This is a genomic window from Microcoleus sp. N9_B4, assembly GCF_036701635.1.
In the GTDB taxonomy this organism is placed as follows: Bacteria; Cyanobacteriota; Cyanobacteriia; order Cyanobacteriales; family Microcoleaceae; genus Microcoleus.
The window spans coordinates 1-57,671 of the sequence record NZ_JAUBRC010000013.1; the positions used below are offsets into that span (position 1 = coordinate 1).

Annotated in this window: 48 protein-coding genes and 2 pseudogenes (1 of these 50 running past the window's edge); 30 read left to right on the forward strand and 20 right to left on the reverse strand. The window is 46.2% G+C overall.

Features of this window, described 5'->3' with window-relative positions:
• Nucleotides 1–145: 145 nt before the first annotated feature.
• Nucleotides 146–748, reverse strand: coding sequence for a DUF3172 domain-containing protein (locus tag QUA43_RS10965; RefSeq protein ID WP_333312292.1), 603 nt, complete (start codon nucleotides 746–748; stop codon nucleotides 146–148).
• 287 nt (nucleotides 749–1,035) lie between these two features.
• On the opposite strand from QUA43_RS10965, the gene clpS reads away from it, so the two are divergent.
• A complete protein-coding gene (gene clpS / locus QUA43_RS10970; RefSeq protein ID WP_015178019.1) occupies nucleotides 1,036–1,317 on the forward strand; it encodes an ATP-dependent Clp protease adapter ClpS in 282 nt (93 codons plus the stop codon).
• 227 nt (nucleotides 1,318–1,544) lie between these two features.
• Here the strand turns inward: clpS and QUA43_RS10975 are convergent, their stop codons facing one another.
• Both QUA43_RS10975 and QUA43_RS10980 read right to left on the reverse strand, forming a co-directional pair.
• On the reverse strand, nucleotides 1,545–1,877 hold the full coding sequence (locus QUA43_RS10975) for an RNA-binding protein (protein ID WP_190743136.1): 333 nt from the start codon (nucleotides 1,875–1,877) through the stop codon (nucleotides 1,545–1,547).
• A 287-nt stretch (nucleotides 1,878–2,164) separates the two neighbouring features.
• Entirely contained in the window at nucleotides 2,165–3,445 is a 1,281-nt protein-coding gene (locus QUA43_RS10980; protein ID WP_333373809.1) for a hypothetical protein, read from the reverse strand.
• Between the two features lie 408 nt (nucleotides 3,446–3,853).
• Here QUA43_RS10980 and QUA43_RS10985 point away from each other — a divergent pair, with 408 nt between their 5' ends.
• Complete coding sequence (locus tag QUA43_RS10985) at nucleotides 3,854–5,236, forward strand: UDP-N-acetylmuramoyl-tripeptide--D-alanyl-D-alanine ligase (protein WP_333373810.1); 1,383 nt, start codon at nucleotides 3,854–3,856, stop codon at nucleotides 5,234–5,236.
• A gap of 123 nt (nucleotides 5,237–5,359) precedes the next feature.
• Here the strand turns inward: QUA43_RS10985 and QUA43_RS10990 are convergent, their stop codons facing one another.
• Nucleotides 5,360–5,791 (reverse strand): hypothetical protein, encoded by a 432-nt coding sequence (locus tag QUA43_RS10990; RefSeq protein WP_333373812.1) that lies wholly within the window; start codon nucleotides 5,789–5,791, stop codon nucleotides 5,360–5,362.
• Nucleotides 5,792–6,007: 216 nt separating this feature from the next.
• On the opposite strand from QUA43_RS10990, the gene QUA43_RS10995 reads away from it, so the two are divergent.
• Nucleotides 6,008–7,129 (forward strand): HNH endonuclease, encoded by a 1,122-nt coding sequence (locus QUA43_RS10995; RefSeq protein ID WP_333373813.1) that lies wholly within the window; start codon nucleotides 6,008–6,010, stop codon nucleotides 7,127–7,129.
• A gap of 116 nt (nucleotides 7,130–7,245) precedes the next feature.
• Here the strand turns inward: QUA43_RS10995 and QUA43_RS11000 are convergent, their stop codons facing one another.
• From QUA43_RS11000 to rpsB, 6 genes are all read right to left on the reverse strand, one after another.
• A complete protein-coding gene (locus tag QUA43_RS11000) occupies nucleotides 7,246–7,782 on the reverse strand; it encodes a Uma2 family endonuclease (RefSeq protein WP_333100238.1) in 537 nt (178 codons plus the stop codon).
• Between the two features lie 123 nt (nucleotides 7,783–7,905).
• Nucleotides 7,906–9,990: an elongation factor G gene (fusA, locus tag QUA43_RS11005; protein ID WP_333373814.1), complete on the reverse strand. Its 2,085-nt coding sequence runs from the start codon at nucleotides 9,988–9,990 to the stop codon at nucleotides 7,906–7,908.
• 389 nt (nucleotides 9,991–10,379) lie between these two features.
• Nucleotides 10,380–12,893 (reverse strand): ATP-dependent DNA helicase RecG, encoded by a 2,514-nt coding sequence (recG, locus tag QUA43_RS11010; RefSeq protein ID WP_333373816.1) that lies wholly within the window; start codon nucleotides 12,891–12,893, stop codon nucleotides 10,380–10,382.
• A 150-nt stretch (nucleotides 12,894–13,043) separates the two neighbouring features.
• The gene (locus QUA43_RS11015; RefSeq protein WP_333373818.1) at nucleotides 13,044–13,976 is read right to left on the reverse strand and encodes a hypothetical protein; all 933 of its coding nucleotides are present in this window, start codon (nucleotides 13,974–13,976) and stop codon (nucleotides 13,044–13,046) included.
• 288 nt (nucleotides 13,977–14,264) lie between these two features.
• Nucleotides 14,265–14,924: a translation elongation factor Ts gene (tsf, locus tag QUA43_RS11020; RefSeq protein WP_333081940.1), complete on the reverse strand. Its 660-nt coding sequence runs from the start codon at nucleotides 14,922–14,924 to the stop codon at nucleotides 14,265–14,267.
• Nucleotides 14,925–15,360: 436 nt separating this feature from the next.
• Nucleotides 15,361–16,191 (reverse strand): 30S ribosomal protein S2, encoded by an 831-nt coding sequence (rpsB, locus tag QUA43_RS11025; protein WP_333035195.1) that lies wholly within the window; start codon nucleotides 16,189–16,191, stop codon nucleotides 15,361–15,363.
• 436 nt (nucleotides 16,192–16,627) lie between these two features.
• On the opposite strand from rpsB, the gene QUA43_RS11030 reads away from it, so the two are divergent.
• The 5 genes from QUA43_RS11030 to QUA43_RS11050 all read left to right on the forward strand — a co-directional run bounded on the left by QUA43_RS11030 (nucleotide 16,628) and on the right by QUA43_RS11050 (nucleotide 21,732).
• The gene (locus QUA43_RS11030; protein WP_333373819.1) at nucleotides 16,628–18,832 is read left to right on the forward strand and encodes a cation:proton antiporter domain-containing protein; all 2,205 of its coding nucleotides are present in this window, start codon (nucleotides 16,628–16,630) and stop codon (nucleotides 18,830–18,832) included.
• 147 nt (nucleotides 18,833–18,979) lie between these two features.
• A complete protein-coding gene (locus QUA43_RS11035) occupies nucleotides 18,980–19,516 on the forward strand; it encodes a hypothetical protein (protein ID WP_333373821.1) in 537 nt (178 codons plus the stop codon).
• A 185-nt stretch (nucleotides 19,517–19,701) separates the two neighbouring features.
• On the forward strand, nucleotides 19,702–19,824 hold the full coding sequence (locus tag QUA43_RS11040) for a hypothetical protein (protein WP_333373822.1): 123 nt from the start codon (nucleotides 19,702–19,704) through the stop codon (nucleotides 19,822–19,824).
• 105 nt (nucleotides 19,825–19,929) lie between these two features.
• On the forward strand, nucleotides 19,930–20,556 hold the full coding sequence (locus QUA43_RS11045) for a DUF3038 domain-containing protein (RefSeq protein ID WP_333373823.1): 627 nt from the start codon (nucleotides 19,930–19,932) through the stop codon (nucleotides 20,554–20,556).
• 3 nt (nucleotides 20,557–20,559) lie between these two features.
• Nucleotides 20,560–21,732: a DUF4335 domain-containing protein gene (locus QUA43_RS11050; protein ID WP_333373824.1), complete on the forward strand. Its 1,173-nt coding sequence runs from the start codon at nucleotides 20,560–20,562 to the stop codon at nucleotides 21,730–21,732.
• A gap of 171 nt (nucleotides 21,733–21,903) precedes the next feature.
• Here QUA43_RS11050 and QUA43_RS11055 read toward each other — a convergent pair whose 3' ends face one another.
• Both QUA43_RS11055 and QUA43_RS11060 read right to left on the reverse strand, forming a co-directional pair.
• Nucleotides 21,904–23,982 carry an abortive infection protein gene (locus tag QUA43_RS11055; protein ID WP_333373826.1) on the reverse strand — a complete coding sequence of 693 codons (2,079 nt, stop codon included), beginning with the start codon at nucleotides 23,980–23,982 and terminating at the stop codon, nucleotides 21,904–21,906.
• Nucleotides 23,983–23,987: 5 nt separating this feature from the next.
• Nucleotides 23,988–24,659 (reverse strand): hypothetical protein, encoded by a 672-nt coding sequence (locus QUA43_RS11060; protein ID WP_333373827.1) that lies wholly within the window; start codon nucleotides 24,657–24,659, stop codon nucleotides 23,988–23,990.
• 392 nt (nucleotides 24,660–25,051) lie between these two features.
• On the opposite strand from QUA43_RS11060, the gene QUA43_RS11065 reads away from it, so the two are divergent.
• Nucleotides 25,052–25,987 (forward strand): OmpA family protein, encoded by a 936-nt coding sequence (locus QUA43_RS11065; protein ID WP_333373829.1) that lies wholly within the window; start codon nucleotides 25,052–25,054, stop codon nucleotides 25,985–25,987.
• A 165-nt stretch (nucleotides 25,988–26,152) separates the two neighbouring features.
• On the opposite strand, the gene QUA43_RS11070 is transcribed toward QUA43_RS11065, so the two are convergent.
• A complete protein-coding gene (locus tag QUA43_RS11070; RefSeq protein ID WP_333373831.1) occupies nucleotides 26,153–27,265 on the reverse strand; it encodes an AI-2E family transporter in 1,113 nt (370 codons plus the stop codon).
• 146 nt (nucleotides 27,266–27,411) lie between these two features.
• Between QUA43_RS11070 and QUA43_RS11075 the strand changes: the two genes are divergently transcribed.
• Nucleotides 27,412–28,368: an alpha/beta fold hydrolase gene (locus QUA43_RS11075; protein WP_333373832.1), complete on the forward strand. Its 957-nt coding sequence runs from the start codon at nucleotides 27,412–27,414 to the stop codon at nucleotides 28,366–28,368.
• A gap of 321 nt (nucleotides 28,369–28,689) precedes the next feature.
• Here QUA43_RS11075 and QUA43_RS11080 read toward each other — a convergent pair whose 3' ends face one another.
• Nucleotides 28,690–28,917: a hypothetical protein gene (locus QUA43_RS11080; protein ID WP_333373834.1), complete on the reverse strand. Its 228-nt coding sequence runs from the start codon at nucleotides 28,915–28,917 to the stop codon at nucleotides 28,690–28,692.
• Nucleotides 28,918–29,028: 111 nt separating this feature from the next.
• On the opposite strand from QUA43_RS11080, the gene QUA43_RS11085 reads away from it, so the two are divergent.
• Complete coding sequence (locus QUA43_RS11085) at nucleotides 29,029–29,217, forward strand: DUF433 domain-containing protein (protein ID WP_333373835.1); 189 nt, start codon at nucleotides 29,029–29,031, stop codon at nucleotides 29,215–29,217.
• Nucleotides 29,218–29,267: 50 nt separating this feature from the next.
• Here the strand turns inward: QUA43_RS11085 and cysS are convergent, their stop codons facing one another.
• Entirely contained in the window at nucleotides 29,268–30,902 is a 1,635-nt protein-coding gene (gene cysS, locus QUA43_RS11090) for a cysteine--tRNA ligase (protein ID WP_333373837.1), read from the reverse strand.
• A gap of 189 nt (nucleotides 30,903–31,091) precedes the next feature.
• Nucleotides 31,092–31,259, reverse strand: a pseudogene (locus QUA43_RS11095) (Uma2 family endonuclease); the annotation flags it as partial.
• Nucleotides 31,260–31,593: 334 nt separating this feature from the next.
• Here QUA43_RS11095 and QUA43_RS11100 point away from each other — a divergent pair.
• The 18 genes and pseudogenes from QUA43_RS11100 to QUA43_RS11185 all read left to right on the forward strand — a co-directional run bounded on the left by QUA43_RS11100 (nucleotide 31,594) and on the right by QUA43_RS11185 (nucleotide 54,523).
• Nucleotides 31,594–33,108: an efflux RND transporter periplasmic adaptor subunit gene (locus QUA43_RS11100; protein ID WP_333373838.1), complete on the forward strand. Its 1,515-nt coding sequence runs from the start codon at nucleotides 31,594–31,596 to the stop codon at nucleotides 33,106–33,108.
• A gap of 73 nt (nucleotides 33,109–33,181) precedes the next feature.
• Nucleotides 33,182–34,354 carry an ABC transporter permease gene (locus QUA43_RS11105; protein WP_333373840.1) on the forward strand — a complete coding sequence of 391 codons (1,173 nt, stop codon included), beginning with the start codon at nucleotides 33,182–33,184 and terminating at the stop codon, nucleotides 34,352–34,354.
• 53 nt (nucleotides 34,355–34,407) lie between these two features.
• A complete protein-coding gene (locus QUA43_RS11110; protein WP_333373842.1) occupies nucleotides 34,408–36,324 on the forward strand; it encodes a TolC family protein in 1,917 nt (638 codons plus the stop codon).
• A gap of 48 nt (nucleotides 36,325–36,372) precedes the next feature.
• Nucleotides 36,373–36,514: pseudogene (locus QUA43_RS11115) on the forward strand (ISKra4 family transposase); the annotation flags it as partial.
• Nucleotides 36,515–36,842: 328 nt separating this feature from the next.
• Nucleotides 36,843–37,172, forward strand: a complete 330-nt coding sequence (locus QUA43_RS11120; protein WP_333373845.1) for a hypothetical protein — start codon at nucleotides 36,843–36,845, stop codon at nucleotides 37,170–37,172.
• A gap of 32 nt (nucleotides 37,173–37,204) precedes the next feature.
• Nucleotides 37,205–38,569, forward strand: coding sequence for a DUF4912 domain-containing protein (locus tag QUA43_RS11125; protein ID WP_333373847.1), 1,365 nt, complete (start codon nucleotides 37,205–37,207; stop codon nucleotides 38,567–38,569).
• Nucleotides 38,570–38,734: 165 nt separating this feature from the next.
• A complete protein-coding gene (locus QUA43_RS11130) occupies nucleotides 38,735–38,857 on the forward strand; it encodes a hypothetical protein (protein ID WP_333373848.1) in 123 nt (40 codons plus the stop codon).
• A gap of 323 nt (nucleotides 38,858–39,180) precedes the next feature.
• Nucleotides 39,181–40,497 carry an ABC transporter substrate-binding protein gene (locus tag QUA43_RS11135; protein ID WP_333373849.1) on the forward strand — a complete coding sequence of 439 codons (1,317 nt, stop codon included), beginning with the start codon at nucleotides 39,181–39,183 and terminating at the stop codon, nucleotides 40,495–40,497.
• Nucleotides 40,498–40,672: 175 nt separating this feature from the next.
• Nucleotides 40,673–41,581, forward strand: coding sequence for a sugar ABC transporter permease (locus QUA43_RS11140; RefSeq protein ID WP_333373851.1), 909 nt, complete (start codon nucleotides 40,673–40,675; stop codon nucleotides 41,579–41,581).
• Between the two features lie 71 nt (nucleotides 41,582–41,652).
• On the forward strand, nucleotides 41,653–42,516 hold the full coding sequence (locus QUA43_RS11145) for a carbohydrate ABC transporter permease (RefSeq protein WP_333373853.1): 864 nt from the start codon (nucleotides 41,653–41,655) through the stop codon (nucleotides 42,514–42,516).
• A gap of 226 nt (nucleotides 42,517–42,742) precedes the next feature.
• A complete protein-coding gene (locus QUA43_RS11150) occupies nucleotides 42,743–43,825 on the forward strand; it encodes an ABC transporter ATP-binding protein (protein ID WP_333373855.1) in 1,083 nt (360 codons plus the stop codon).
• Between the two features lie 333 nt (nucleotides 43,826–44,158).
• Entirely contained in the window at nucleotides 44,159–44,509 is a 351-nt protein-coding gene (locus tag QUA43_RS11155) for a hypothetical protein (protein ID WP_333373856.1), read from the forward strand.
• 511 nt (nucleotides 44,510–45,020) lie between these two features.
• Entirely contained in the window at nucleotides 45,021–45,296 is a 276-nt protein-coding gene (locus QUA43_RS11160) for a DUF3574 domain-containing protein (RefSeq protein WP_333373858.1), read from the forward strand.
• A 322-nt stretch (nucleotides 45,297–45,618) separates the two neighbouring features.
• Nucleotides 45,619–45,822: a hypothetical protein gene (locus tag QUA43_RS11165; RefSeq protein WP_333373860.1), complete on the forward strand. Its 204-nt coding sequence runs from the start codon at nucleotides 45,619–45,621 to the stop codon at nucleotides 45,820–45,822.
• 331 nt (nucleotides 45,823–46,153) lie between these two features.
• The gene (locus tag QUA43_RS11170) at nucleotides 46,154–46,666 is read left to right on the forward strand and encodes a hypothetical protein (RefSeq protein WP_333373861.1); all 513 of its coding nucleotides are present in this window, start codon (nucleotides 46,154–46,156) and stop codon (nucleotides 46,664–46,666) included.
• 268 nt (nucleotides 46,667–46,934) lie between these two features.
• Nucleotides 46,935–48,986 (forward strand): ABC transporter ATP-binding protein, encoded by a 2,052-nt coding sequence (locus QUA43_RS11175; protein ID WP_333373863.1) that lies wholly within the window; start codon nucleotides 46,935–46,937, stop codon nucleotides 48,984–48,986.
• A gap of 678 nt (nucleotides 48,987–49,664) precedes the next feature.
• Entirely contained in the window at nucleotides 49,665–53,024 is a 3,360-nt protein-coding gene (locus QUA43_RS11180) for a PAS domain S-box protein (RefSeq protein WP_333373865.1), read from the forward strand.
• 200 nt (nucleotides 53,025–53,224) lie between these two features.
• Nucleotides 53,225–54,523, forward strand: a complete 1,299-nt coding sequence (locus tag QUA43_RS11185) for a cytochrome P450 (protein WP_333373867.1) — start codon at nucleotides 53,225–53,227, stop codon at nucleotides 54,521–54,523.
• 111 nt (nucleotides 54,524–54,634) lie between these two features.
• On the opposite strand, the gene QUA43_RS11190 is transcribed toward QUA43_RS11185, so the two are convergent.
• Nucleotides 54,635–55,240 carry a chorismate lyase gene (locus tag QUA43_RS11190; RefSeq protein WP_333084404.1) on the reverse strand — a complete coding sequence of 202 codons (606 nt, stop codon included), beginning with the start codon at nucleotides 55,238–55,240 and terminating at the stop codon, nucleotides 54,635–54,637.
• A gap of 98 nt (nucleotides 55,241–55,338) precedes the next feature.
• The gene (locus tag QUA43_RS11195; RefSeq protein WP_333373868.1) at nucleotides 55,339–55,482 is read right to left on the reverse strand and encodes a hypothetical protein; all 144 of its coding nucleotides are present in this window, start codon (nucleotides 55,480–55,482) and stop codon (nucleotides 55,339–55,341) included.
• Between the two features lie 3 nt (nucleotides 55,483–55,485).
• Between QUA43_RS11195 and QUA43_RS11200 the strand changes: the two genes are divergently transcribed.
• Nucleotides 55,486–57,105 (forward strand): NAD(P)/FAD-dependent oxidoreductase, encoded by a 1,620-nt coding sequence (locus QUA43_RS11200; RefSeq protein ID WP_333373870.1) that lies wholly within the window; start codon nucleotides 55,486–55,488, stop codon nucleotides 57,103–57,105.
• Between the two features lie 7 nt (nucleotides 57,106–57,112).
• Here QUA43_RS11200 and QUA43_RS11205 read toward each other — a convergent pair whose 3' ends face one another.
• A complete protein-coding gene (locus QUA43_RS11205; RefSeq protein WP_333373871.1) occupies nucleotides 57,113–57,451 on the reverse strand; it encodes a XisI protein in 339 nt (112 codons plus the stop codon).
• Nucleotides 57,439–57,671, reverse strand: partial view of a XisH family protein gene (locus tag QUA43_RS11210; protein WP_333142927.1) — the 3' portion only. Its footprint extends 184 nt past the window's final position; 233 of the gene's 417 nt are visible here — the last part of the coding sequence; its start codon lies off the right edge, out of view; it ends in the stop codon at nucleotides 57,439–57,441. Before QUA43_RS11210 ends, QUA43_RS11205 begins: the two co-directional genes overlap by 13 nt.

Sequence of the window (57,671 nt, forward strand, 5' to 3'; positions counted from 1 at the left end):
GACTTTCTTCTTCCCTCGAACCTCTTCCTTCAATATTTTCTTAGAGCAGTTTTCCATTCTTGAAGTAAAGTAGGGACTTAAGCCAAGCCTAAGTCCCTACCCCATATGTGTAATTGACTCAACTGAAAACCGCTATATCGGGGATTTAGAAATTTTGACCTTCCGTGGTTGGAGCTATCGAGCCCGGTTGGTTGAGGAACAGGTTTTTAGCGCCGTCGTTTTGGTAGATACAGTTAATTTCGGGTTGAGCTTCCAGGGGGCCGGTGAAGCCAAAGGTGTTCATGCGATTTTTGCAATCCCGCACTTGGTCTTGGCTGATGAGTTTTCTTTGTTCGAGAATTGCCCAGTTATTGGTTCGCAGGACGCATCCGGGGCGCATACTCGGCTGCGAGATGTAGACGTTGAAGGGGTTGAGGGTGACGTAGAGGCGCATATCTGTCACCATCGCACTTGCTCCAAACTGCACGCAAAGTTCTGGGTTCGGGGCGCTGCGATCGATAAATTCGCGGGAGGCTACGTTCTCTGGGCTAATTGTAGCTGTGGAGCTAAAGGCAATGCCAATGCCAATTCCCAGAATAAAGACGGCTGTTAAAATCCCTAGGGTGGCGGAATTGAGGAAAGAGGGTTTGCCGGACTGAGGTTGACGCCGCGACTGTCCGCCAAAGGAGCCGGAGTAGTCGGAGTCTTCATCTCCTCGGGATGGGTCGCCGCTGAATCTGTCGTTGTAGGATTTAGGTTTGCGTTTCATATAAGGTTCCCTCAGTTCTGGAGACTCAACAGGTAGTAGTTTGTTATTTTTAACAGATCGCGCCTTTCTAATATTATGGCGCTAGGAAGATGGTTGCGGAGGACCCAGGACACCCCCTGTGGGTTTGGTGTTGGGTTCACAGCTCGCGATCGACCAAGGGGCTGCCTTGTCTGAATTTTCAGATTTCAATAAAATAGCTGAAAGTGAGATAGTCTTGCACAGCGGAGGAATCCGGCTCAAGATTGTTGACAAATTTTAACATTTTACAAGTCAGGAGGTATAGATTAGTGTCTGTCGAAATTATTCAAAAGCCTTCCACAGTCCGCAAGCTTGCACCGCGCTACCGCGTTCTGCTGCACAATGATGATTTCAATCCTATGGAGTACGTGGTGCAGACTTTGATGGCGACGGTACCGAGTCTGACTCAGCCACAGGCTGTAAATGTGATGATGGAAGCCCATACTAACGGGATGGGATTGGTGATTGTTTGCGCTCTCGAACACGCTGAGTTTTACGCTGAAACGCTCAATAATCACGGATTGAGCAGCAGCATCGAACCTGACGATTAGAACCTGACGGTACTGCAACGGATTCGCCCAACCGGTTTCAGACTCATACCCTCAACTCTCATACCAAAAAGCCAAGGGTTAGGCCCTTGGCTTTTTGGTATATTTAATCCGGTAGATATGGAAATGTGAAGAGCATAGGTTTTTCGGAACGGCCGGAAGTGGTTCGGAGCTAGGTGAGCTCTCGCGCCAATTTCAACTCTCCAATCTCAAATCTTTATCCGAGGAACTTAATAACGTCCTCCGCCGCCGCCTCCTCCACGAGCAAATTTGCCAGGGCCGCCACCGCCCCGGTTGCCGCCGCCCCGGCCGCCTTCATCTTCGCGGGGCTTAGCTTTGTTAACTTTGAGGTCGCGACCCATCCACTCTGCTCCGTCGAGAGCAGCAATCGCTGCATCTTCTTCTGCATCTGTGGACATTTCTACAAAACCGAAGCCGCGGGGGCGACTGGTTTCTCTGTCGGTAGGTAGATGTACCCGCTTAACGGTTCCGTATTCGGCGAAGACGGTGGTGATGTCTTCTTGGGTAACTTGGTAGGATAAGTTACCGACGTATATCGACATGAGGAATAACTCCAAAATTTAGACAGTGCGAAGATTTCAGTTTCGGAGAGTCCCCTGCCGATACAGAAGGGCAAGTTTTTAGACAATTCTGTAGCAATGAACAAAGCCTGCAACTGAATCTGATTCACACTTGGTACTTTAACATAGAATAATGTCTTTTGAGTAGGTTTCAGGAGTTAATTAAGTCGTTCTAATTAAAGGTAAAACTTTTAGGGTATTCAGAAACCTGGTCGATCGGTGTGATGTTTTGCCTGCTGTGGAAGCAGAGAAAGTTATGGCGCGCCCTCTCACCGCAGGAAAGATACATCCACCTTGCCAAAGTTGGTACTCAAAGCTAGGTTTACGTTTTCCAGGGCTTTAACTAACCACACCACGCCTTCTCGGGTACTGCATTCGTAGTGACCGAACAAAATTGCCAGCCGCTTTTCTAGGTAGGGCTTGACTTTGCCGCAAATTAGTACAATTTTCAGCAGCAAACCTGTGGTTTGGGTCGGCCCGAGGTTTGAGATCAGGTCGATGAAGACAAAGTGGTTGGGCCGCACAGGACTCTCTACTACTAAAAAGTTCAATAACTGGCTGCAAGTTCTGATCATTAAAAATTCATTAAACTTCTGATCATCGCTGTGGGGCAGGGTATTTTGTAGTTGCTTATACAATTTTTCGTTAAAGAGACGTTTGCCGTAGCGATCGTCGGTGACAGAAGAAATCAGGTATTCGTACAAGTCGTCTTTAAAGGAGCGGTAGGACTGATGTGTGCTGGCGTTCGCCGTGAAACGGCCCGCTAGCTGTCTGTAGGTATCGGCTCCTTCTACTTTTCCGACAAATTGCTTGAGGGCAAAGAATAGTTCTGGGTCGGTCAACAGGGTCGGATTTTTTATAGGCTGTATATTTCTGCCGAAGGAAAGGGAGGTTTCCCGACGCGCTGTTTGGGCTTTCCTCACTTGGTGAGCGACATATTGTGAGAGGTCGATCTCAAATTGCTGCTGCTTTTGAGCTTGGATTTTTTTAATGATTTTTTGCTGTTCGTAGGTGCTGTCGTCGCTGAGGAGGCAGTGTTTGTAGAGGTAAGGGTAGCGGGGAATTAAGGTTCCGAGGGCAAGGGTAGCAGGGGTTTTGCTGTTGCTGCTATCTTCATTGCTGTGAGTTATGACTTTGGCTAAGCGTTGGAGGGTGAGGTACTGTTCGCTTTCGGTAAATTGATTTACTAATTGGGGGATGGAGCCTCGCCCCCGCGATCGATTGTATCCAAATAATATTTTGGGCGCTTCTTCAAACAGAGCGATCAATTCAGGGATGGCTGCTTGCTTGCTGGGGTAAGTTTGCCAGCGGTTGATCAGGATGTGGCAGCAGCGGTTGAGGATGTATTTGAACTCTTGTTCGGCGTGTTTTGAGGCTGCTATTTTTTCGAGTGCGTCGGCGATCGAGCGATCGGGATATCCGGTACCCTGGATAAACAAAGTGCGAAAGCGGCTGATGAGTTCGGCCGGCTGCTCTCGTTGTACCAACTCCAGCCAGTGCTTGTAAAGTAGCTGTTCTTCTTCGTGGCTTTGTCTGTTGTAGTCGTTCACTGTGGATTAACCCTCCGAGGCTGGGGCAGGAGCTTTCAGCGCTATTAGCTTGATGAATTGGCAAATGAATCGCAATAATTGAGTCAACCGAGCTTCTCGCCGGCGGAGACTTATGGGTAGAAGCTGTCAGCAGCTTAAGCCGATCGATATTTTTTGCTTAGTTAAACTATTTATCAACACCAGCATGACATGAATTGTTGGTAATTAGCAAGGCCTTAAATCACCATCCACTTTATAAAGTATTGGTAAAGATTGTGGGTAGGTAGGGGATAATTTCTGGGTGGGCGGAAGATTTAGTATTAGGATGATCAAGGTCAATCCTGATCCGCAACCCGCTGTTAGTTAAATTTGAGGTTGGGCGAGGTAGAATTAGCTGTGAAAATAATTTTTGAAATGTGAGTGCTGATTATGGTTTGTCGCGTAAGTATCGCCCAACTTGCTGAAATTTTAACTGTACCTTTGCCTGCTGTGTCTCAGGGCGTTTTGACAGCTTTAGGGACAGGTATTGCCACAGATACGCGCACTCTTAAGGGCGGCGAAGTATTTTTGGCGCTGCGAGGAGAGAATTTTGACGGCCATCAATTTGTGGCAAAAGCTCGGGATTTGGGAGCGATAGCAGCGATTGTCGATCGAGAGTGGCAAGAGGAATTGCCTAATTTTCCGCTGTTGCACGTTGACGATACTTTAAAAGCTTATCAGTCGATCGCCCGTTGGTGGCGCGACCAATTCAGTATACCTATAGTTGCTGTTACTGGGTCTGTAGGTAAAACTACTGTTAAAGAGTTAATTGCGGCGGTTTTGTCAACGACGGGAAATGTCCTTAAAACTCAATATAACTACAACAATGAAATTGGAGTGCCAAAAACTCTGTTGGAGCTTTCACCGACCCACAATTATGCTGTAATTGAAATGGGAATGCGCGGGAGTGGCGAAATTGCGCTGCTGTCGCAAATTGCGAGTCCTACTGTGGCGGTAATTACTAATGTAGGAACGGCGCATATCGGGCGATTAGGTTCCGAAGAGGCGATCGCCCAAGCAAAGTGCGAACTTTTAGCCGAAATGCCTGCTGATAGCATTGCTATTCTAAATCACGATGGTGACAGATTAATCGCAACTGCGGCCAAAGTTTGGCAGGGAAAAACTTTAAGTTACGGTTTAGAAGGCGGGGATTTGTGCGGAGAATTGCTCAACCATGATACAATGTTAGTTGAAGGCGTAGAATTGCCGCTGCCGCTGCCGGGACGACACAATGCTCTAAATTATTTGGCGGCTTTGGCGGTAGGGAAAGTGTTAGGTATTGATTGGGAAGCTTTAAAGCAAGGTTTGTCTGTGCAGTTACCGGATGGACGGGCGCGCCGCTACGATTTGCCGCAGGATATTATGATTCTGGATGAGACTTACAATGCTGGTTTGGAGTCGATGTTGGCAGCCCTGAGACTGTTAGCAGATACTCCAGGAAAGCGCCGGATTGCGGTGTTGGGAACGATGAAGGAATTGGGCGATAGGGCGATCGAGTTTCACCGACAAGTGGGAAGGGCCGCGCGAGATTTGCATCTGGATGCTTTGTTTGTTTTTGCTGATTTTGAGGAAGCGGCGGCGATGGCTGCGGGTGCGGCGGGTTTGCCTTTTGTGGAGGTAGAAGATATTGCGAGGGAGAATTCCCGCGAAGATTTAGCAAGGCATTTAATGGAGTTTGTCACACCGGGCGATCGTATTTTATTTAAGGCCTCTCATTCGGTGGAGTTAAATCGAGTTGTGGAGAAGTTTAGGGCAGATTTTGGGGGGGAGTAATAGAAAAGAAATTTTGGGGATTTGAAATTATGCGATCGCTTCTAGTCGATCGTCGCCTCAAACTCACGTTTCGATCGCTGATGCGTAGGGTAAGATGCCCATCTGCACCTAAGTCCCGAGGGTTCAATATTTTGATAGCCCTCTGGCCTCGATTTCGATATCGGGATCGATCTCAATTATTGAAATTTTGGCATTTTCAACTACTGTATTTCCCATCATTGTATTGTGCATTGCCTCAAACTTAGATTCATCTTTAGCAATTCGTTCGTAGTGCAAAATTACGTGATAATGCTTTTCAATCGGCTCTCCCGAATCCGAAATTTCCACCGCATCCCAATCTATATTTTGAGAGTCTTCGGCTTGCTGGCGGTAGCGAGATGCTAAATTTTCCAGGGCGATCGCGATCGCGTGTTCTTTGGTTTGTCCGTAAACATTCATTGTATCATTGGGGCGATCGCTCAAAGATGATGATATCTGACAAAGATACTGCCCGTTTGATTGAGCGAAAACGTCGATCGCAATTGTGCCAGCAGTGCGGGGATTTATTTGAGTCATAAGCTGTTCGGCATTTAAAAGACGATAGTAGGGTGCGTCAGTCCATAAGCGTTTCCCAAGTCCTGTAAGTATTCTAACTGACGCACCCTACAAGGCTGAAACTCACCACAGCACAAGTTTTAGGAGCCGGGGAAGCATGACCTATTTCAGGATATGTCGAAAAAAAGCTAAAATATCGATTTGTTTTCATTGGACTTGTCATGTCGGAGAGCAGATATGAATTCAGTTGAGGAAACCGAATTGTCAGAAATCGTTGACTTGCCACTCATAGGGTCTGCTGAACAATATCTCTTCTCAGTCGAAGACAATCGAGAGCGTGCTGATAAGCTAAAAGAATTACTTGTCCCTAAGCTTAAAATAATCATTAAACAAGCTTGTGACCAAATTCACCAAGTTTATGGCACAGATGTACTCTCAGATTGTCGGATAGTGACTACACCAGCTCATCGCCTTGGAGCCAAGAAAACCCAGCCCTTCAAAATAGCAACCGCTGGCTTGGCTATAAAAGGAAAAGGTTGGTATTTCCAACAGAGATTCGAGTGTAATTCTTATAGTTTATTTGTGATTTTTTTTGGATTAAGAGGGCTAGAAAGCAATCCAATTGTTCACGTTCTGAAAAACCATTTAGAAGATGTTACTAGGATTTTGAAGCATGGTAGATATAATATTTCCTCTGATAATATTGCACCGGAAAAATATGGTAATTTAAAGTATGATGAGTTCATTAACAAACTGCAATTAATTCATGAAGGAGGTTGGAATGGTACTTATATTCAGAGTCCATCCCTAGTTATTCCTATTAAAGACCTAGATGCAGCTCAGCCAGTGATTAATAACTTTGTCGAAATCTTTGCTATCTTTCGTGCTGCATCAAATGTGTTTCTTGGTGAGGAAGACCGTTTTGAAGAATACCTAAAATGTTTGTGGGATTGGCAAAATCCGCTTCAGGTTCAGGAATCTGTAACTACTACTAGATTCTTTCCTGATGAAGTAGATGCAGTACAAACATTTCGTGAGGGGGCGGTACGGCAAGTTTCAGTCAACGCGTTTGAACGAGAGCCTAAAGCTCGGCAAAAATGTATTGATTATTACGGTTCAAGTTGCTATATTTGTGATTTCGATTTTGGCAAAACTTTTGGACAACCAGGAAAAGGTTTCATTCATGTTCATCATCTAAAACCCCTTTCAGAAATTGCAGAAGAGTATGAAATTGATCCTATAAAAGATTTGCGTCCTGTTTGCCCAAATTGTCACGCTATGATTCATCGTCGTTCACCACCATTTAGTCTTGAAGAAATCCAGATGTTGTTGAAGTCTGCTCGTGGTTCTACTATCTAATATGTGGGGCTTGCTGAATAAGCCGATCGCAAACCCAGACCACGCAATATGCGCTATATTCAGCAAACCCTAATTACTATCAACGGGGTTTTAAACCCAGTTTTCTAATAAAATGCCTACTGTCGGCGAATCATAGCCATCACAGCATCAACCGTAAGTTCCGGGAGAATACCTAAAACTGGTAAAATATCTGCACCCGAACAGATTATAGGTAGCTCCTCACCCTGCCATACCCAAACTTGTTGGTGAGAGAGATCGATTAGCCATGCTAATTGCGTGCCGTTAATGAGGCAGTGGAGGATCTTATTCTGCAATTTTAAAGTGCTTTGATCCGGCGATAGAATTTCAATTAACCAATCCGGTGCGCCGTTAAGTGGTCCGTCTTCATCGGTAAGCCGATCGCCTGCTACAATCGCTATATCTGGTACTGGCGAGTAGGGAAGTACCAAGCAACGCAACTCTGGTATCGCTTCAAATCGATCAGTCCGATCGTTGATATAGTTAACCAAGTTGTGTTGCAGTCGCGAATGAAAAAGGGTTGGCATAGTTTTTTGAACTGCTCGTCCCAGAATAAATTCCCATGCAGGCGAGGATTCAATATCCGGTTGAGCGAGGAAGTCTGTTAGTGAAAGTGTTGCGATCGACTCAATCATATTTTTTTGTCGAACCTCACTGTACTTATTATCTAGATTAAATCCCCGACTTCGTAGAAGTTGTCGGGGATTGAATTGTTCTGTTTGACTCCAGATAGCACCTACCGGGAGTCAAAAGCACTACTACTTCGCAGCTTGACGCTCTTTTGCCGCCTTAATCACTTCTTCAGCGATGTTGCTCGGACAAGGAGCATAGTGCGAGAAGGACATTGAGAACTGTCCGCGCCCAGAGGTCATAGTACGCAAGTCGCTAATGTAACCAAACATTTCGCTCAACGGTACATCTGCCTTGATTCGCGCTCCCGTTTGTCCTGTCTCCTGAGATTTCATCATCCCCCGGCGGCGGTTGAGGTCGCCGATCACGTCGCCCATGTAATCATCTGGAGTGAATACATCGACATTCATAATCGGTTCGAGCAACTGAGGCCCCGCTTTAGGCAGAGACTGGCGATAGGCCGCTTTGGCAGCAATTTCAAAGGCCATTGCTGACGAGTCAACGGGGTGGAAACCGCCTTCTAGAAGCGTGAATTTCAAGTCTAGGCAGGGGAATCCTGCCAAGACGCCTTTGTCGATGCAGCTTTCAAAGCCTTTTTCGACGGCTGGCCAATATTCTCTCGGCACACTACCACCGGTCACTTTTGACTCAAACTGGAAGCCGCTTCCCACCTCACCAGGCTCGATCACGTAGCCGATTTTGGCAAATTGACCGGAACCACCTGATTGCTTTTTGTGGGTGTATTCGTCTTCGAGGCGCTTGGTAATCGACTCGCGGTAGGCTACCTGTGGTTCGCCGACTTCTACTTCGATGCCGTGGGTGCGCTTGAGAATGTCTACTTTGATGTCGAGGTGTAACTCGCCCATCCCCTTGAGAATCATTTCGCCGCTTTCTTGATCCGTCACCATGTGGAAGGATGGGTCTTCTTGCACCATCTTGGTGAGGGCTGCTCCCATTTTTTCTTCGCCGCCTTTTTGTTTCGGTTTGACCGAAATCGAAATAACGGGATCGGGGAATACCATCGGCTCTAGGGTGGCGGGATTTTTGGGGTCGCAGATGGTGTGTCCGGTGCGGACGTTTTTCATACCGACGATCGCCACAATGTCCCCTGCTTGCGCGGATTCAATTTCTTCGCGAGAGTTGGCGTGCATTTCCACCAAACGGCTGATGCGCTCGGTTTTGCCTGTGGCGGTGTTGAGTACGGTGTCGCCCTTGGACAACTTACCGGAGTACAGGCGCGTGAAGGTTAGAGCACCGTAGCGATCGTCCATGATCTTGAACGCCAGTGCCCGCAATGGCCGATTGGGATCGACGATCGCAAACTCGCCGGTTTCATTCCCATCGAGATCGACTTCTGGCTGTGGTGTGACTTCCATCGGGTTTGGCAGGTAGTCAACTACGGCATCGAGAACCAACTGTACGCCTTTGTTTTTAAACGATGAGCCGCAGTAGGTGGGGAAAAATGCCCGATCGCGAGTACCTTTGCGAATACAGCGCTTGAGGTCATCAATACTCGGTTCATTGCCTTCGAGATATTGTTCCATCAGAGCGTCGTCTTGCTCTACTGCCAGTTCGATCAACTGTTCGCGCCAAGTTTCGACATCATCGACCATATCGGCGGGGACATCTTTAATTTCGTAGTTCATCGGATCGCCCGAGTCATCCCAGATCCAGGCTTTGCGGGTCAGCAAATCGACTACGCCGCAAAACTTTTCTTCTATGCCGATCGGCAATACCATTACCATCGGTTTAGCGCCAAGGATTTTATCAACTTGCTTGACAACGCGGTAAAAATCTGCACCGGTGCGATCGAGCTTATTGATGTAGATAACGCGAGCCACTTTGGAATCGTTAGCGTAGCGCCAGTTGGTTTCCGATTGCGGTTCAACTCCACCCGAACCGCAGAACACACCGATGCCACCATCGAGAACCTTCAAAGAACGGTAAACCTCGATCGTAAAATCGACGTGTCCCGGAGTATCGATGATGTTGAGCTGATGCTCGTTCCAGAAGCAGGTGGTAGCAGCGGATTGAATCGTAATACCGCGCTCTTGCTCCTGTTCCATGAAGTCAGTAGTCGCCGCGCCTTCGTGAACTTCACCGATTTTGTGGATTTTACCCGTCAGTTTCAGGATTCTTTCAGTTGTGGTGGTCTTGCCAGCATCTACGTGGGCGAAGATGCCGATATTTCGATAACGAGTGAGATCTTTCATAAATTAGTGTTGAGATTAAATGCGACGAACCGTCGGCGACCACCTGCAAGCGTAACCAGCGAGGAATCAATGTTGCCTTAGGCGCCAGTACAGGCTAGATTTCCTTTCCCCTGTTTCTGGCAGAACTATCTTAATTTTGACACTTCCCCGTCATTCCTGCGAAGGATTCTTGGTGCGATCAGTACGGGAATCCTTACAATCGATAAAAATAACCCAGACCAAGCTGAAAAACCCGGTTTCTTTGGTCGGAGAAGACCGGGCGGTTGAAACCGCGTCTACACAAACAAAACCTGCCTCCGCAGGTTGAAGACCGGGCGATTTAAATTGCGTTATTTTATTCAGTCCGCGGAGGCGGACTTCGTTTTTGTAGAAGCGGTTTCAACCGCCGTCTAAGTCAAAATCGACCCGCTCATCATCCGCTGATATCTCCGCTCCAATTCATCCCGCACCACCGGCCACTGATTCAAACTTTCATCATTCTCAATTACCATTTGAGCCGCCGCCCTCGCCAACTCCAAAACCTCCTGATCCTCCACCAAACTGGCCAAAGCAAAATCCGGCAAACCCGACTGCCGAGTTCCCAAAACCTGACCAGGCCCGCGCAATCTCATGTCCATTTCCGCAATAAAAAAACCATCTTGAGATTGTTCTAAAACCTTCATTCTCTGCATAGCTTCCGCCGTTTTGGAACCGGGCATTAACAAACAATAAGAACGGTTGCTGCCCCGACCGACTCGACCCCGCAATTGGTGTAGTTGCGACAGTCCAAAACGCTCAGAATTTTCAATCAGCATTACCGTGGCATTCGGCACGTCTACTCCCACTTCTACGACAGTAGTAGATACTAAAATATCAGTTTCTTTGTCTCGAAACTTTGAAATTGCTTCATCTTTGTCGGCACTGCTCATTCTACCGTGCAGTAAACCCACCTTAAACTCAGGAAATACACTTTTTTCAAGTTTCTCTTTTTCCTCAATTGCCGATCGCACGTCCAACTTTTCCGACTCCTCCACCAGCGGCAGCACCACATAAACTTGACGCCCGCTCGCCACTTCCCGCCGAATCAAATCGTAAGCTTGGATGCGTTCTTTGGCAGACAGTACAGTGGTTTGAATCGCCTGCCTGCCGGGGGGAAGTTCATCAATTTGACTCACATCCAAATCCCCGTGCAGCGTCAGCGCCAGCGTCCGGGGAATGGGAGTTGCCGTCATCGTCAAAACGTGGGGAGCTTCGCCTTTTTGCTGCAATTTAGCGCGCTGTTGTACACCGAATCTGTGTTGTTCGTCAATTACCGCCAAACCCAATTTATGGAAATTCACCGTATCTTGAATTAGTGCGTGAGTTCCCACTAAAACGGGCAATTCTCCGGTTTCTAACTGGTTGTGAATTTCTCGGCGCTTTGCTACTTTTGTGGAACCAGTTAACAGTTCAACAGATAAGTGCATCAAGTTAAACCAACCTACCAATTTGCGGTAATGCTGTTCGGCTAAAACTTCTGTCGGCGCCATTAAAGCGGCTTGATAGCCGGATTGAATTGCTGCTAGCATTGCCACGACTGCTACTACGGTTTTGCCAGCACCGACATCGCCTTGCACTAATCTGTTCATCGGTTGCGACGAAGCTAAATCGTTGAGGATGTCATTAATTACTCTTTCCTGAGCATTAGTCAACGCAAAAGGCAAGATTTCATAAAAATGTTCGATCAATTTGCCACTAGGAAGGATGACTGCACTCGCTTGAGCTTTCCTTTGGGTTTGGCGGCGCTTTAAAAGTCCTAATTGCAGGTAGAAAAATTCGTCAAAAACTAAGCGGCGGCGGGCGGCGGCCAAACAATCTCGATCGAGGGGAAAGTGAATATTAGTCACCGCATCGGCTAAACCCATTAAACCGTAACGCTCGCGCAAATCTTCCGGTAGCGATTCTGGCAACATTTTTGCCGCCGGCATGGCCGCCAAAATCGATCGCCTCACCGAACCAGCATCCACCCCCTCCGTCAGCGGATAAACTGGTATCAGGCGACCGACTTTCATGGATTCGATCGCACCGCCGGAGTCGTCTAATACTTCTAACTCAGGATTTTCTAAAGTAATTCCATATTTACCCTGCTTCACCAACCCGGAAGCTGCCAGCACCGCACCTGTACAATACTCGCGCTTTTTGAATTCTTGCCAGCCGCGATTACTGTAGCGAGGGCCTGCAAAAAAACGACTAATTTTTATCTCTCCGGTGCGGTCTTTTAAAATTACTTCTAATATGGTTAACTTCTTATTCTTCGGACTAGAAAAGCAATTGCAGCGCTTTACTTCTGCGATTAAAGTGACAGTTTCCCCGGCTATTAGCTCGCGAATTTGTACTTGCTTTGCATAGTCGATGTGGTTGCGCGGATAGTAGTAAAGCAAGTCATATACAGTGTATAAACCCAGTTTTACCAAGCGGTTGCCGTTGGCGGGGCCGATGCCGGTGACGCGGGTCAACTGTTGGTCGAGAGTCAGGCTGGGCGGTGCGGCTGCTGTACTCAGGGGTACTGTTCGGGGAACGGAAAGTGCTGGGGCGGTTGGTTCAGAAGCGTTAGCGTTTGCGGGTCTGACTTGTGCTACTTGTTCTTGCTGGTGGCGAGTTTCTTGTTCCCAAACTTGCTCCATTTGCCTCAGAAAACTGACCGTAATGGCGATCAAATGTTGGCGCTGTTCGAGATATTTCTGAGGGTAGATGTCAAATTCAGCCGCTAGTTGTCTAGCTCGATCGCGCGCCGAAGCCACCACAGAACCTGCCAACTGTCTCAAACTCAGACCAAGAAACTCGCTGAAGCGGTATTGACTGCCTTGGATGTCGTTAAATCCGCGATCGGCTTCTACTGAAAGAGCTTTTTGCAATCGCTGCCATTCGGGTTGATTATTAGTCATCAGTCATTAGTTATTAGTCATTAGTTATTAGTCATTAGTCATTAGTCATTGGTCATTAGTTATTAATCATAGCTCAAGAATTCCACACAACTGACAACTGTCAACAGTCAACTGTCAACTGACAACTGACAACTGACAACTAACAACTGACTAATCTTCAAACCAACTCGATCGCCAAGCCGACTCAGCCTCCACCACAGCGAGTTCCCGCTGCTTTTTCTGGTAATCGCGACCCAGCGAGTTCAACTTTAGAGACAGGTTACGAATTTGCTGGCGCCAAGCGGAGGTTCCCGCATCGGCAAACTCTATTTCCGATAGCCGCAGTTTAATCGCTGTAATGTGCAGCGCCCTACTACCAAAGGTTGCTGCCAATTTTCGCGATGCTGATGAGGCATCGGTTTCAATGATTAAGTTTAATAAGTTAGGCGGCCCGGCAACACTATCGCCGGAGGATTCAGCTTGAGAAGCAGCTTCTAGAACCGGTTCTGGCAATTGACTCGGCAAGATTCCCGACTGTTGCAGCAAGCGGTTGGTGTCGCGAGAAAGCAGCTTGAGTATATGGACGATCGACTTTTCAATACTATTTTGCCAGCGTGCCAAACTTTCGGGGGAATTGGCACTTGGCAATTGATAATTTGCCAATGAAAATAGATAGTTAATGGCCGAAACTTGGTTTTTTTCCTTTTCGTCTTCTTCCTTGTCGTCTGATTCGTCTTCCTCTTCTTCCTCTTCCTCTTCATCGAAGTCGTCTTCTTCTTCTTCCTCTTCTTCTTCCTCTTCCTCTATTTCTTCATCTGCTTGTGATTCAGTCACCAGCGATCGCAATTTTTCCTCCGACGCCGCAGCCAAAGCCTTTACAGACTGCTGCATTTTTTGCCGCGCCTCGAAGGACAACTTGAGAAACGACTCCGGTACTGCTTGAGTGCAAAGGTGATAGCAAGCCAAAATTAACTGCTGTCGCACCGCTTGTCCCAACGCAGTTAAATAACCATCGTAGGTACTGCGAAACTCCAAATTCAAGGCTGCTAAAGCCTCTTCGAGTCCTGCCAAATCTTGCTCTATTCTCTCTCTTGGTCGCACCATATCTCTCGTATAAAATTAAAATAGGACTTGTATCATTTCCGGTTACACCGGAATGATGTTGACGGTTGACTGTTCACTGTTCACAGTCAACTCTAATTTACTATTCCGATGCTAACGGATTTGATATTACGCAAGTTTTCAATTTTTATGCTGTCTGTAGTAGTAAGGTTTGCAGTGCCCACCCTACAAATATAGTTTGTCCATAAGTCCTATAAAAATTAAAAATTAAAAATGCAAAAAATCAAGTTTTCACATTTTTAATTTTTAATTCTAAATCTTAATTGGGGATTATTGAACACCCATTTGGGCTGCCACTTCATCGGCAAAGTTAGCTTCTACCTTTTCAATGCCTTCGCCCAAGACAAAACGCACGAAGCGGCGCACTTGGATATTTTCTCCAATTTGGGCGATCGTTTGTTTCACCAACTCTTCTACCGAGATATTCTGATCTTTAATAAAAGGCTGATCCATCAAAGATAACTCTTTCATGCGCTTCTCAATCCGCCCTAGAACAATCTTTTCTTTGATGTTTTCCGGCTTGTTGCCCAAGTCATCTTTGCCCATTTCAATTGCCTTTTCTCTTTCGACAACTTCGGCCGGGATATCTTCAACTTTCACGTATTCCACATTCGGGCAAGCTGCAATTTGCATCGCAATATCCCGCACCAACTTTTGGAATTCTTCGCGACGTGCCACAAAATCTGTTTCGCAGTTAACTTCCACCAGCACTCCCACGCGGCCGCCCGTGTGAATGTAGCTGCCTACAAGCCCTTCTGAGGCAACTCGTCCACCTTTTTTACCTGCCGAAGCCAGACCTTTTTTCCGCAGCCACTCAATGGATGTTTCCATATTGCCTTCGTTTTCAACGAGGGCTTTTTTGCAGTCCATCATGCCCGCGCCAGTTTTTTCGCGCAGTTCTTTAACAAGTTTTGCAGATATGTCCGCCATCTTCTTTAAGTTCCCAATCAAAATTAGTTATTAGTCATTAGTCATCAGTCATTAGTCATCAGTCATTAGTCATCAGTCATTAGTCACTAATTTTAATGTTAATGATTAGACCAAAGTGAAGAAATACCCCGTCGATATTAGTACCGACTTTGTAGGTGTAGCGCCAGAATTAATTCTGGCCCTGGCACAATGAATGCTTTTGCCAGAGCTCTACTAATGACTTAGACTCGTGCTAAGCAGTCGCGCATTTAAATTGTATATTCAGGGCGGGCGGGACGCCCAACCAACAAGACTTTAATCTTTTTTGACATACAATTTAAATGCAGACCAGCTTATGTACAATTAAAAATTAAAAATATCCAACTAAAAATAATAATTATTTTTAATTTTCAATCTTTAATTTTTAATTTTCTGGTGTCAGATTCCGAGGGCAATACTAGCTCTCGGTTTCTTCGCCCTCGGCCTCAGCGGCGTCGTCGGGATCTACATAATCGGGGTCATCCAATTCTTCGATTTCGACATCATATTCAGCGCCTTCATAGCCACCTTCGTAGTCGTAGTCTTCCTCAGAGTCGCCGCCCTGCTGACCGTGACGACCTTCGTAGATGGCATCAGCCAACTTGCCGACAATCAGCTTGATCGATCGAATAGCATCGTCATTCGCTGGAATCGCAATGTCAACCAAATCCGGGTCGCAGTTGGTATCCAACAGAGAGACGATCGGAATTCCCAACTTTTGGCATTCCAACACCGCATTATACTCGCGGCGTTGGTCTACCAGCACCACTCCGTCGGGAATCTTCCGCATAGATTTAATCCCGCCCAGATATTTCTGGAGTTTTGCCATTTCTCGGCGCAGCACCGAAGCTTCTTTTTTCGGCAACAAATCGAGGGCGCCGATTTCCTCGCGGCGCTCCAAATCCTTGAGGCGCTCCACGCGGGACTTAATCGTCGTCCAGTTTGTGAGCATTCCCCCCAGCCAGCGCTGGTTGACGTAATAAGCACCGCAGCGTTGAGCTTCTTGGGCTACAATCCCCGCAGCTTGGCGCTTTGTACCCACGAACAAAAACTTTTTGCCTTTTTCTGAGGCAACTCTCATGTACTCGTAGGCGTCTTCCATAAGCTGAGCGGTTTGCACGAGGTCGATGATGTGAACCCCGTTGCGCTCTGTAAAAATGTATGGAGACATTTTTGGGTTCCACCGGCGGGTTTGGTGTCCGAAGTGAACCCCTGACTCTAACATTTGAGCCAAACTGACTACTGGCATTGTATTTTTAACTCCTAATTCGGGTTAATCCTCCACCCGGTCGTATTTCTGAAGGTTTGCGCCCTAGAAACACCCGAAAACCCGGATGTGCGAATTTAAACAACTTTTCTAGTTTATCACAGCGCGCGCTACTTTTGCTGACAATCTGATATCCGTAGGGTTGGCTTCTCACCTCCTGGTGAGATTTACGGCGCGGGTTGGGTGCGGGGTACGCACGCTGCGGTTAAAGTTACTTGCAAGGGCTTCTTAAAAACAAAAAATCCAGGTACTAAGGTTGCCAAAGCCTTTGTTCGCTTGTGAGACAATGGCGTTGTTGGTGCGCCTCTTGTGCCTTTTACCTTCGATCGAGCTGGTATCCATTTTTTTCGATCGGCAATTCAGTCAGCTTTAGTACACTGCCCTCTCGATCCGCAAAAATCCCAAAGCTAAAAACGTCATGCCCATACCCATTCTCGTTCTGCTTGAAGTTCTAATTGTCATCGCACTTTCGAGACTTGTAGGTTTAGGATTTCGAGCGATCAAACAACCTCAAGTCATTGGAGAAATTGTCGCAGGAATTATGCTTGGGCCTTCTCTATTTGGCTTAGTTGCACCAGATTTAGCAACAGCACTTTTTCCAGCCGAAGCCGTTCCCTTCCTCAACGTATTGTCTGAGGTGGGGCTGATCTTTTTCATGTTCTTGATTGGTTTGGAACTGAATCCCAAGTACCTCAAAAGCAATTTAGATATAGCGATTTTAACTTCCCACGTCAGCATTCTAGTGCCGTTTTCCCTGGGAAGCATCCTAGCACTGCTGCTGTATCCTATCGTTTCAAATAATAGCGTTTCGTTTACCGCCTTTGCGTTTTTTTTGGGCGCTGCGATGTCAATTACGGCCTTTCCGGTGCTGGCAAGAATTATTACAGAACACAACTTGCAGAATACAAAATTGGGGACGCTGGCCTTGACTTGCGCTGCGGTAGATGACGTAACGGCGTGGTGTTTGTTGGCGGTGGCGATCGCAGTTACTCGTACTAATTCGATGATCGGTGCTTTGCCGACAATTATTGAATCTTTAATTTACATCGGTTTCATGCTGACTGTAGTTCGCTGGTTCTTGCAGCGGCTTTCCAAACACTACAACCGCACTGGCAGATTAACACAGTTAGTGCTGTCGGGAATTTACATGGGAGTTTTAGCTTCTGCTTTAATTACTGAATTGATCGGCATTCATTTAATTTTTGGTGCATTTTTGCTGGGTGCTGCTATGCCTAAAAATGCGGCATTAACCAGAGAATTAGCCGAAAAAACCGAAGACTTTGTACTAATATTTCTGCTGCCAATATTTTTTGCTTATAGCGGCTTGCGGACTCAAATCGGCTTGCTCAACAGCCCCGAATTGTGGCTGCTGTGCGCCGCAGTTTTGGGAGTGGCCATTGTCGGCAAGTACGTCGGGACTTACGTTGCAGCCAGAGTCTGTGGCATCAGCAACCGCGAAGCTTCAGCCCTGGGATGGCTGATGAATACTCGCGGTTTGACTGAACTAATTGTGCTGAATATAGGTCTTTCTTTGGGCGTAGTTTCGCCGCTGCTATTTACGATGTTAGTCATCATGGCTTTAGTAACAACTTTTATGACTTCGCCACTGTTGGAGTGGACTTATCCAAAACGGTTAATTCGGTTAGATATTTCAGAAGTTAACTCTGATGATTCAGAATTAGAAGATTCACAAATGGCTGACAGCAGCGAAGAAACTGCTAACAAATTGCTGCCCACTTATCGAATTTTAGTACCTGTTGCCAATCCCAGCACGCAGAAAGGTTTACTGCGGCTAGCGGTAGCGCTGGCGCAGCCGGCTGCTGGTATGGGTGGTGAGGATTTACAGTCGGCGGCGGTTCATCCTCTGAGTTTGATAGAATTCAATGATGACTATGCCTTTGAAAGTACGCCTGCGGAAGCCGATCGCATTATTCAAGAGCGCCGCTCGAAATTATCAGAATTGATTGAGAGTTTGGAACTGCCGGAGGCACAAAAATTGGTACATCCCATCATTCGGGTTACTAATGATGTAGCCCGAGAAACAGCCCAAATTGCGGAAATAGATCGGGCGGATTTGATTTTAGTAGGATGGCACAGACCTACTTTTAGCAGCAACCGTTTGGGAGGACGTGTCGGCCAAATTCTCAGCAACGCTAAGGTGGATGTAGCAATTTTTGTTGACAGAGGCCGGGAAAGGTTGAATAACTTGTTAGTACCTTACGCGGCAAACATTCACGATGATTTGGGTTTAGAATTGGCGCTGAGACTGTTAGTTAATAGCGAGGAACGCCGTTTGACGGTGCTGCGGGTGGCGGTTAATGGGGAAGCTGAAAACGAGCTGAGTTATGAGTTTCAGCGAGTGATGGATCAGTTACCGGTTGAGGTACGATCGCGAATTGAAACTCCGATTGTGGAGGCTGCTGAGCCAATTCAAGCAGTGGTGGCGGCTTCTGCTAATGCTGATTTGACTATTGCGGGTACGAGTCGGGAGTGGGGAATTGAGCGCCAAACTTTGGGACAGTATACTGATGAATTGGCTGTGCAGTGTCATTCTTCGCTACTGATTGCGCGGTGTTACGTTAAAGTGCGATCGCACTTGGCATCGGTACTTCCTCAAAGGTAGTCGGTTGACTGTTGACTGTTGGTTATTGGTTATTGGTTATTGGTTATTGGTTATTGGTTATTGGTTATTTGTGAATTAGTACCAATGCCCAATGCCCAATGCCCAATGCCCAATGCCCAATGCCCAATGCCCAATGCCCAATGCCCAATGCCCAATGCCCAATTATTAATTACCAAGATTATGAATCATTTAAGCCTCAAATCGCTGGCATTTTACGGAATTGCGATCGGCTCAGTTTCGCTGCTGTTTAAAGTAGTAACTGCTTACGGCGAAGCAAATTTAAAGGCGGCCCCGGCAATTGCGGGAACTTATCGCTTCGATCCTAAAAGTTTGCCCGAATGTCTGAATTCTGATGTTTTGGTATTGACAATCGAGCAATCGGGTGTTTATTTGAGCGGTAATTTGCGATCGGGCAGCAGGGAGGGCAGGGAAAAAACAGCCCAAGAGAAACCTTCTCTATTGGGTAAGTGGGAAACTCAAGGATTGAACTTGTCGGGTGCGGTTCCTAATTTAGCTGGTTGCAGCGACTCCACAGCAACCGGTCAAAACAGTTCTGTTAAAATGCGCGGAATTGTGGAGCAAGAAAGCCTCAAGGGAAAAATTAGTCTAACTGATAAGGCGGCGTCTACTGATTTTACGGCTCAAAGAGAAGCGGCGGTGCAACCCCAGAAGCAGGAACATTGATTGAGCCCAATAGAGAATAAGAAATGGGAAATGGGTAATTCTTTGTCGCTTTCCGACCGAAAGCATCCAGGATACAAGCCCCCGGATTCATCCGTCCAGAAATAAAAAACCTGTATCCGATAAAGGAGTCCCCGAATTGCTCCGTGGGGTCAATCTAAAATCTAAAATCTAAAATCTAAAATCGATTGACTCTTCCCTTCACCCCTGATGAAGCAAAGAATCACAAAGCGGCGGTGGGGGTGGGGGAGTGGGCGATCGAACTCCGGCCGCCGGAGCTCGCCTGTGACGGTCGGTTGCTGCTAAATTAGAAAATATACCTAAAAGTCAATGATAAAAATAAAGTATCCCAGAGAAGTTCTTGGTTGAGAATTTGTCTTGCTCAAGACCCCCCGTGCCCGTATAGTTTGTTTGGAATGGATGTTGCCGTGATATTAATGCCGTCAGAAACTTCGCTTACCCAGTCAAACCCGTTAATTTTAGACAGTTTGCCAGACTTGTCGCCCTCCGATGGGGGATGTCCCCGCCGGGCCAGATTGCAAATTGACTTGATGTTGCTGGCGATCGAAGCCTTGTATCTCGGAGGTGCCGAAGAAATGCTGGCAGTGTCAAAGGACCTGGAATTGGAATCAATTATCAAAAATCGGGTTGCCCTTTGGCTGATGCGTAATACTAACCCGCTGAGACGCTATACCCAGCGCCGCTCCCTGACTATTGTGGAGGCAAAAGCGCTGGTGGCGATCGCCTGTAATATGGCGCGTAAGTTAACCGCGACAATTCGGCAGTTGCTGCTAGACTCGCAGCAGTTGCGATCGAAAAATATCCCCCTCAACCAGCACTTGCCACTGGCCGAGTATTTAGAACGCTTTCGAGCTCACTTTCGATCGCGCATGAACCCCAAGCGATCGCTAGTTGCAGCTTACGATTCCGACGACAAGCTCAACGAACTAGCTTTGAACTTGTTGAGCAAACTGCTATTTTGTACAGGCACAGCCGGAATGCAGCGCTTCTGGGTTAGCCTGTTTGATGGAGAAGTTGAATAAAAAATGACTATTAGGCGTCAGTACAGTCTGCCAAATTGCACCCTAGTTCTAGAAGGGTTGAGCGATGGATCGGCAGCCAGCCAGTTAGATCTACGGCCGGTGCTTTCCATATTAATGAGCGCTGAATGCTATGTTACAGGTCTTGGCGAGCCCCTAAGCGGGGGACGGGAGTTTTTTGAAAGCTTGGTGAGGGCCGTCAGCAGCTACGCTCAAGAATTTATGAGCGGAGTGCATTATCCCGATCGCTACGGCCCGAATGTGGGTATGGTGCAGTTACACAGAATTGATGGGAACGTGCATCGGTTGACCGTTCTACCCGCCTCCACAGGCAGCGCCACCCAAATCGATCAAAAAACAGAACTGTCGGCAAAAGTAGATTTGACGACGGTACAGCTATTTGACTTGGTAGAGGCGATCGATCAGTTTTTTGCCGACACGCAGACACTGCCGGAATTGTCGCTGCAATTAACCCCAATTTCCAGGCGTTATATCAAGTCGGCCGAACCTTTGGCGAAGCGGACTTTACCTGCTGTCGTGGGAGTGTCGAGTTTGGCTTTGGCTGCGATGGCATTTTTCTTGGTGCCGGTGCCGGAAGTCCAGCGCCCGAGAGATCCGGTGCCGCAGCCCAATTCAGCGGGCCAGAATCAGGGGACGCCGAATCCGGGCGGATCGGGTTCGCCTAATCCCAATCCCACGCCCCCTGCTGACGGTTTGCTGCCTGGGACTCAAACTCCGAACGCTGAATCGCTTTCGCCGACTCCGATCCCCGCGCCGCAGCCGGACGCTTCACCTAGCGCCACACCGCAGTCGAGCACTTCGCCGGAAAGCACGCCCAGTCCTGTTGCTGAAGGTTTGGCAAGCCCAGATGTGGCAGCCGTGCCAATTACCGATCCAGGGCAAATTGAGGTGTTGAGGGGCAAACTTTCCCAGCAAATTGACGGAGTTGTAAAGAATCAGCCTCCGGTTGATGCGGAGTTGGTTTATCGGGTGAGTGTGGCCCCAGACGGGGCGATTGTCGGTTACAAGTCGGAGAATTCGGCAGCAGTCGATCGATCCGAAACACCATTGTCGGAGTTGCTTTACAAACCGATTGGCACCAGGCTACCTGCGGAACCGCTGGCTGATTTCCGCGTAGTTTTGGCACCGGGTGGCAGTGTTGTAGTCACTCCTTGGTAATGGTTGATTGTTGACTGTTAACTGTTGACTGTTGACTGTTAACGGTTGACGGTTGACTGTTGACTGATACCAAATCCGGCTTTAATACCCCCTCAATCTCTTAGTCTGCGGAGGCAGGCTTGGTTTTTCTAGTAGCGATTTCAATCGCCGAATCATCTACAAACCAATTCCTCAAAAGCCTGTAGGTGCGATCGGCTCAATGTCTGGGTCAAATCCTCCGACTTGATTGGTGCGAATTATCCACAAAAATGCTCCTTGTTTTAATAAAACTTTCGCGATTTCATCTTGGGTGCGCCTGGGCAACATTGTTCGGTAACTAATAGCAGCTTTTATCATGTTTACTATACCAACAAAAAAGGTTTTTTTCAGTTCAGAATCAATCCCCACTAATCTCGAATTTCTGCGCCAATCTGGACGAACAATGCCGAGGGGGATTAATACTTTTTCTAAACTCTCTCCTAAAGCTACTAACTGGTGAAACCTTTCGGTTTGTGCGTCGGTGGGATGTGTTTTCAACCAGTCTTGAATCTGAGGATTTGACTCTATTTCGGAAGTGATTTTTTTAATTGTCGCGTAAATTGTCTGACTTGAATCTTGGACGCAAGAAGTTGCTGGGGTGACTAAACTAGCGCCGGTGCCGTCTCCGCTGCGGTAGCGGGCCATCATGATATCTAGTTGCTGGTTTAATTCGGTTAAAGGCGACAAGGTGATGCCACCAAAATCGTAGTCGCAACAAACGCAGTCTAATTTACAGATGATATCGCAAACCGGGCGATCGCCCAACCAGCCGCGTTGCAAGTCTCCCATGTAGCTTTGCCATTTGCTGGAACCGGCAACAATTCCGTCGGGATTGTGGGCGTAAACTTGTTTGTATTCTATGTCAAAACGCAGTTCGCTGGTAAAGCGATCGCGCACTACTTTTGCTACTCCGAAAGCAAAATGTCCAGTGACAATTCCCAGCGGTGGCCGTTCGCCTTTTTTGCCACCGATACCCCCGAAACTGTGAATCACTATCCCGATATCTCCTTCTTGCCAAGGAGAGATTGAAGCGTTTTCTGTAGCATCATTTGGGGTTAACAATACTATTTTTGCTTGCCCTTTTTGTGCTGGTGTATTTTCCCAATTTTGGCTGCTTAAATAAGCGAGAGATTTTTTTAGTCCGAAATGTGTTTCATCTGGTGTTAATTGGGCAATTTTGCGGGGTTCGATTGCCTGCACTACAAATATACTGTCTTCGTCTCTTTCGCCGTAAATATACCACCCGTCGGGATTTAATGGCGATTGTTCGATCAGGTAATTGGTAGACCTCGCTACGCCATGTTTGTCTGGCTGTACTTGCGGAATCCGAATAATTTCGGCTGCGCCGTCAAATTGTCGAGATGTTTTGTTGAAATGCCGGACAATAAATTTGTCGCTGTCGGGTTCTTTTCGCTGTAAAATTGAGACTAAGGCGCACAAACGTCCGATAATTTGTACGGGTTCGCGATCGATCGTGAGTTCATGGCGATCGCTGCTGCTATAATTAATCGCAATCACGGGCCTGCGTAGCATCACAGTCACGCTGTCTTCGAGTCTGCTGCCTGCTAGAGTTTCTAAAGGGCCGACATTTCGCCAGCCGTTCAATCTATCTGGATGGATGTTGCCAGATTTTTGACTTTTTTTAGTTTCTTGTGTGAAGTTTATATCTTGACTGACTGCGTGGACAAAAAATTGTACTTCGCGATTTGTACTCCATTTCAAAAATGCTGTTTTGCCAATAAAGTTTTGATGTTTTTTGGGGGCATTGATTATTTCAAAAAACACTGTGCCGTAGGGCTGGCGCTGTTCGTTTGAGGGCAAAATTAAGCGCCCGTGCCAAAGGGCGATCGGCTTGTAGAGATAGGCAACTGCTGCTGAATTTTCGCAGATTATCTCCGGTTGAATCGCTCTTGAAATATCGCTTTTACCTCCAAAAATAGTGGCAGTTAAATTGCCGTCACTTTCTACGAATCGGGGCTCTAAAAAAACTTTTTCATGTTCGGAAATATTAACCGTTGAATTGCCAGTCTTTATTTTAAACGAGCGTCTAACAAAATGGCGACTCCCATCCAATTTCGCCTGCAACCAATTAAGAAAAATGCGAATAAAAATAAATGCTGTTAAACCAAAAACAACAGCTAAAATAATCAGCCCCAGGGTCAAAATGAATTGGTTGAAAGACTGACCTGACACTAAAAAAATTGTTAGCCCGATTAAAGAAAATGTCGCCATAATATCTAAAAACGAGTTTTAGGTTCGATCCAGTCTGTGCTGGCTTGACTGCCGAAAACTAGAGGTTTGTCCTCGGTGACTGCTACCGTTTGCCCTGTCATATCCACTGCACAAAGAGGCCAAGATCGATCGCCCAAATTGCCGGCGCGGAACAGAACTTTTCCGGGACAAACTTGGCTCCAACCCAACAATACAGCATGAGTGTAAAGACTGCGAGCGGGAGCAATGGTATAAGTGTAGTTATCATTTTTGTCCCAAATGACACCGTAGTCGGACATATCGGAAGAGTTGAAAAGTGCTTCAAATTCGCGGGCGAGAATGCGGGAACCGTCTTGATTCCAAGAAACAGGCACTAAAATGGCGATCGTCCCGGACATATCTGTATCATCGCTACCATACATCCCACTTTCCGCCAGTGGCGAAGCAGCCGCCACTGTTTGCAGTTCCCCGGTTTTGAGATTTTCCACAAACATGACGCTGCTAACCCGACACCGGGAGAATTCCGGCTGCACTTGCAACTCAATTCGACTGTAAGCTGCGTATTGGCCGTTAGTTGATACGAGGGATGGACTGCGATAGTAGCGGAGGCCTGTGCCGGCAGTGGAGCTCACTTTAGCATGAGTGGCACTAATCCATTCCCAAGGAACGGGATAAGGGCTATTTAAAGGGTCAGTCATCGGTTTTTTTTCCCAAAAGTTCTACTGATATCGTTTCCGGTTGCATCGGAATCATCAAATCGAGTCAACAGTTAACACTCAACCATTCAGTTTTTCGACCCCTCCTTCAACAGTCAACAGTCAACAGTCAACAGTCAAGCGTCAACTATTCCAGAGGACTGCAACCGGAATTGATATGAATTATCCAACAGATTCAGGCTGGCACGCAACAAACTAGAAACCCGGTTTCTGCCTCGATGCTTCGCCACTAAACCCCAGATTTATAGAAACCGGGTTTCTTTTTTAGATTTTAGATAGGAGGCCAAATCTCAAATCTCAAATCTCAAATTTCAAATCGGATAGGTAAGATAGTATCGAAATTAATCTGGTATGTACACGGAGAGGGATGAAATATGACGCGATCTTTTAACCAAAAACCTTCAATCCCCCCCACTCGCGTCTCCAAGTCGCGGGGAAAAGGTTTGCTTGTACTGTCGCTGATTTTTCGACTGCTGCTGCTGGGGGTGGGTAGCGGTTTTGCGTGGGTTCTGGGGATGGCGATCGCTCAAATTTATCCGTCAGGCGCGACGGAGATGCCGCTGGCAGAGAGATTGCTGCGTGTAACTCAAAATTTGACCTCCAGCCCGAAACGCGCCCCAGCAACGCCAATTCCGGCGCTTCCGCCACCAACCGCTACACCGACTCCCCAGTCAACAGTCAGTCCTGCCCAGAGAGAGAAATTGCAGTCGGATTTGAGACAGTTGCAGGGCGAACTCAACGCGCTGATTGGTCGCACGGCAGCTTTGGAGAGTCAGTTGGGCAGCAGCCGCCCGACGGAAACTTTGGAAAAGCGTTTGCAGTTGATGTCGCGGGAATTGGCGTCGCCGGAAACGGCGACAACTCTTGCCCCTGCTTTACCGGCGATCGGCAGCAGCCCGAGTCTGAACCCTGAAACGGTGAATACTGCCCCACAGAATGCCAATAATCCGGTGTTTGGGGGGGATGGGCTGATGGTGACTCTGCCCAGCGATGTTTTGTTTGATACTGGCAGCATTTCTTTGCGCGCGGGAACAAGTGCGATTTTGGACAATTTGGTGGCGGAGTTGGGGAATCACGAGGGTGCGACGGTGCGGGTTGCGGGCCACACTGACGACGCGGGGGAAGCGGCGGATAATCGCAATGTGTCGTTTGCGCGGGCTCAGGCTGTGGTGCAGTATTTGTCTGGTGTGCTCGGTCAGAAGTATCATTGGGTGGCGATCGGCTATGGGGAAAGTCGCCCTTCGGTGGATAATAGTTCCGATACTAATCGGCAGCGCAACCGTCGCATTGAAGTGGCAATTAATCCTTAGTCAGCGGACTTGTTGATACTAGATTTATTGCATGAATCTTTGATTGATAGTCAACCGCAGATGTAAGGCAGATAAACACGGATAAACGCAGATAATTTCCACAGAGGTGAGCGAATGCTTGCAATTAAAGTCTACTGTGTTGAATTCTCAAGGCGTAAGCTGCTGTCACGTTGAAGGTGTTAGAGGTGGCAAGTCAGAATTATTTTTAGCCTGATCTATTGCCTCTCGATGTTCGCTCCTAAGTTTGGGTTTTAAATACAAGTTTTCAATCAAAGCTGCTACTCCCGCAAACCAAGGTGGCACAATTACTGCCCCAATAATTCCCAATACTTGAACGCCTCCCAATACAGACAGCAATTGATACAAAGGATGCACACCAACCGATGAACCAACCAGCAAAGGATCGAGGACGTAAGTTTCTAAATTCTGGATGATTACAAATAACAGTAATACCCACAAAAGTACCCAGCCACCTTTAGCTAAGGCTACGATTAATGCTGGTACTGCTCCCAACACGGGGCCGATGAAGGGAATCAAGTTGGTAACACCTGCGATCGCACCCAAGCCTAAAGCAAATTCCGGCATTCCCAAAATGCTCAAACCTGTGGTAATAAATATCCCTAAAATACCCGAAACTAATACTCGCCCGCGAATATAGCTTCCCATTCTTTCACCAATTGGCGCTACTTGTGCGGCTAATCTTGCGTCCCAAGGTTTTGGGAAAAACTGCACCAAACTTTTGATTAATGTGTCGCTGTCGGCAACCATGTAACCGGAAATAAATAATGCTAAAACCAGGCTGAAGAAACCACCGAGAATGCCTCTAGTTAAACTGTACGATCGCAAAACCAGTTGTTGGCTCGATCGAATCAGCCAATTAGTCAGCGATTGAGTGTCCACCAACTGACCTACTAAGGCAGGGGCATCGTCGGTTAGGCGACTCAATACATTAGTTGCTAAGGTTTCCAGGCTTTCGACATAAACTGGTAACTGTCGCAGCAGTAACTCTATTTGTTCGATTACTGTCGGCCCGATTAACACTACCGTCCCGCTAAATCCGCCGATGAGAGTTAAATAAACCATAATCACCGCCAGCCAGCGGGGAACCCGCATCGTTTGGGCCCAATTAACGATCGGGACGATCGAAGCAGCCAGCACGACTGATATCATTAGAATTACTAGCAGGCTCCGCAATTGCCACAGCAGCACTAGGAGCAAGGACGATGCTACAATTAGCAGCAAGTTAGGTAAAGAAATAGTTATCCGCTGTTCTGACATGATTAAGTAATCAAGGTTTGTATTCGCGCTTATGTCATCCCGCAGGGCGGGTTTATTTATATTTTCATTTACCAAATATATGTCGGGTAAAACCCGCACCTACTCATATTATAATAAAAAGTAACATCGGTTCAAAAAAAAATAAGATGCAACCCCCATATTCAACCCAAGATTTCTCCACCCTTTCGTCTATAAAATCACCAACGCTCTTTTACGAATGGCAAAATTATCGCTGTGCTTATGAAGTTTATAAACCAACTACTGCGACAGAAGATAGCATCCCTTTGTTGTTAATTCATCCGATAGGAGTTGGTTTGTCAAGAATCTTTTGGCATAGATTTTGTGATAGTTGGTACAAAGCAGGGAACAGTAATCCGATTTATAATCCCGACCTTTTGGGCTGCGGCGATTGCGAAATGCCGGCTGTGGCTTGCTACCCAGACGATTGGGCCGCACAGTTGCAGTATTTCTTGGAAACCGTAGTCAAAAAACCTGCGATCGTCCTCGTGCAAGGTGCTTTACTATGTGTAGGCTTGGCTTTAGCAAAAATGCAGCAGGAAAGCGGCTCAAATTTAATTCGCGGCTTAGTCCTCGCAGGGCCTCCAGCTTGGGCGGTAATGAACAAACATTCGACAGAAAGACAGCAAAGAATTGTCTGGAATTTGTTAGATTCTCCCTTGGGAAACGCTTTTTATCGCTACGCCAGACGCGGTGAGTTTTTGCGTTCTTTTTCTGTGAAACAACTGTTTGGCGATGCGGCACAAGTTGACAGCGAATGGTTGGATGCTTTGCAGGCTGGGGCGGCGAATCCTGACAGCCGTCACGCGGTTTTCTCGTTTTTAGCGGGGTTTTGGCGCCAGGATTATAGCGGTACGATTCAAAAGTTCGATCGACCTGCACTCATTGTGATGGGAGAAAAAGCCTCCAGCATCAGTCAAGAGGGTAAGGAAGAGAAACCGGATGAAAGATTGGCGCAATATTTAGCTTATTTTCCCAATGCGGAAGGTTTATTAATGCCGGGGCGGAATGTTTTGCCCTATGAATCCACTGCAGAATTTGTCGCGGCTGTTGCGGAGTTTGTGGATAAGTTAAATAAAAATTAAATCTATTTGTGGAGTTATTATCTAATAATAACTGACACAGTTAATAGACCTCATCATGTGTCCCGATGTCGAGTAAAACAATGACTTCACTATTTGTTTCCGTATCCTCTTCAATCGAGAACACAATCCGACAATTATAGCCGCAAGAGCAGGACTGAAGACCATCAAGTTTGCCACCTAGTTTATGAGTACCTAGGTTGGGAAAAAAGACATCTACTTCCATTTGTTGAAGAGATTCTTCAATACGTTGCTGGAGGTCAGGATTTCGTTTGACAAACTTGCGAAATGCTCGTTTGAATTTGGGAGTCAGAACCAGTGGTCTCATGTTTCGGGTTCGTCCAAAGACTGGCGTAATGTTGAAATAACATCGTCGGCTGACTGCTGTCGGAATTTGCCTGTACGGAAATCAGCTAAAGTTTGTTGAGCATCCGCAGCTATTTCGGCGCGGATACTCTCGCGGTGACGATTTTGCAGGATTTTTATCAGCATTTCCTGCTGTTCGTATGACAATTGCAAAGCAGTTTCTAGCACTTGGTCGAGGGTATTCATAGAGCTAGGCTATTACCTCTAAGGTTGAACAACTTGCGAAGTTGAGTAAATTGTATCGCTTATTCCAAGACTAGGCTAAATTAAAAAAAATGTACTAAACTCGGTTTTGTCATGAGCGACAACATCATTACGATCGAACCAGGTAAACGCGGTGGAAAGCCTTGCATCAGGCGAATGCGAATTACCGTGTATGATGTGTTGGGTTGGCTGGCTGCGGGAATGTCTCATACAGAGATTCTAGACGATTTCCCAGAGCTGACGGAGGAAGACATTAGAGCGTGTTTAGAATTCGGCGGTTGAAACCGCTTCTTGTCAAACAAAGTCTGCCTCCGCAGATTATGAATTTAGTTTCAACCCCGATGCCAGATGGTTGTACCATCCTTTTGATCGATCAGAGTAATGCCCCGATCCTTAAGTTCGTTGCGAATGCGATCGCCCTCAGCAAAATCCCTCGCCTTTCGGGCATCTTTCCGCTTCTGAATCATCGCCTCAATCTCGGCATCACTCAAACCGTCAACAGCATCATTGCTATCACTTTCCGGCTGAGCTTCTAAACCCAAAACCCCCGCCAAACTCACCAAAGTTACCCATTTTTGCTGCAACACATCCGGCGAAGTTTCTGTTTTTCCCTGATGCACTAAAATATTGCCTTCCTTGCCCAATTCCTTAGCCAATTCAAACAAAACAGTCAAAGCGCCGGGAGTATTAAAATCATTATCCATAGCTGCTTGAAATTGCTGGACTAATGTGTTATCTTCTCCAGTCAATTTATCAATTTTCTCAACATCCCAACCCAGTTTAGATCCCTGTTGACTGCCAAAAAGTAAGCCTTCCTTAAGAGTGTGCCAGCCATTTCGAGCGCTAGCGATCGCCTCTTCGGTAAAATCTATTTGACTGCGATACTGCGCCATCAACACAAACAGCCTCACCGCCATCGGTTCCACGGCTTTTGACTTCTCGCTTCCTTCATTCTTACTCCCCCCCTTACCAAGGGAGTCTTCATTCTTACTCCCCCCCTTACCAAGGGGGGGCTGGGGGGGGTTAGATTCATTCTTACTCCCCCCCTTACCAAGGAGGGGGGGCTGGGGGGGGTTAGATTCCAAATCACCCGACCAATTCCCATCTAACAAATCGCGAATTGTAATAAAATTGTGCAAAGATTTCGACATCTTTGTGCCGTTGACAGTCACAAAAGCATTGTGCATCCAATAATTAGCAAGCGACTTGCCCGTCGCGGCTTCAGATTGAGCAATTTCATTCTCATGGTGGGGGAAAGTTAAATCGGAACCGCCGCAGTGAATGTCAATAGTTTCGCCCAAGCAATCGCGCACCATAGCCGAACATTCGATGTGCCATCCGGGGCGGCCTTTTCCCCAAGATGAATCCCAAGCGGGTTCTCCCGGTTTAGCGCTTTTCCACAGGGCAAAATCAGAGGAATCTTGCTTTTTTTGAGCTTCTATTTCTGCGGTTTCCAATCTACCGCTAGCCCCGGCCTGCATTTCTTCCAACTTGCGGCCGGAAAGTTTTCCGTAATCGGCAAACTGCCTCACGTTGTAGTAAACGTCGCCGCCGGAAGCATAGGCATAACCTTTATTTTCTAATTCGTGAATCAGCCGTTTTATGCCGTCCATTGTATGGGTGGCCCGGGGATATTCATCGGCCCTGAGAATATTTAGCTTGTCCATATCTGCAAAATATTCATCGATGAAGCGTTCCGCCACGGCTTCCATTGTGGAATTGGTTTCGCGGGCGCGGTTGAGAATTTTGTCGTCAATATCTGTAAAATTCTGCACGTAGCGCACATCGTATCCCCGCCACATCAGATAACGCCGCACCATGTCCCAGACGATGTAAGCGCGGGCGTGGCCGACATGGCAGTAATCGTATACCGTAACGCCGCAGCAATACATCCGCACCTTTCCTGGTTCGAGGGGCTCAAAAGGTGATTCGCGACGGGTCAAGCTGTTGTAAAGCGTTAGGGGCATGGGATTTGAGATTTGAGATTGATGTACTGCTCTAATTTATTATATTGCTGTTGGTGAATCTTTCGGTGTCGCTACCAAATACGAGTTTGCTACCCCCTGTATCACTCGGCGGTTGAAACCGCAACTACACAAACGAAGTCTGCCTCCGCAGACTAAGAGATAAATGGGTTATCAAACCTGCATTTAGTATTACTGCCAAACATCTGTTAAATCTAAGACAAATCCCGGTAATACATTTTCCCCTGACAAAGTGCTGGGATTATCTAATATTTCCACATCCTGATTTTGTCTGTATATCTCAACTTTCTGGTTTTTGCGATCGATTAACCATCCCAAACGCGCGCCATTTGCGATGTATAGCGGTTCTCAAGAAAGTGAAATACACGGGCTAGTTCGATGCCCCATGCTTTTAGGCCCGATGCCCAATCCCCAAGAGCACCTCATGTTACTGAGAAAGGCTATATTCCCACATTTTTTATCGCAATGGTTCCAGGTTGTCAGACTTAGAACGCAATACAGATTCAGAAGAAATAGCGACCTTAGAAGGGAAGAGAGAAAGTAGTACGTCAACAGATGCTAGAATATCTCAGCCCCAAAGTTGCCATTTTTTTATCCAAACAGTAACCAAAACGGTTAAAGGGCGATCGCCCACGCTTAACAGTTATTTACAGTTTGTAGGGGGGAGTTGAGAGTGAAATATAAAGAAAAAAATAGTTTCAAAACAGGAGTCAAATGGCTACTGTGGTCGAGTTTTCTCACTCTAGGCATCGGCGGCGGCTTATTTGCCTACGGGTTATATCAAAATCGACCTCCCGAACCCATAGAAGTGCGCTTGATCCCCGTCAAAATTGGCGATATTGAAGATACGATTAATGAAAGCGGCACTCTTGAATTGGCTGGTCAACAAACTCTTACATCTCCCGTTGATGGTACTGTTGATGAAGTGTTAGTAAAAATCGGGCAAAATATCACATCGGGTCAGAACTTAATCACTCTTCGTAACCCCCAAAAACAAACAATTCTCAGCAAGCAAGAGTTGGTGATTCAAAAAGAAAAACTCACTCTAGAAAGCTTACGCCAAAAACTTGTCGCAGCCCAGGAAATTCTCAGTATCGCCCAAGGGAGACTTCAAAATTATAAATCCGGGCCAAATAACGATTTATTAGAAATTAAAAAACAGGAAATTTCCTTAGCAAATAATCGCCAAAGAGTTGTTGACGCTGAGGTAGTTTTGGCTGCTGCTGAGCGGAAACTTACCGAGCAAAAAGCATTATTTGAAAGAGGTTATATTCCGGGAAATGAGGTGCGAGCCCAAGAAGACGAAGTTCGCAATGCTAAAGTCAGTTTACGAAACGCACAGTCTCAAATCAACACCGATCTGCTCGACCTCAAAAGTCGGCAAATTCAGCGACAAGATAAAGAGCAAGAACTTCAGGAACAAGTGATCGCTGCTGAGTCAGGAGTGCGACAAGCTCAGTTAGATGTTGCTACAAATAGCCCCAATCTCCAAAGCTCTCTGCTTGAGTACCGAGAAAAAGAACAGGAACTAAAAAACAATGTGGTGACTGCATCTATTGATGGCAAGGTACTTAATATTCAAGTTAAAAATGGCGACGGAGTGACGCGGGGAACAGAGCTTTTGACATTAGGCGACCCTTCACAAGAACTGGTAAAACTACAGCTTTCTACGCTCAATGCTGCTAAAGTTAGACCCAAGCAGTCCGTCCGTATCAGCATTATTGGCCCCAATCCTAAGCAGTTTTCAGGAAAAGTAGACAGCTTATATATTCTTGCTAAAAGTGGTGATAGTAATGGAAATGACGGCTCTAATCAAGGCAGTCAACCAACCGTTCCTGCAACGGTAAGACTCGATGCTCCAACCCGGACTTTGATTCCAGGGAGTCAAGTCAGTGTGGAGATAATTTTGCAGCAGCGCCAGAAGGTAGTAGTTTTGAATACGGAGGCAATTGTGCGATCGGAGTCTAAGCCTTTTGTGTGGATTCGTGACAGTCAAGGCAAAGCCCAGAAACGGTCAGTTACATTAGGTTTAGAAGGGTTGACTCAGGTAGAAATAACTTCGGGTTTGCGACCAGGTGACAGTGTTGTGATACCCCCTCCTGAACCTTCCTTAAAGCCAGGAACTCCTATTCAGGAAGAAAAAACAACTAACAATAAAGAAAAAACAGAGGGTGACGATCTGGAATAAAAATTAAAGAGTAGGATCAAATTAGCTAATTTTATTAATGTACGAAATATTAATTTTTGATTTTTAATTACTTATGAGCCTTTCTCCTTTAGACCTCCTCCGCCTTACTTGCATTTCCCTAAGTGGCAATCTTTTGCGATCTGCCCTAACTACAGTCGGAGTTTTCATGGGTGTAGCTGCGGTCAGCGCAACGCTGCAAGTAGGCAACATTAGCCGCGCCGTAATTGCTGAACAACTGGCCAAGCGAGAAGCACCTCAACTGGGAATCAGTAAGTGGGATAGCTTGGGTTTGAATTTAGAAGATATGGAATTTTTGCGGCATCGGCTGAAAGGAATTCAGGCGATTAGCGCAGCAAATTGGTTTGGTTATAACGAAAAAGTTATATTTCAGGCTGAAGAAGCGAAAACATATATCTTAGCTGTTTCTGAAGATCATTTATTGACATCGGGGCGGCGATTAATGGAGGGGCGTTTTTTTTCTTCTAAGGATTTTACTAATTATCGACCTGTAGTGGTAATTGATGAAATGCTGGCGACACAACTTTTTAAAGGTGGCACCAAACCCGTAGATCAGCGCATTTATGTTAACAACAGACCTTATATTGTTATCGGCGTGATGGAGAGTAAGCAAGATTCTTTTAGAAAACCCGAAAATGAAATGTGGGTGTCGATGTCACTTTACAAAGCGATAACAGGTAGCCAGACAATTGAGGGAATTTCCGTGCGCCCTTACAATCTTAAAGATATTAAAGGAATGGAAAAGCAGGCAAAAAAACTTTTGAAGCAGCGCTTCCCCAAAGCAGAGGTTCATACTTGGAACAATGTTAAGAAAATTTTGGAGCAGCAGGAAACTCTGGAACTTGCTTCACAGGGACTATTGGCAGTGGGGGTAATTTCGCTATTGGTGGGAGGAGTTGGTATTGCTAATATTACGATCGCTGCAGTGATGGAACGCACCCCAGAAATTGGTTTGAGACGTGCGATCGGGGCTACTCAGAGAGATATAATGTTGCAGTTTATTCTAGAAGCAGTAATTCTGAGTTTAGCGGGGGGAATTGCTGCTATTGTGACGGTACACGGGTTAACGGTGGTGGTAGCGGATGTTTTTAAGTTACCTTATAAATTTGACAGCAACACAGCAGCTTTGGCTCTAGGATCTGCATTAGCGGTGGGTGTAGGAGCTGGATTTTTCCCGGCTCTACGAGCTAGTCAACTCGATCCTGTTAAAGCGCTGCGTCAAGGGTAGTCATCCCGTAGGAAATCGCCATAGCATTACTTGCAGCAATAACTGGAGTTAGCATGACTGAGCAACCGCACGAAGATTATCTCCCAAATAGCGATTCCCCTGCTCGCTACGATATTCCTTGGATATTTCGTTTTAGCCTAGTTATGCTTGCAATCTGTGGGCTATTGGCGATATTTGCTGTTGCTTTTAAGTCTAGTTCAACATTCAAAACTGATGTTAGCTCTCAATCTGCGATCGCGCCCAAAATTCTGCCACTTACCACTGAAAAACATCTCCCACACATCCAAAATCGACCGCAAAATCAGGCGCTCATTAAACCCCCAAATCCGAGAGAAACGCTAACTACAAACCCGAGAATAGTTATTCCTCGATTCCCCGGCAAAAATCCAACACGTAAAATCAAACACTCACCAATTCCAAATTCCCAATCCCCAATTACCAATTCCCAAGTATTAACAACTTCGACTACTCAAAAAAAACCTGTTCAACCAGAATTAATAGTAATTTCTGAAGCTCCACCAAATCCAGCAATAACAGCAGAACCCATACCTGACAATAGCCAAAATTCAACTATTCAACAGCAATCTATAGCGGATGAATTAGGGGTTGAACTGACACTACCGGAAGTTGTATTTTTAGGCTTAGAAAACAACAGAGATATCAAAAATCAATACCTCGAACGCATCGTCCAAAAACAAGATTTAGCCGTAGCAGAAGGCTTATTTGTCCCTAGTTTTACACCGAAACTGTCCGTGTCATCAGTTCGTTTGAGGAATGGGGGAAGAGTCGCCACTACTGGCGAAGTCGATTTATCGGCCCAGGTGAGTGTCAAAATTCCCACAGGAGGGAATATAAGTTTTGTTTGGAGTAGTAAACAAGGACAAGATGCGAATGGTTTTGGCATTAATAGTGAAGGTTCTTTAAGTCAAAATCTAACGTTAAATTTTACCCAACCTCTGTTAAGGGGAGCTGGATTTGCTGTCAATAGAGCACCACTTGAGATTGCTCGCCTGAGTGAAAAAAGAAATATTCTGAGTTTGAAATCGAGGCTAATTGAGACAATTACTGAAGTAATTTTAACCTATCGAGAGTTGATTAAGGCTCAGGAACAAGTTAAAATTTCACAAAATTCCCTGGAAATTGCCCGTCAAGAATTGGAGACTAATCAGGTTTTGATTGAGGCAGGAAGGCTAGCAAAAGTTGATATCTTTACAAGTGAAAAAGCTGTGGCCGATCAGGAAGTGACAGTATTAGCTAGTGAGGAGCAACTGAAGAAGGCAAGATTAGCACTGCTGCAAGTTCTAGACCTCGATCGCAATCTTAGTATAACAGCAAGAGAAGCTGCTGCTGTACAGACTTACCCTCTGGATTTCTATAAGATTCTACCATTAGCTCTGTCAAATAGTCCTGATTATTTACAAGTACAGCTCGACCGGGAAATCGCTAAATATAAATTGCTCGTAGCGGAAAATAATCGAAAATGGAAATTGGATCTAAATGCAAGTATTAATAATTATAATAATGCTACTAATCTTTCCGACAGCAGCTCGGATTTGAGAGCAGGACTGGTTTTGACTCGCGAATTTGGAAACAGAGAAATTGAGCGAGATTTTCAGAATAGTCGTGTTAAGCTATTACAATCGGAGAATATTTTAAAGGAGTCCAATCAAAAGCTGGAAGTTGAGGTCAGAAATGCAATTCGAGATATAAATTTGAATCTTAAGCAAGTAGAACTAGCTCAAAGGTCAAGGGAGTTAGCGCAAAAACAATTAGAAATAGAGCAAGACAAAAGAAGATTGGGAGTGGGAAGTTCTCGGAGTATCGATATTGTGACTTTTCAGAAGGATTTAATACAGGCTAGAAATGCAGAACTTAATGCGAGGATTGCCTATTTTAATGCTTTGACAAATCTTGATAAAATAATAGGTACTACTTTGGAGACTTGGCAGGTGAGGATTGAAAATGAATAATGATGTTAGTTAGTTGTTATCGGATTAAATGAGACTTCTCAGTAATTCCAACCAGCCTCCATCGGCTCGGGATCGGTAGAATCAGCCGTCAAACAGATAGGTACAAGGCTAAAAATTTCATTCTTCACAGTGGAAATCTGAAAGTGTTTCTCAAATGTTACAACTGCGTTGTGCCTACTTGAATAGTTAATTTGCAGTCTAATATTTTTGCAAAATCGGGATGCTCCCGCGAAGCCTTCTTGTGAGAAGGATTATATAGAAAGTCTTTCACTTTGTCATATTCGCAAAGACATATCCATTCTAAACGATCGCCCCCGCCCTCCAAACCCATCAAAAGCCCCCCTCTCCCAATTTGTCATCAAATCCTGACATTTGCTGCAACACCGATCCCCCAAAATCTCCAAATGTCAAGATTCCCTGACAAAGTGATCCCCAAAATCCCGAAAATGCGTATAAGTACCCATAATTGAGGGAAAAGACCCCTTGACCCGATCGCAACTTGTCTGCAACATTAAGTCATGACAAAGCGATCCCAAAGAAATGCTTCGATTAAGCAGCCCTGGGAGTCGAATAGCGCGTGTGCTGCCAGCACAGCGTTGCTAGCAGCACCGATCGCACTCACAAAATCGATCTTGTCAATCAAGAATCGACAGATAAAGCTTTATTTAGATCGAACGGTGCGCGCAGAAGCCAATAAGTCCAAACCCTCGATCGCATGGGGGAAAAGACAAGCTAAAAACAAGCAAGGCTTCAAAGGTTGGAGAGATTTGGAAGCTCGATCGTATTTGCATTTAAAAGAGTTTCTAACTCAAAAAGTCAACACATTTGTGTTGAAAGGAAAAATCTAACCCGCCATCCTAAATTAGTGGAGAACCAACTCATGGCAAAAGAACGCCCACCATTAGAAGAGATGACTTTGCGACAACTCCGCAGAGTTGCTAGCGAATGTGGAGTCTCTCGCTACAGCCGGATGCGGAAATCGCAACTCCTGGCATCTATTCAAGAAATTCAGCGCACCAAATTTTCCTACAGCCCATCTCGCAAACTAGAGGCACAAGAAGCAGTGGAAGCAGCAAAGTTTGAACTCGGTCAAGAAGATAGAACAGGCGGTTCTTTGTCGTCTGTAGATGAAGGTTTAGCAGATTTGCCCAACGGCTACGGCGAAAGCCGGGTGGTTTTAATGCCCCGCGACCCAGAATGGGCCTACACTTACTGGGACATTCCCAACGATCGCAAAGAAGAATTGCGTCGCCAAGGAGGACAGCAACTCGCCCTGCGGATCTACGACGTTACAGATGTTAACCTCGACATTCAAAGCCCGCACAGCATTCAAGAATATCCCTGCGACGAACTAGCGCGGGAATGGTACGTGCCAATCCCCGTGAGCGATCGGGATTACGCGATCGACATCGGCTACCGCTGTGCAGATGGCCGCTGGCTGGTATTAGCTCGATCGGCCGAAGTCCGCGTTCCTCCCGTCTATCCCAGCGACTGGATTGAAGATCAATTCATCACCCTCGACTGGGAAGAAGACTTGCAAGGCAAAACCTTCGCCGAACTGGTTCCTCCGGCCAAGAAAATGGCACAAGCAGCCAATGGCTTCGGTTACAGCACCGAAAACGCTATCTACGAACAAATCTTCGGCATGGCAGAATCTGCCGAATCCCTGCGGGTAGCCGGTTCTATTTTCGGTTCCATGCAGCACGTCGCCGGTTCCGTCCAGCAAGTCGGCATCCACGAACAAGCTCTCAGTTCCTACGTGTTCCCCTCCGGCGTCGGAATGTGGGCGGCTCCCACCATGTCCGGTCTCACCGCGTCGGGTGTAGGTATGTCCGGCCTCACCGCGTCGGGTGTCGGTATGTCGGGTCTCACCATGTCGGGTGTCGGTATGTCCGGCCTCACGATGTCCGGTTTCGGTATGTCCGGTGTTGGTATGTCGGGAGTTGGCTTCGCCGCCCCGATGCGCCCCCGCCAGTTCTGGTTAGTTGCTGATGCCGAACTGATCGTTTACGGCGCCACCGAACCCGACGCTACCGTCTACGTAGGCGGACAGCCGATTAAACTCAATGCTGATGGCACTTTCCGCTTCCAGATGTCCTTCCAAGACGGCTTAATCGACTATCCGATTTTTGCAGTAGCAGCAGACGGCGAACAAAACCGCGCCATCCACTTGAAATTCAACCGCGAAACCCCAGAACGGCGCACCAATACCAAGCAGGATGCTGTTGTGGAATGGTTGGGCTAATCGCAAAGGTCGAAAGGTCGATCGGGCGATCGTGCAGGTTTGTGCCAATTTTTTAACCATCACAAGGCATAGCCTCAGCCGATCGTGATTTGTTAAGGTTAATCCCAGACAACAACCCATAACACCCCCTATACACCGTTCTCCTATTTTGAGGAGCGGTGTTTTTTGTATTTAGAAGGAAGAAGTTCGGCAGCGGATTCTGTAACGGATGTAACGGATGTAACGGATGTAAAGGATACAAGGAAGAAGGAAGAAGGAAGAAGGAAGAAGGAAGAATTATTTATTTAAATGTTCTCAATAGACTTGAATTGCATAAATCTTTGATAGAAGGATCAACCGCAGATTACAGGCAGATAAACACAAATCAACGCAGATAATCTCAAGATAGTTGATGATTTTTGTAATAGGTTTAATATCTATCTGTAGATAGATGTTGATTTAACTCGCCATCTAATCAGTTAAATCAAAATTTGCACTCTTCACTCAAGCATTATTAAGTAAGCTAAAGTTTACTTAAATTTTTATTGCACAAACTGGCTAAATCCAGCGAAACAAAAGAAAGCGAGTTATGAGAGAAATAAGGCGATCGCACTGCCATTTCTCAAAAGCAAATGCAAAAAATAAATTCCCCGCAGCCACGAAGCCAGAAGCGTCCCCGTCTTTTAGCCTTATTCGCTGTCACATTAGCCGCCGTCTTGCTTTTATTTATTCTGCCGGCACTGACTCAACAGCCAGTCGTGCTCACCATGTTAATGCAAGGTCAAGACCTTGTTAACTGGAAACCCTTTGTCAAAGAATTTGAACAGAAAAACCCCAAGATTCGCATCAACCTTATAGAAGGGCCTTTCGACAGCAACCTCATAGAAAATCTTTACACATCTGCCTTTCTTTTAGGCGACTCGCCCTACGACATCATCAACATGGATATTGTCTGGGTTCCCAAATTTGCAGCCGCAGGTTGGGTAAGCGATTTGACAGACAGAATTTCCCCCGAACAACTATCAAAATTCATCCCAGGTAACGTCGAAGGCGGGCGGTATCGAGGCAAACTTTACCGAATTCCCCACGCTTCCGATGCCGGAATGCTTTATTACCGCAAAGACATTTTAGAACAAGCGAAAATTCCAGCCCCGAAAACCTTTGAAGAGATGGTAAAAATCTCTCAAAACTTGCAGAAACAGGGAAAGGCAACTTGGGGTTATCTTTGGCAAGGCAAACAATACGAGGGAGTATCTGCGATGTTTGTCGAGGTACTCTCCGGTTTTGGCGGCTTCTGGGCAAACCCTCAAACTTTTGAAGTTGGGTTAGATAAACCCGAGGCAATTAAAGCAGTGGAATTTCTCAAAAATACGATCGCCTCTGGCATTTCTCCTCCGGGTGTCACCACCTACGGCGAAGAAGAAACCCGGCTGTTGTTTCAAAACGGTAAAGCGCTATTTTTGCGAAACTGGCCGTATGTTTGGAAGCTGGCAAATGCCGAAGGATCGAATGTTAGAGGTAAAATTGCGATCGAGCCAATGCTCAGCAGTACGGGTAAAACAGGCGGTTCCTGCTTGGGCGGCTGGGGCTGGGGAATTGCCAAAACCTCAAAACATCCAGAACAAGCGTGGAAAGCAATTCAGTATCTTACCAGCGAGGAAACCCAGCGCAAATTTATTATACAAACCGGTTTAGTTCCCAGTTACAAATCCCTATTTACCAACAAAGAAATAGTCGCTAAATATCCCCACTACCCGCAACTGCTAAAAGTAGTGGAACGGTCAGCTTTGCGCCCGCCCCTGGCACAATACGCTCAAGCTTCTGATATTTTGCAGCGTTATTTGAGCTCAGCTTTTACCGGGAGAATGAGTGCAGAACAAGCAATGAAAGCAGCAGCTAGCGAAACTCGTAATTTATTAGGCAGTTTGAAACAACCCCAAGCTTCTTGAACAGTTGACAGTTGACAGTTGACAGTTGACAGCCGTAGGGTGCGTCGCCATTCAAAATCCATCAATAAAAATCGATAATCGAGCGAGCGACGCACCCTACGAATAATGTTTTAACAGTTGTGAGAATTGGCCTTACTACGAACCATAAATGAGGGATAAATTAGGGCTAAAAAATATGCAATTAGACAAGATGCGACAGCACGAACAAAAAACCGGATGGATATTAGTAGCACCAGCTTTGATAATTCTGATGCTAGTATTTGCTTACCCAATATTGCGCGCTTTTTGGCTGAGTTTATTCACTCAAAACCTCGGTACTGAATTAAAACTGGTTTTTTCCGGTTTTGCTAACTACAGTCGAATGTTAGGCGACGGGCGTTTCTGGCAAACTTTAGGCAACACCACAGTATTTACTGTCGCCTCTGTTGTGCTGGAATTAATTCTCGGTATGGGCATTGCCTTAGTCTTAAATCAATCCTTCGCAGGGCGCGGCATTGTTCGCACAATTTCCCTGCTACCTTGGGCGCTGCCCACTGCATTGATGGGAGTAGCTTGGGCGTGGATTTTTAACGACCAATACGGCGTAATTAACGACATTTTGAGGCGATTAGGATTGATTCAAAATAGCATTAGCTGGCTGGGAGATCCGACTTTGGCAATGATGGCAGTGATTACAGCAGATGTGTGGAAAACTACGCCCTTTGTCAGCTTGCTTTTGCTAGCAGGATTGCAGTCAATTCCCGGTGATTTATACGAAGCACACGCGATTGACGGCGCGAGTAGCTGGCAGAGTTTCCGTCAAGTTACCCTGCCCCTGCTGATGCCCCAAATTGTGATTGCTTTGCTGTTTCGATTTGCCCAATCTTTCGGCATTTTTGACTTGATTCAGGTGATGACGGGAGGGGGGCCGGCGGGGGCAACGGAGACGGTTTCTATCTACATTTACAGCACGGTGATGAGGTATTTAGACTTTGGATACGGGGCGGCTTTGGTGGTGTGTACTTTTTTGATGTTAGTGGCAGCAGTTGCGATCGCCGCTTATTTGTTATCGAGAGCCCGCACCAATGCAGCCGGAGGAAACTAAGACGATTTTAGATTGGGGATTTGGGATTTGAGATAACCCACAGTTGCACATTTATTTGATTGGTATAAATTATGTCGATCGCCCGCGAACAACCTAGCAAAAAAACCTTTGATATCCGGCAATTAATCTTGCCAATCTCGGCGATATTAATCGTCGCATATTTTCTCGCACCCATTATCTGGCAAGTGCTAACTTCTTTCAAAGTAAATGCGGATATTTCAGCGATTCCAAACGTCTACATTCCCAAACGAATTACTTTCGAGCATTACCTGTCGCTGTTCCAGCGCCGCCCGTTTGCACTTTACATTTTAAATAGCGCTTTTGTTTCCATTACTTCAACATTGCTGTGTTTAGCAGTAGGCGCTCCCGCAGCTTACGCTTTAGCCAGATTGCGGCTGTGGGGCGAGAGAATCATCCTGGCAACTGTGACGATTGTGACGCTATTTCCGGCGGTGCTGCTATTTTTGGGACTGCTGGAAATTGTCAAAGCTTTGAATTTAGGCAATAATTATTTAGCATTAATTATTCCTTATACTGCGATCAATTTGCCGCTGACAATTTTGGTGATGCGGAGTTTCTTTCAACAGTTGCCAAAAGATTTGGAAGATGCGGCGAAAGTTGACGGATACAACACTTTCCAAATGCTGTGGCAAATCGTACTACCGATGACATTTCCAGCTTTAGTCACAACGGGAATTTTGACATTTATTTCAGCTTGGAACGAGTTTATATTTGCACTAACATTTATGACTCGCGAATCTCTAAAAACTATTCCCGTCGCCACAGCTCAACTCAGCGGCACGTCTGTCTTTGAAATTCCTTACGGGCCGATCGCCGCAGCTACCGTTTTAGGAACTTTGCCCTTGGTTTTGCTGGTTTTGGTGTTCCAGCGGCGCATCGTTCAGGGTTTAACTGCCGGGGCTGTAAAAGGATAAATCGATTTTAGAACTCGTTCCTAGGCTCTGCCTGGGAACCGATATCTAGAGGCTCTGCCTCGCTTTTTAAACAGGAAAGTTGGAGGCAGAGCCTCCGGATCTGCGTTACCAGGCTCTGCCTGGTAACGAGTAAACAGTCAAAACAAGCAACAGAAGATTAATCCGTGTATCCGTGTTTATCCGTGTCGTGCTGTTCTTACCAATTTCCAATTACCCATTAAAAATCATGGCAAAATTGCAACTCAAAAACCTCAATAAAACCTACAGCCCTAAAGTTGTTCCCGTAAAAGACATTAGTTTGGATGTTAGCGAAGGGGAATTTCTGACTTTGTTGGGGCCGTCGGGGTGTGGCAAATCTACGACGCTGCGGTTAATTGCAGGGTTGGAACAGCCAACTAGAGGCGAGATTAGAATTGGCGATCGCGATGTCACTTATCTCAGACCGGGCGATCGCGATATTGCAATGGTTTTTCAAAGTTACGCGCTGTATCCGCACATGACAGTATACGAGAATATGGCATCGAGCCTCAAACTTCGCAAAATTTCCTCCAGCGAAATCAATCGGTTAGTGACAGAAGTTGCAACATCCCTCGGATTGACGGAATTAATCGATCGCAAACCAGGAAAACTATCAGGCGGACAGCGGCAGCGAGTGGCCCTCGGCCGCGCATTAGTGCGCCAACCTGAAGTATTTTTGCTCGACGAACCTTTGAGCAATCTCGACGCATTATTACGGGAAAAAGTTAGGGCCGAACTCAAACAATTATTTTCCTCCCAAAAAGCTCCCGTAGTGTACGTCACTCACGACCAAACCGAAGCAATGACGCTTTCTACAAAAGTCGCCGTTCTCAACAGCGGCAGCGTGCAGCAGCTAGACCCGCCACACTTAATTTATACTCGTCCGGCAAATCAGTTTGTAGCGGGTTTTGTGGGCAGCCCGCAAATGAATTTGCTCGTGCTTAAATGCCAGGGAAATTTTGCTAAGTTGGGGGATTTTGGAGTTCCACTCCCAAATATACCGACTGTGCCGCCAGAAATTGTGTTAGGAATTCGCCCGGAACACGTCGGCTTTGCAGATGCAGAGGCCGGCAAGATGCCGGCCCCAGAGGCAATTAAAGGTGAGGTTTATTTAGTAGAAAACTTGGGAATGCAAAATTTAGTTAGCGTCCGAGTTAAAGGTGTGGAGTCAGTAACGGTGCGGGCTTTGCTGCCAAATGACCGCCACTGGAATTCCGAAATTGTAGAGCTGGTTTTTCCGCCTCAGTTGCTGCACTGGTTTGACGTGAAAACGGGCGATCGCTTGCAATAATAATTTGCCCTGCAGAGCATGATTGATTAAAAATTGTCTAACCATGTGTATAAAAATATGTTTTTTGCTTCTAACTAAGTTATGACTTTAGTTAGAGGTAGAACTATTTGGCTGCTGTTAACGTGATATTCATGTGTGAAAAAGCTAATTGGCTGACACATAGGTTGCGTGTTTACCAAATTTTATCGCTAACCTATAACTCTATTTAGGTGGTTAATCGGAAGTTAAAGCTAAGTTGGCTTTACCTCGCATTAGCTGCTAATTTTGGAGCGAGTCAATTAGATGAAAAAATGTTGAAAATTATCACCAATCAACTTAGGGAGTATTACTGAGATGAATTTGATTTCCACCACCATTGCTCGCATCAGTTCCCTGCTTAAGGGCTTTCAAATTAAGAGTTTTTTGAGTGTTGTCCTAGTCGGTTTTCTGGTGCTGACAACCACTGTTGATTCGGGACGCACTAACAAAGGTTTTGGCACGCAAGCCAGCTCCAAGTCTGAGCTCAACAATCCTGAAAGACCCCAAACAACCCGGGAATGGAGGCAAGAAGCTCGCGAAACCTCAGACTCTCCGGGCGAACGAGCTCAGAAGATTGGACAAGAAGCAGGAGCAGCCGTGAAAGAATTCGGGGATATGTACAAAGACACTGCTAACAGAAGTATCCGCGAATTAAAGGATAACTAGCTCCAACTAAAAAAATATAACACTGAGAAACATGATTGCTTTCGGGGCGCAGCCAAGAGTGCTCGCCCTTCCGGGTTTCTCAACACCTGAAAAGTTTGACGTTTAAATAGGTGGAGCTACTTAATAGGACAGACGCAATCAAGTAGGCGAGCATAAATAAACTAGGACAGACGCTCATCAACCCGGTTTCTCTGATGAAACTGGGTTTTTGACTTGGAAGCGCTTTATGTTAAATCAAATCCATTCTGACTTAGCTAGCCTCTGGAATGCGACTTCGAGGTCAAACTACGCAAACTTTCGTCTCTTTCCCTTTAGACTAATAAATAAGTGGTAAAGCGCTTAGGTTGCACCTCACATCTTGCACCATTCTCAGGAACAGGCTTTTCGGCCTGTTCCACAAAGAGTGAATTTTCTTGTGGAACAGGCCGAAAAGCCTGTTCATACAAAGCTTATTGAGAATGGTGCAACATCTCAGTTGCACCCTACATATAGAAGTTGCACGTAATTTTTGATGAATCAAGATCTTAACAGTCTTTGCTTGACTGGCCTGCTGTTCATCCTGCCTGTTTGTCCGGCGACAATTGCCCGCGCTCAACTTCCCCAAAGTGCAGATACTAACGTCAACCAAACAAATCTCTTCAAAGATGAACGGTATTTTGGCTTAACTAAACCGGGAGGTGAGACAACTTCTGCATCAGAATCGCAGGAGTTTGTCAAGGCAGTTATTACCCCTCGCTTTCGGGAATGGCTAACCGTATTAGACGGCTCCGGGCAGTTTCTAAACTGATCGGGAGTTCTGATTAGATAAAACTCTAAAATAGTTATTTTAATTTATGAAAGTAGCCAGAAAAAATTAAGCTATTAATGAAGTTATCGAACCTTACAAGCGCACTGTCCAGCAAGAGTCAGTGTTGCGGGCAACCAGCGAAGTTAAGGTTTTTTTCTGATGTGGTCATCCAATCACCGTATTTATGATATTATTCGTGGTAATCAAGGTCATATCCTCAAAGATAAGTAGGGTGCGGGTGCAAGAAAAATCATAATTTGTGGGTATCGATCGCACACTGCAAAAAATCGCTAGAAAAACCTGCCCGGGAGAAAACAAAAACATGATAAACAACGGCAACCAAAAAGCTGAAGCGCATGAAAGCGAGGATACACAAAATTTGTCCGGCATGGCGAAAGCTTTTCTTGTGAGCGTGGCTTGGTCTTACGCAGAGGCATTGGAGCGCATGAAACGATCGCAAAATCCACAGGAACCCGCGCCGGAATCTCCGACAGAAGAAGTCGAACCCGATCCGGAAAAAAATTAATGAAAGACTATTAATGCGATCGATTTGCCAAACTATCTGGGGGTGCGATCGAACGCCATAGTCAATTAGCTGTTTTGAGTTAAAAACAATCAACTCAGAACAGCGAACTGTGCAGCTTAAGCCGGATTTGTATTGGATTTTACAAGAAAAAAAACTGAAAGCCCCGTGACCCTTCAACAAGCTCAGGAAAACCTTTAGTCCGGGGATGACAACTGCGTTGCAGGTTTGAACCTCAACCTATATCTATCCCTAAAAGGGATTTAAACTAAACTAATGTACGGTTTTACCGCTACAGTGTACAAAACAAATAACCAATTTTTAGATCGGTCTCATGTCTAATTCAAAAATGATTGGTAAAGCGATCGCAGGTAGCCTTTGCTTGGGCATCCTCATTAGCTTCAACGCCTCAGTCGGCACAGCATCCGCAGCAACACCAACAATTGCCCAAGAAACAGCAGCCCCTGCCGCTAGCAACCTCGACCAGCAACTCCTAGGCCAATGGCAAGGCACAGTCCCCTCCGGTCAGTCTTTCACCTTCGTCTTTGCCCCAGAAGGCAAATTGTTTCTCATGGCTAAAGGCCCCGACGGAGCCGCCCGCGCCAAAGAAATGAGGTACAAAGTTAATCAGGGTGAAAAACCGATGCACATTGATGTCGGCCTCAGCAGCACAGAAACTGTTGAGACTGTTTTTGAGTTGACTCCCGAAGGTCAAATGCGCCTTCAGTTGCAAGGCACCAATCCCGGACAGGCCAGACCTAATTCCTTAAACGAGCAGGCAACTGTGTTTAAAAAGGTCTCCGAGGCCACTGCACTGCCTGCTGACACTCAAGTCATCGGTTTTTGAGGAAAATTACTCGCAGGCAGAAGGCACTTATCGCAATTGTCAATTGAGTGAGGTACTGATTGGGATTTTCGATTTTCGATTGGGGAATTGGTAAGAAAGCCGATGAGTACCTCACCTGATTGAGAGCCGCTATAACTAACTCTGAGTTTTCAGATTGCCACGCTTCGCGAGGAACGAAGCAATCTTAAAACTTTCCCCCTGCCTTCTGCCTTCCACAGGCCCTGCTACAATCCACTTAATCTCCCTTTAATTTTTGCCATAGACTTCCATGAGTGAAACCGTCCTAGAAGTTCGCAACCTGCGGGTTCAATTTCAATCTGCGGACGCAGGCGATGCGTCTGCAACTGTCAAAGCGGTTGACGGCATTTCGTTTGAGGTCAAGCGAGGGCAAACTCTGGGCATCGTGGGAGAGTCGGGATCGGGAAAATCGGTAACATCCCTCGCGGTTATGGGTTTGCTGTCGAGTTCGTCAACGAAAATCGATGGCGAAATTTGGTTTTATTCGACAAAAGACGGCGCTAGCAATGGGCCTGTGAATCTGCTGGAAATGCCGGATAGGGAAAAACAAACATACCGGGGCAGCCAGATTGCGACGATTTTTCAAGAGCCGATGAGTTCGCTAAATCCCGTTTATACGATCGGATTTCAACTCACAGAAGCCATTTGTTTGCACCAACAGGTGTCGCAGACAGAAGCGCGGCGCCAAGCTGCTTCTCTGCTGCAAGAAGTGAAGCTGCTACCGGCCGACGATGAGATCAGGCAGCGGTGTTTGGCTTTGCGGCAAGAGCATTCTCGGACTGCTGCGGGGAATCAAGCATTGATGGAGGACGATCGCGATTTGATGCAGCTCGTCAACGGCCAAAAACAAGCTATGCTCGATCGCTACCCCCACGAACTCTCAGGCGGTCAAATCCAGCGCGTGATGATTGCAATGGCCATTTCTTGCAATCCAACTCTATTAATTGCTGATGAACCGACAACGGCTTTGGACGTAACCGTGCAGGCAACAATCTTAGCTTTGCTGCGGGAGTTGCGGGACTCTAGAGGCATGGCAATGATTTTTATTACCCACGATTTGGGCGTCATTGCTGAAATTGGCGATACGGTGGCGGTGATGTACCGGGGCAAGATTGTTGAGTGCGGTGCGATCGAACAAATTTTCAGCAATCCCCAACATCCTTACACAAAAGGTTTATTAGCTTGCCGCCCAACTCTCGATCGGCAACTGCGCCGCTTGCCGACAGTTTCCGATTTTATGGATGTCACCACAAATGCTAGCGGGGAATTAGTAATTGTCGAGAAAAATGCCGATTTAGACGGCGACAGCAGCGGGGGAAATCCCGCTTTTGCAACAGGAAAACCGCCTCGGCTGCCGCACATCTCCGGCCCTTTGCTAGCTGTTAATAACTTGCGCGTCGGTTTTCCGGTGCAGGGGATGTTTGGCGAAACTCAACGCTTGTTTATGGCGGTAAACGATATTTCTTTTGAGGTTTATCCGGGCGAGACTTTGGGTTTGGTGGGCGAGTCTGGCTGCGGCAAATCAACTTTGGCGAGAGCTTTGCTGCAATTAATTCCGATCGCCAGCGGTAAAGTGTTTTTTGAAGGTCAAGAAATTACGCCTCCTGCGAAAAGTAGTTCGGCATCGCAGTGGATGGCTAATTATCGGATGAAAAAAGAGTACGATCGCAAATTGCGGTGGCTGCGACGCGATCTGCAAATTATTTTTCAAGATCCTTTTAGTTCTCTCGATCCGCGCCTAAATGTTGGGGATGCGGTGATGGAACCGATGGTAATTCACCGCTTTGGTAAGAACCAGAAAGAACAGCGCGATCGCGCGGCTTATTTGTTGGAGAGAGTGGGTTTAAATCCCGATTTTATGCGGCGCTACCCTCACGAGTTTTCGGGCGGACAGCGGCAGCGAATTTGTATTGCTAGAGCTTTGGCTTTGAATCCTAAGTTTATTATTTGCGATGAGTCGGTTTCGGCATTAGATGTGTCGGTGCAGGCGCAAGTTTTAAATTTGCTGAAGGAGTTGCAAACAGAGTTGGGACTGACTTATATTTTTATTTCTCACGATTTGAGCGTAGTCAAGTTTATGAGCGATCGCGCGATCGTCATGAACAAAGGTAAAATCGAGGAAATTGGCACTGCCGAGCGCATTTACCGCCAACCGCAGCAAGCTTACACGCGACAACTTATAGCTTCTATTCCTGCTGGGAATTTGGAGCGAATTCGGCAGCAGCAATTAGGGAGATCCGCTGCCGTGTCTCAATTAGCACAGGAGCCAGGATCTCCTGCCGATGACTCGAAACACCATTGATTTCTAGGCTTCTGCCTTTTTGCAAACATTGATAACTAGCTTGCTCTTGCAGTATTTGTGACAAGTCCTAGGAATATTTTTTTAAAATTACCTTAACAAATCGGCAGGTATTCTTCACTTGTAATTTATAATTTTTGGTAACACCAAATCTACTTCGCCCTCAAGGATTTGAGGACTACTGTTATATTAGGCCAAATGTCTAATGCCAAACAGAAACAGCTAGTGCAACATTAGATATAAATCCCTCTAGGTCTGTCTGGTTGGGAAAAAATACGCACCAGCTAAGAAGAGATTACTCGCTAACTCCGTAAATACACTTAAATCTCTAGAACTTTTGCCGATATCTACCCAAAATTAACAACCATAGATGTCGCAAACAAGTCAAAGTTTACACTGTTTAAATAAACATATTAATTCTTATTTGACAGAAGTAAATAGGGATTATCTTAGTTTTGTAACCAAGCTAGAAATTGGCGTTTTGAGGCAGGAGACAGGAGGCAGGAGACAGGAGGAGACAGGAAGAACGAAGGAGCCAGAAGAAGTATTTTTACAAATATGAGATGCTGCCAGTAAATATATAGTTCACAGCCACAAAAAATGAAATATTCAGTTCAAATGCCCGCATTATTCCCAATAAAAAAGTGGTTAAATTCGCTCCACATATTATGGATATACATCATGTTATTCTTAAGTATAGCACAGCAGCAAACAGCCCGCAGCCAGCCTAAAATAAAATTCAATATATCTAAAATATTGCCGATTATTTTATTTTTATGTTTGATATGCCTGCTGTTTTTATTCAACTGGTTATGGGTAGTAAGTAACGGCTATGATTTATACGGTATCGAGCTAGAAGTTGCTATTTTCGGAGTAGCAAATATTGTCTTTTTAGCGGTATCGGCGCGCTCAAACGCCTCTGCTGTCGCAGCCCAAAACGATCGCCCATCCAGCGAACCCAACGGGGGCGATCGCTTTTTTAGCCTCTCGCCAGATATGCTGTGCGTCATTGGTTTTGATGGTTATTTCAAACGCATCAACCCAGCAGCAGAAAAAATCCTCGGCTATTCCGAAGCCGAAATGGTTGGCCAACTCTTCATTGAATTCGTGCATCCAGACGATCGCGAAGCTACTTTAAAAGAAGCTGAAAGTATTGCTGCGGGGAATAATACCGTTGGGTTTCCAAACCGCTGGCGCTGTCAAAACGGTTCTTACAAGTGGATAGCCTGGACAGTTAGCCCTTTCTGCGAGGAAGAATTGATGTATGGTATAGGCCGCGACATTACCGCTCAAAAACAAGCAGAAGCAGCGCTGCAAGAGAGCCAGCGTTTTGTTGAGCGAATTGCCAATACCAGTCCGAATCTTCTCTTTGTTTACGACGAAAGCGAGCAGCGAAATGTCTACAGCAACCGCGAAATCACTGACACCCTTGGCTATACGAGTGCAGAAGTTGAAAAAATGGGCAGAAATCTACTGCCCACCATCATCCACCCTGACGACTTAGCTAAATTTCCCGGATATTTTCAGCAATTAGAAAATGCTCCCGACGGCGAAGTTATTGAGTACGAATATCGGGTACGCGATAGACAGAATTGTTGGCACTGGTTAGTCAGCCGGAATATTGTATTTAGCAGAACAGAGGACGGAAAAATTAAGCAGCGTCTCGGTGCTGCTACGGACATTACAGAGCGCAAAATAGCAGAACAAGCTTTAGCAGAACAATTGAAACTTTCTGTATTCACAGCAGATGTGGGAATTGCTTTAACTCAAAACCAGACTTTGCTTGCAACTTTGCAATATTGCGCCGATGCAGTTGTGCGCCATTTGGATGTTGCCTTTGCTCGGATTTGGACGTTGAATGAAGAGGGCAATGTATTGCAACTGCAAGCAAGCGCGGGGATATATACTCATATTGACGGCGCTCACAGCCGCATTGCTGTCGGTGAGTTAAAGATTGGTTTAATCGCCCTGGAGCGACAACCTCACATCACTAATTCTGTGAAAGAAGATCCCCGCATCAAGGACAAAGAATGGGCGGCGCGTGAAGGAATGGTGGCTTTTGCTGGATATCCGCTAATTGTTGACAATCAGTTGCTGGGAGTAATCGCGATGTTTGCTCGTCAGGAGTTGAACGAATCAACGCTGATTGCTTTGGCGTCAAGTGCCGATACAATCGCCCTGGGAATTAAGCGCAAACAAACAGAAGAAGCTCTCGCCAGACAACAGCAAACTTTGAGGGCAATTATTGACAACGCTCCGATCTGGGTATGGCTGACAAATGCTAGCGGGCGGATGTTATTAATTAACAAAACTTTCTGCGAAGATGTGGCTATACCTGAATCAAGATTTTTAGCAGCATCTCACTATTCCGAAGTTTTGGGATTAGAAGCATCTGCTACGTGCATGGAATCTGACGCGCAAGCGTGGAGCCAAGATATTCCCTGTTATGCTCAAGAAGCGATGCAGCTTGCTGATGGTAAAAAACATTATTTAGAGACAATTAAAACTAAGGTCAAAGATGATTTTGGAAACACGATCGGCTTAATAGGTTTGGGCTTGGACGTTACAAAACAAAAAGAATCTCAAAGACAGTTGCAAAAGTCGGAAGCGAGATTCCGCAAATTAGCGGAGCAGGAAGCGCTAATGAACCAGCTAGCTAGCAATATCCGCGAATCTCTAGATTTAGATACTATTTTGGCAACAACTGTGCAGCAGATTCGCGACTTGCTGCAAGTCGATCGCTGTGTGTTTATCTGGTATTTGCCCGACGCTTCGCCACCTGCTTGGGATGTCGTCCACGAAGCTAAAAATGATGACTTGTTCTCGCTTTTGGGTTATTACCCTGCTGACATAACGGGTACGCTGCCGCAAAAAATCGCTAATTTGGAAGTTTATCAAATAGATGATGTTGCAACTTTCAGCAATCCAGTAGAAAGGGAATTCTTTTTGCAAGTTGGTTACAAGTCTGTCTTGGATTTGCCGATTAAAAGTGCCGGGGGTTTAACTGGTGTTGTTAGCTGCATTTCTTGCAGCGAGGTGCGTAAGTGGACAAAAGAGGAAGTGGAGTTAATGGAGGCAATTGGCGCTCAATTGGGCATCGCCATCAGTCAATCTGAACTTTACACTAAAAGCGTCGATTCAGCTCGGATAGCGCAAGAACAAGCTGCCAAACTCGAAGTAACTCTGTGCGAACTCCAGCAAGCTCAAACTCAACTCGTGCAGGCAGAAAAAATGTCTAGTCTCGGTCAGATGGTAGCAGGAATTGCCCACGAAATCAATAACCCGGTCACATTTATTTTCGGCAATCTTACCTACACAGAAGAGTACACCACAAACCTAATGAAACTGCTGCAAATGTATCGAGATGAATACCCGGAACCTTCTCCAGCTCTTCAGGAAGAAATAGAGGTGTTAGAGTTAGATTTCTTGCTAGATGACTTGCCGAAAATGTTGTCTTCTATGCAGGTGGGAGCAACTCGCATCCGCGATATCGTGAGGAGTTTGCGGAATTTCTCTCGCCTCGATGAATCAGACATGAAAAAGGTTAACATTCACGAAGGCCTCGACAGCACATTGATGATTTTAGAACACCGTCTGAAACTTCAGCCCGTTAGCGTAGCGGGTACGGAGTACGATCGCCCAGCAATTCAAATCATTAAAGAATACGGACAATTGCCACTGGTGGAGTGCTACGCCGGACTGTTGAATCAGGTGTTTATGAATATTATCGCTAACGCTATTGACGTTTTACAAGAACCGCTGGAAAATCCGGGAATTATCCGCATTAGTACAGAGGTAGAAGGTAGCCTCGCTGTGATTAGAATTGCTGATAACGGTGCAGGTATCACAGATCAAGTCAAGCAGCGAATATTTGACCCCTTCTATACTACAAAACCGATCGGTTCAGGAACAGGGATGGGTTTAGCGATTTCCCATTCAATTATTGTCGAAAAACATAAAGGTGAAATTAAGTGTTTCTCGGTAGTGGGGAAAGGCACTGAATTTATAATCGAGATTCCGATTAAAAGCACAGAAAATTAAATTGTTTTTCGGCAAAAATACTAAGGTGCATCAGTTGAAAAAACCAGATTTTTTTGTACTGACCTCAAGACTGAGGCACCCGACAGACTACCAACAGAAAAAAGTTATTTGACCAGAAATTGGTCTGGTGCGTATTGCCCACCCTCCAACTAAAATTGATATGATACTAAAAATCTAAAATCTAAAATCTAAAATCTAAAATGGCATTACCTCCCGGCAGTTTCGGTTTACCCCTAATTGGCGATACCCTCAACTTTTTGCAAGATTCCCAATTTGCCAAAAAACGCCACCAGCAGTACGGGCCGATTTTCAAAACCAGCATTTTCGGACAGCCTACCGTGTTTGTGTGTGGCCAAGAGGCTAATTTGTTTGTTTTAAGCAATGAAAACCAATATTTTGTTGTGACTTGGCCTCCCAGTACGAAAGCGCTTTTAGGGCCGCTTTCCTTGGCGTTGCAAACTGGTGTTAACCACCAAAATCGCCGCAAGTTGCTGTACCAAGCATTTGGGCCGCGAGCTTTAGCCGGCTACATCGGCGCGATGGAAGATATCACTCAGCGCTATTTGGAAAAATGGGCAAAAATGGAAACGCTGACTTGGTATCCCGAACTGAGAAATTATACTTTTGATGTTGCGGGTAAGTTGTTAGTAGGGATTGATAATGGTTCGGAAACGGCGCTAGGACATTATTTTGAAACTTGGTGCAATGGTTTATTTTCGATTCCTTTAGATGTGCCTTGGAGTCAGTTTGGCAAGGCGAAAAAGTGCCGAAAGCTGCTGTTGGGCGAACTTGAAAAGATTATTCGCGATCGCCAGCAAGGAACCCCTAGCGGCAATGATGCTTTGAGTTTGCTGATTTCGGCCCGCGATGAAGAGGGAAATAGTTTGAGTTTGGAGGAGTTAAAAGATCAAGTGCTGTTGCTGCTGTTTGCGGGACACGAAACTTTAACTTCGGCGATCGCCTCTTTTTGCCTTCTCCTGGCTCAAAATCCCGATGTGATGGCAAAAGTACGGGCCGAACAGCAGCAGTTCCCCGCAACTGAACCGCTAACCTTGGAAGAACTCAAACAAATGACTTATTTAGAGCAGGTTATGCGAGAAGTGCTGCGGTTGGTTCCGCCAGTGGGAGGCGGTTTTCGGCAGGTAATTAATGATTGCGAGTTCGGCGGCTACGAAATTCCCAAGGGTTGGATGGTACTTTATCAAATCAATCAGACGCATCAGGATACCGCAGTTTATCCCGAGCCCGATCGCTTCGATCCCGATCGATTTAACTCCGAGCGATCGGCAAAACCGTTCAGTTACGTGCCATTTGGTGGCGGTTTGCGAGAATGTTTGGGCAAAGAATTTGCCAGGTTAGAAATGAAGTTGTTTGCGGCAAAGATTGTTCGGGAGTTTGAATGGGAGCTTTTACCGGATCAAGATTTGAATTTAATCCGAGTACCGACTCCCCATCCCCGCGATGGTTTGCGAGTAAAATTTCGGCGAAACTATTCTTAAGAACAGGCTTTCCGGCCTGTTCCACAAGAGATGAATTTTATTGGGGAGAGTAGGGGTTGGGCTTCTAGCCCGCCCTGAAAGCCTGATTGATAATAGTGCAAGATCTCAGCTTCAATCAACATCCAATTGCATCGACCCCAAATACTTAGTTAAATAAGGAGAAAAAACCTCATAAATCAGAGTCAATGGCTTCCCGTGATGCCAAAACAAATAGTGCCGCCCCCAAAAAGGCCCCGACTCTTCAAACGCTGATTCCAAAGCAGCCGAATTACCGCAATAAATGCCCTGCACATCGCGATACAATTCTGTCCGCAGTCTCGCTAAACTAGCCCAAATTGGCAAAGATTTATTTTGTAAATATTCGTCTACGTGGCTCGCTTCCCACCAAGAAGTCGCATAGGCTAAACGCTGTCCAGAAGCAGTTCGCAGCCACACTTGGCGGCGCAGCCGCGGCCCCGGAACTGCGACAATTTGCTGGGGCGCGCCGTCTGCGTCTTCACCAACTAAAGACATATCGATCACATCTACTTCTGTGGGTTCCCCTGTCAGCAGTTGCAGGTGACGGGTGGGGGAACCGTCGCCCAGGAGCAGTATTTGCCACGCCGGTGCGAGCTTGGTGTGGGGTAAACCCTTCTGTACTGCGTCTTCTGCTCCTTGCCACAGGGGGTTGAGAGCGTGCCAGGTGCGGCTGTTTTTGGGTGTGAATGTTGCAGTCAAGGGTCTTTACAAAACTTAATTTTTTGCTTATTATAACGTTTCTTCAATCTAAAATCAAAAATCGATCGACCCATGACGATCGCCCATAGGATGACCGGTTAAATAGTTATAATACTTCTGTTCGGGATTTTTATTCTTCCTTCTTCCTTCCTTCTTCCTTCCTTCTTCCTTCTTCCTTCTTCCTTCCTTCTTCCTTCTTCCTTCTTCCTTCTTCCTTCTTCCTTCTTCCTTCTTCCTTCCACTATATGTTAAGAATAACCGAAATAAAACTCCCCCTCGATCATCCTCAAGATGCGATCGCCGATGCCCTTCTCAAAAAGCTGCAAATTCCCCCCGAAGAATTGCTCGGCTATTCCATCTTCAAGCGGAGCTACGATGCTCGTAAAAAAGCAGAAATCCTCCTTGTCTATATTGTGGATGTAGAGACGACACAGGAAAAGCAACTTCTCCAACGCTTCAAAAAAGATCCTCATGTGATGGTGACACCAGACACGAGTTATCGCTATGTAGCGCAAGCCCCCAGCAATTTGACGATTCGCCCCATTGTGATTGGTACAGGGCCTTGCGGTATGTTTGCAGGTCTGATGCTGGCACAAATGGGGTTTCGTCCCATCCTTTTAGAACGCGGAAAAGCTGTGCGCGATCGCACGGTTGATACCTTTGGATTTTGGAAGAAGAAAGCAGAATTCAACCCAGAATCTAACGCTCAGTTTGGCGAAGGTGGTGCGGGTACTTTTTCCGATGGCAAACTCTACAGCCAAGTTAAAGATCCTCAGCATTATGGGCGCAAGGTGCTGACGGAACTTGTGAATGCGGGAGCTTCACCGGAAATTTTATATATTAATAAACCGCATATTGGCACGTTCAAACTGGTGGGAATTGTCCAAAGTATTCGCGCCCAAATAGAATCATTAGGCGGAGAAATTCGGTTTCAAACTCGTGTAGAAGATATCCACATCGAAAATGGAAAAGTGCAGGGACTTACCCTGGCTAGTGGAGAATATATTGCTAGTAATTATATAGTTCTGGCGGTGGGACACAGCGCCCGCGATACTTTTGAAATGTTGTTTTCGCGCGGAGTTTACATCGAGGCTAAACCTTTTTCTATTGGTTTTCGGGTGGAACATCCCCAAACTATTATCGATCGCTGTCGTTTTGGCGATCGGGCGGGCCATAAGCTTTTGGGGGCCGCCGATTACAAACTGGTTCACCATTGCCAAAACGGCCGTTCTGTATATAGTTTCTGTATGTGTCCCGGTGGTTTGGTAGTGGCGGCTGCGTCAGAACCGGGGCGACTTGTCACTAATGGGATGAGTCAATATTCTCGCAATGAACGCAATGCTAACAGCGGGATTGTGGTGGGTATCACGCCGGAGGATTATCCCGGTCATCCCTTAGCAGGAATTGAGTTTCAACGTCGCCTAGAAGAACGGGCATTTGAGTTAGGTGGTGGCACTTACAACGCCCCTGGGCAGCTTGTGGGGGATTTTTTGGCAAATCGCCCTTCCACGGCGCTAGGCGCTGTGCAGCCGTCTTATACGCCGGGAGTTGTGATGACTGATTTGAGCGAAAGTTTGCCAGATTATGCGATCGCAGCTATCCGCGAAGCACTTCCGGCTTTTGACAAACAGATTAAAGGATTTGCGATGGATGATGCGGTTTTGACTGGTGTGGAAACGCGCACTTCTTCACCAATTCGGATTAAACGCAAGGAAGATTATCAAAGTTTGAATACAGAAGGTCTTTATCCTGCTGGGGAAGGTGCAGGATATGCGGGTGGTATTCTGTCGGCGGGGATTGATGGGATTAAGGTGGCGGAGGCGGTTGCTTTGAGTATTTTGCAATCTTCAAACCACAAAGTTTGAGGCTGGATCAACCAACTGCAAATTCGGTGTATTGTCGGACATGAGGTGCATGATAGGCTAGCACAATTTCCTGGGTTGGCACACCTCGGGCTACTAACTGATCGGCGATCGCTTCTTCAGTCCCGTCATGCTGCACCCAAATTTTCCCATCTTTAATATCTACATGAATCACGCAGCCATAAATCCGAGTGCTACCGTTTTTCCAACCCACATTTACAAGTTGATAGCGATCGCTTACCTGATCGAAAATCGTCTCGCTGGAAACTGGATCGCTAGGCGATCGTCGCTGGGCTCGCTCAGTTAGCAACTCCTGAATATATTGACGATACAAACTTACTTTATCCATTGAGAAATCTCCTCTTTTTCGGTATCGTAAACTAAAAGCGGAATTTGATTGCGTTCAATCACCCTTTGAATAAATGAGTATTTGAAAAATCTTTTGTAAATATCTAATGGAATTGCCAAGTAAAGAGTTCTATCGGGATCGTCATCTTCTAATGCAATCCGATAGTTAATAAATTGTCCCACTGCGGTATGAAATTCTGAAATCGTCGAGGGTGCCAAAA

Bases quoted from the DNA above. Each gene is read 5' to 3' on its own strand.
- QUA43_RS10965 (WP_333312292.1), bottom strand. From the start codon at position 748: ATGAAACGCAAACCTAAATCCTACAACGACAGATTCAGCGGCGACCCA.
- QUA43_RS10975 (WP_190743136.1), bottom strand. From the start codon at position 1,877: ATGTCGATATACGTCGGTAACTTATCCTACCAAGTTACCCAAGAAGAC.
- QUA43_RS10985 (WP_333373810.1), top strand. From the start codon at position 3,854: ATGGTTTGTCGCGTAAGTATCGCCCAACTTGCTGAAATTTTAACTGTA.
- QUA43_RS10990 (WP_333373812.1), bottom strand. From the start codon at position 5,791: ATGACTCAAATAAATCCCCGCACTGCTGGCACAATTGCGATCGACGTT.
- QUA43_RS10995 (WP_333373813.1), top strand. From the start codon at position 6,008: ATGAATTCAGTTGAGGAAACCGAATTGTCAGAAATCGTTGACTTGCCA.
- QUA43_RS11000 (WP_333100238.1), bottom strand. From the start codon at position 7,782: ATGATTGAGTCGATCGCAACACTTTCACTAACAGACTTCCTCGCTCAA.
- fusA (WP_333373814.1), bottom strand. From the start codon at position 9,990: ATGAAAGATCTCACTCGTTATCGAAATATCGGCATCTTCGCCCACGTA.
- recG (WP_333373816.1), bottom strand. From the start codon at position 12,893: ATGACTAATAATCAACCCGAATGGCAGCGATTGCAAAAAGCTCTTTCA.
- QUA43_RS11015 (WP_333373818.1), bottom strand. From the start codon at position 13,976: ATGGTGCGACCAAGAGAGAGAATAGAGCAAGATTTGGCAGGACTCGAA.
- tsf (WP_333081940.1), bottom strand. From the start codon at position 14,924: ATGGCGGACATATCTGCAAAACTTGTTAAAGAACTGCGCGAAAAAACT.
- rpsB (WP_333035195.1), bottom strand. From the start codon at position 16,191: ATGCCAGTAGTCAGTTTGGCTCAAATGTTAGAGTCAGGGGTTCACTTC.
- QUA43_RS11030 (WP_333373819.1), top strand. From the start codon at position 16,628: ATGCCCATACCCATTCTCGTTCTGCTTGAAGTTCTAATTGTCATCGCA.
- QUA43_RS11035 (WP_333373821.1), top strand. From the start codon at position 18,980: ATGCCCAATGCCCAATTATTAATTACCAAGATTATGAATCATTTAAGC.
- QUA43_RS11045 (WP_333373823.1), top strand. From the start codon at position 19,930: ATGGATGTTGCCGTGATATTAATGCCGTCAGAAACTTCGCTTACCCAG.
- QUA43_RS11050 (WP_333373824.1), top strand. From the start codon at position 20,560: ATGACTATTAGGCGTCAGTACAGTCTGCCAAATTGCACCCTAGTTCTA.
- QUA43_RS11055 (WP_333373826.1), bottom strand. From the start codon at position 23,982: ATGGCGACATTTTCTTTAATCGGGCTAACAATTTTTTTAGTGTCAGGT.
- QUA43_RS11060 (WP_333373827.1), bottom strand. From the start codon at position 24,659: ATGACTGACCCTTTAAATAGCCCTTATCCCGTTCCTTGGGAATGGATT.
- QUA43_RS11065 (WP_333373829.1), top strand. From the start codon at position 25,052: ATGACGCGATCTTTTAACCAAAAACCTTCAATCCCCCCCACTCGCGTC.
- QUA43_RS11070 (WP_333373831.1), bottom strand. From the start codon at position 27,265: ATGTCAGAACAGCGGATAACTATTTCTTTACCTAACTTGCTGCTAATT.
- QUA43_RS11075 (WP_333373832.1), top strand. From the start codon at position 27,412: ATGCAACCCCCATATTCAACCCAAGATTTCTCCACCCTTTCGTCTATA.
- QUA43_RS11080 (WP_333373834.1), bottom strand. From the start codon at position 28,917: ATGAATACCCTCGACCAAGTGCTAGAAACTGCTTTGCAATTGTCATAC.
- QUA43_RS11085 (WP_333373835.1), top strand. From the start codon at position 29,029: ATGAGCGACAACATCATTACGATCGAACCAGGTAAACGCGGTGGAAAG.
- cysS (WP_333373837.1), bottom strand. From the start codon at position 30,902: ATGCCCCTAACGCTTTACAACAGCTTGACCCGTCGCGAATCACCTTTT.
- QUA43_RS11105 (WP_333373840.1), top strand. From the start codon at position 33,182: ATGAGCCTTTCTCCTTTAGACCTCCTCCGCCTTACTTGCATTTCCCTA.
- QUA43_RS11110 (WP_333373842.1), top strand. From the start codon at position 34,408: ATGACTGAGCAACCGCACGAAGATTATCTCCCAAATAGCGATTCCCCT.
- QUA43_RS11120 (WP_333373845.1), top strand. From the start codon at position 36,843: ATGACAAAGCGATCCCAAAGAAATGCTTCGATTAAGCAGCCCTGGGAG.
- QUA43_RS11125 (WP_333373847.1), top strand. From the start codon at position 37,205: ATGGCAAAAGAACGCCCACCATTAGAAGAGATGACTTTGCGACAACTC.
- QUA43_RS11135 (WP_333373849.1), top strand. From the start codon at position 39,181: ATGCAAAAAATAAATTCCCCGCAGCCACGAAGCCAGAAGCGTCCCCGT.
- QUA43_RS11140 (WP_333373851.1), top strand. From the start codon at position 40,673: ATGCAATTAGACAAGATGCGACAGCACGAACAAAAAACCGGATGGATA.
- QUA43_RS11145 (WP_333373853.1), top strand. From the start codon at position 41,653: ATGTCGATCGCCCGCGAACAACCTAGCAAAAAAACCTTTGATATCCGG.
- QUA43_RS11150 (WP_333373855.1), top strand. From the start codon at position 42,743: ATGGCAAAATTGCAACTCAAAAACCTCAATAAAACCTACAGCCCTAAA.
- QUA43_RS11155 (WP_333373856.1), top strand. From the start codon at position 44,159: ATGAATTTGATTTCCACCACCATTGCTCGCATCAGTTCCCTGCTTAAG.
- QUA43_RS11160 (WP_333373858.1), top strand. From the start codon at position 45,021: ATGAATCAAGATCTTAACAGTCTTTGCTTGACTGGCCTGCTGTTCATC.
- QUA43_RS11165 (WP_333373860.1), top strand. From the start codon at position 45,619: ATGATAAACAACGGCAACCAAAAAGCTGAAGCGCATGAAAGCGAGGAT.
- QUA43_RS11170 (WP_333373861.1), top strand. From the start codon at position 46,154: ATGTCTAATTCAAAAATGATTGGTAAAGCGATCGCAGGTAGCCTTTGC.
- QUA43_RS11175 (WP_333373863.1), top strand. From the start codon at position 46,935: ATGAGTGAAACCGTCCTAGAAGTTCGCAACCTGCGGGTTCAATTTCAA.
- QUA43_RS11180 (WP_333373865.1), top strand. From the start codon at position 49,665: ATGTTATTCTTAAGTATAGCACAGCAGCAAACAGCCCGCAGCCAGCCT.
- QUA43_RS11185 (WP_333373867.1), top strand. From the start codon at position 53,225: ATGGCATTACCTCCCGGCAGTTTCGGTTTACCCCTAATTGGCGATACC.
- QUA43_RS11200 (WP_333373870.1), top strand. From the start codon at position 55,486: ATGTTAAGAATAACCGAAATAAAACTCCCCCTCGATCATCCTCAAGAT.
- QUA43_RS11205 (WP_333373871.1), bottom strand. From the start codon at position 57,451: ATGGATAAAGTAAGTTTGTATCGTCAATATATTCAGGAGTTGCTAACT.